This is a genomic window from Pumilibacter intestinalis, from assembly GCF_943193005.1.
Taxonomy (GTDB): Bacteria; Bacillota; Clostridia; order Christensenellales; family Pumilibacteraceae; genus Pumilibacter; species Pumilibacter intestinalis.
Map to the genome: position 1 here is coordinate 1 of NZ_CALPCH010000004.1, position 56,709 is coordinate 56,709.

A 56,709-nucleotide genomic window follows, 5' to 3' on the forward strand; every position below is an offset into this window, starting at 1 on the left:
GAAGACAAGATACTTTTAATGCGGGCAATGGGCGCAAACAAATTTCAGATACTGTTTAAGCTCTTGCTCCCCAATTATAAGCGACTCTATGTTTCCCGAAAAAAACTCGCGGTCGGGGGTTACTATGTTAAGCATAAAACTCTTTTCCATGCTCAGTGCCCCTTTGCCTTTTCTTTCACCTCGTCGAGGTCGCCCGCCATATAAAACGCGCTTTCGGGATATTCGTCGGCGTTTCCTTTGAGTATTTCGTCGAAACATTCAACGGTGGTTTTAACGGGTACGTAACGCCCTTCCATGCCCGTGTATACGCTTGCAACAAACATAGGTTGCGAAAAGAAACGCTGTATTTTGCGGGCGCGGTACACCGTGCGCTTATCCTCTTCACCCAGTTCGTCCATGCCGAGTATGGCTATTATGTCCTGCAATTCGGCGTACCGTTGCAAAGTTTCCTGCACCTTACGCGCAACGCGGTAATGCTTTTCTCCCACTATTCTCGGCTCGAGTATTCTGCTTCCCGACGAAAGCGGGTCTACGGCGGGATAAATGCCCTGTTCCACAATTTTGCGCGACAGCACCGTGGTAGCGTCGAGATGGGCGAAAATCGCCGCGGGCGCGGGGTCGGTCAGGTCGTCGGCGGGAACGTATACCGCCTGTATGGAGGTAATCGAGCCGCTTTTGGTGGTTGTTATCCGTTCCTGTAACGCGCCCATTTCGGTAGCGAGCGTAGGCTGATAACCCACCGCGCTCGGCATTCGCCCGAGCATTGCCGAAACCTCGCTTCCCGCCTGCACGAAACGGTAGATGTTGTCTATAAACAGCAAAACGTCTTTGCTCATTTCGTCGCGGAAATATTCAGCAACGGTAAGACCCGTGAGAGCAACTCGCATACGCGAACCGGGCGGCTCGTTCATCTGCCCGAACACGAGCGCGGTTTTATCCAATACGCCGCTTTCGGTCATTTCGCTTATCATTTCGTAACCTTCGCGACTGCGTTCGCCAACGCCCGTAAACACCGAGTATCCGTTGTGTTCGTGCGCCACGTTGCGAATAAGTTCCATTATGAGTACCGTTTTGCCTACGCCCGCGCCGCCGAACAGTCCTATTTTTCCGCCGCGGGCATACGGAGCTATGAGGTCTATAACTTTTATGCCCGTTTCGAGCACTCGCGCGGAAGGCGACTGTTCGAAAAATTCGGGAGCTTTGCGGTGAATGGAAAGATGTTTTTCCGCAACTATTTCGCCCTTGTTGTCTATCGGTTCGCCGAGTACGTTCATTACTCGCCCGAGCACGCTCTCGCCTACGGGCACTTTTATCGGTTCGCCCGAGGCGTAAACCTCCATGCCTCTGCTCATTCCGTCGGTTGCGCGCAACGCTATGCAACGCGCCACTCCGCTACGCACGTGACTGAACGCTTCGAGCGCGACAAAATTGTTTTGAGCCATTTTCACCAACAGTTTCTCGTGAATTTTAGGCATATAAGTGCCGTCGAATTCCACGTCGACCACGGGTCCCAAAACAACTATTACTTTGCCTTTATGAAGATTTTCAGTTTCGGTTTTCATTCTGCACTCCGTTTGCCGCCGTTACTATTTCGCTCAGCTCGTCCGTAACGGTTTCCTGCCTTGCCCTGTTGTAGTCCACTTGCAACTTTTCGAGAAGCTCGTTTGCGTTGCGAGTCGCGCTGTTCATCGCACTGCGCCGCTGACTGTGCTCGCAAGCCGAACTTTGTATCAAAGCGCCGTATATCATAGCGGTTAAATACTGCGGTATGAGCGTCGCGAGCACCTCTTCGGGCGAAGGCTCGTAATATATCCGTTCGCACTCTCGTGCGTCCGCAATGTTCTCGTCGCGCTCGCCCAACACCTCGTTGCGGTCGAACGGCAACAACTTGAGCACGGAGGGAGTCATTTTGCCGCGCCCTTCCATTGCCGTGTAAATTATATACGCTTCGTCAATCTCTCCGCGGTCGAACATTGAGTATACGCGTTCGCTCATCTCCGCCGCCTGCTTTACCGACGGCTCGTAAGACGCGTCAGCAAACGCGCCGTCTATGGCTATGCCGCGATTGGTAAAATACTCTTCGCATACTTGCCCTACGGCAAACACGTGCGGCTCGATACTGCGCGTTATTTCCCTTTCGGCAAACGCCAAAATATTGTGGTTAAACCCGCCGGCAAGCCCTTTATCCGAAGCTATCGCAATAAACGCCGCTTTGCGCTTTGCCGACTGCATAAAAACTTTGTGTTCCGCTTTCTCGGTGCGCAATATTATATCGCTTATAACGCCGCGTATCGTTTCGAAATACGCCTTGTTGTTTTCATAGCGGCGCAAAGCCTTGCGCATTTTGGCAACCGAAATGGTTTCCATTGCGCCCGTTATTTTCCTCGTATCGGAAATGCTCTTTATGCGATGCTTTATATCGGAAAAATTCTTCATGTTACTTTTTGAATATCCTTCCGAATTCTTCCACCGCGTCTTCTATGGCAATCCCCGTGTCCATGCTTATATCGCCGCTCTTGCGTACGTCTTCCACAACCTGCGGATACGCGGCAACGAGATAGCCGAAAAATTCCTCGTTGAAACGCGCCGCGTCTTTTACGGCTACGTTTTTGTTGAGTTCCTTCATGGTTATATACAGCAAAATTATCTGCCGCTCAACGGGAATTGTAACATGTACGTCCTGTTTGAGCGTTTCGGTGGTGCGCCGCCCCTGCTCGAGCTTTGCCGCAGTTTGAGAGTCGAGGTCCGACCCGAAACGGGCGAACACCGCAAGTTCACGGTACTGCGACAAATCCAAACGCAGTTTGCCGCTAACCTTTTTCATGCCCGGTACCTGCGCGGCAGACCCCACGCGCGAAACCGACAGTCCCACGTTTACCGCGGGGCGAACGCCCGAATTGAATAACTCGCTTTCGAGATATATCTGCCCGTCCGTAATGGATATGATATTTGTAGGCACGTAAGAAGAAATATCGCCCGCCAAAGTTTCCACAATGGGAAGCGCGGTAATCGAACCTCCGCCCTTTTGCGCCGAAAGTTTTGCGGCTCGTTCCAAAAGTCGGGAATGCAGGTAAAATATATCTCCCGGATACGCTTCGCGCCCCGGCGGACGCTTTAACAGCAAACTCATCGACCTGTAAGCAACCGCGTGCTTGCTGAGGTCGTCGTAAACTATTAAAACGTCTTTGCCCTCATACATGAACTCTTCGGCAATAGCGCACCCGCTGTACGGCGCGATATACTGAAGCGGCGCGGAGTCTTTGGCGGTGGAGCACACTATAACGGTGTAGTCCATAGCGTCGTGCTCGATAAGCGTGTGCAGTATTGACGAAACGCTGCTCGCCTTTTGACCTATGGCAACGTATATGCACACAACGCCTTTGCCTTTTTGATTTATTATCGAGTCTATCGCAATAGAGGTTTTACCCGTCTGCCTGTCGCCTATTATAAGCTCGCGTTGCCCTCTGCCTATGGGAACCATGGAGTCTATTGCTAATATGCCCGTTTGAAGAGGGGTATTCACTTTGCCGCGGTCGGATATTTCGGGCGCGGGTGCTTCTATGGGGCGGCGTTTCGCGCCCTTGATTTCACCCATTCCGTCTATGGGCGTGCCGAGCGGATTTACCACCCTGCCCAAAAGTTTTTTGCCTACGGGCACTTCCACAATTCTGCCCGTGGCTTTTACTATCATGCCCGCCGAAGCCTTGTCTTCTTCTCCGAGCACAATCGCATCCACCTCGTTTTCGTAAAGTCCGAGAACTATAGCCTGAGTTTCGCCACCCACGTCCAAAAGTTCGCCGTATTTCGCCGAACCCAAGCCGTCTATTTTTATCACGCCGTCGCCCGAAAAACTCACTCTGCCCGCGGGTTTAACGGCATAGTCCAAAGTTACGGAATTGATTTTTTTCCGTATCCCCGTTTCTATCAGCGTTATTTCTTCCTGTTCCATAGCTCTCCGTTCAGCTCAAGTTGCGCTTCATTTTTGCCAGTCTGCTCGAAACGGTGGAGTCGTAATAATCGTTTCCGTCTATTATGAGCAAACCGCCGAGTAACGCCGTGTCTATGCGATATTCGTATTCCACAGCGTTACTGTGCTTTTTTCCGAAGATTTTTTCTATGCGAAGCCTGTCTTTTTCGGTCAAAGGTTTTGCCGAGAACACGCATACTTTTTCGGTCATTTCTCCCACTCCGAAAGACTTTCGTCTATAATACGGCGGTTATCCTCTTCGCTCACCTCGCGCTCGAGTATCTTGCCCGCTATTTCCACGGCAATGTGCCCCACGCTGTCATGCAATTCGTTTTTGATACGGTGTCGTTCGGCAACAGCCTCTTTTTGGGCGTTCTCCACAATAGCGTCGGCTTTGCGCTGTGCTTCCTCTATTATTTCGCCGCCGCGACGCGCCGCCTTTTCGTTTATGCGCGCGCTCTCCGCGAGCGCGTTTTGCTTCATTTCGTCGTAGCTGTTTTTGAGTTCTTCGGTTTCCTCGTGCATACGGCGATTTTCTTTGTAAATTTCGTCGAGCTTTTGTCTATGCCCCGCAATTATCTTTTTTACGGGTTTGAACAAAAGAAAATACAGCGCAACGATAAGTATTACCAAATTTACGGCGTGAAACAATATATCCCAACCGCCGAGTCCGAGTTTTTCAAATATCTCTTTCATTGCCTGTCTTATAGCACCATAATGAGAATAGCCACGAGAACGCCGTATATTGCGGTGGTTTCGGCAAACGCAAGACCGAGCATCATCGAACTGCGTATTTTATTCGCGGCCTCGGGTTGTCTTGCTATGCCGTCAACCGATTTGCCGCCTATAATGCCCATTGCGATTGCCGCGCCGAAACCGGTAAGTCCGGCAATGCCCGCTCCTATCGCTTGCAGTCCGTCGGCAGACGTAAGAAACGCCATTATTGCAGTAAGTACGGGAACCATTTTGTTACCTCCGAAATTTTATTCTATAGCCTCGCCTATAAAACTCATAGACAGGAACATAAATATATAACTTTGTATAAGCGCGTGAAAGAGCGTAAATATCACCGAACCTACGGCAGGCAGAGCAATGTTCAAATAAACGGGCAAGCTGTAAATAAGGTGCATGATTATATAGCCCGAGAACACGCTCCCGAACAGTCGCAAAGCCAAGGAAAAAGGCACTACCACGTCGCTAATCACGTTTATCGGATTGCAGTAATGCAACAGCCTTCTCGCCTTTTTCTTATGAAAGCCGAAAAACGCTATGAGCACGAAAGACATAAGTCCGAGCGCGAGTCCCGCGTTTAAGTCGCTCGTGGGCGGGCGCATGCCCGTAAGTTCCATAAGCGTGCCGAGCGCGATAAATCCGGCAAGCGCGAAATAGAAAGGTCCTACAAATCCGCCGTAATTGCCGTTTTGTTCGCGAGCCGACGAGTCGAAGATATTAACCATCGCTTCGATAAACAGCCTGAACCCCGAAACGTGTTCGTCGTCTTTTCGCCAACGCGGTATGAAGAAAATGCGAACGACGAGCGCAAACAACACAAGCGCAAGCATCGTGACAAACGCGCTTACCATGGTATCGGTGACCTGCAAAGGTCCTATATTGAATACCGTTTCGGGCGGGATTGAAACGCTCACCGCCAAAACGGTTTGAGGCATAACCGACATTGCAATTTCCTTATATCTTATAACTTATACATATTTTACACCCAATCGCACACGATTGCAAGTGTTTTTTACTTTATTTTGTATCCCTGCCCGTCCTTTTATTCCGAGCACAGGCGTGCCGCTCAATATCTCAAAAAACTGTCGAACGCGTTCACTATGTGATTTACGGTGCCGTCCTCTATGTAAACCTCTATTACGTCAAAACGAACGGGCACGTCAAAGTATCTGTATTTCTTTATGTACTGTGCGGCAACCTCGCTTATTTTCCTTCTCTTGCGGTAATCCACCGCTTCGGCGGGAGTGCCGAACTCGTCGTTTAAGCGGGTTTTTACCTCTATGAAAACAAGCGCGGAACTGTCGGCGGCAACAATATCAAGCTCGCCCAAACGGGTCGAGAAATTTTTATGAAAGATATCGTAGCCCGCTTTTTTGAGATAGGCGCACGCTATTTCCTCCCCGCATTTGCCTTTTGCTTTATTGTCGCGCTTACTCATTACCTTGCTCTCCGATAAAGTTCTTTATAAAAGTGTTTCGGTGTATGGGACACTTTCCGAACTGCTTTAACGCGTTAATATGGTTTGCCGTTCCGTACCCTTTGTTTCTGGAAAAATCGTACTCGGGATACATTTCCGCATAACCGCGCATGAGCCTGTCTCTCGTAACTTTGGCTATTACGGAAGCCGCGGCTATATTGTAACTCGTAGCGTCGCCCTTTATTATGGGAACGCACTCGCAAGAAATATCCAAGCCTTTTACCGCATCTACAAGTACTATGTCAGGCATAACGCCCATATTTTCGCATGCGGACTTCATTGCGAGCTTGGTTGCGTTAAGAATATTTATCTCGTCTATCTTCTCGCGCTCCGCTATTCCCACGCCGTAAGCCACTGCTTTCTCGGTAATCAACGCATACAAACGTTCCCGCTTGTTCTCGCCTAGTTTTTTGCTGTCGTTTATGCCGTCTATAATTTCGTTGAGCGGCATTATAACGCACGCCGCAACCACGGGTCCTGCGAGCGGACCTCGCCCCGCCTCGTCTATTCCCGCAACCGTTTTAGGCAAAAACTTTCTGTCGTATTCGAATAATTCCACGGTTTTCATGTTACTCAAATTCCGAAACTCTGTCAAAGGTTATCGCGCCGAGCCTGCCTCTGCGCAAATCGTCTATAAGCGCAAGAGCCGCTCGCTCGGTATCCGCACTACCGCCTTTCAACAAATAGCCGCGCGACCTCGCAACGGCTTGCAAGCACTCCTCTCCCGTCGATTTTTCTATATTGTAGCGCGAAGTTATAGCTTCGGGATACAACTCGTTCAACTCGTCGGCAAGCGAACACGCAAGCTCGTAAGTATCGAGTATTTCGTCTTTTATACTGCCTATATAAGCAAGGCGGCGAGCCACGCGCTGGTCGCTCAATTTTGGATAGAGCGTACCCGGAGTGTCGAGCACCTCGAGTCGCTCGTTTACGCGCACCCACTGTTTGCCGCGCGTAACCCCCGCCTTGTTGCCAGTAACGGTTTTCGCACTGCCGCAAAGATTGTTTATTATGGTGGACTTGCCCGTGTTGGGTACTCCGAGCACCATGCACTTTATGCTTTTGCGCACGCCTTTAAGAAGAGCTTTGTTTATCTTTTCGTCGCACAGCTCGCGTATTGCATTCAGTACGGGCGCAGTGGATTTGGATGCGGTTGCGCTAAGCGCTATTGCCCTTCGTCCGTTTGCGCTCAAACGCGCAATACACTCGGAAACTCGCGTTTTATCGCCGAGTTCGGCCTTGTTTACCGCATATATGACAGGCATACTACCCAACATGCTCTCGAAATTGGGGTTAATACAGCTAAGCGGTGCGCGCGCGTCAAGCACGTACACCACCGTGTCGGCAATGCGCAGGTTCTCTTCTATCATGCGCATTGCTTTGGTCATATGTCCGGGGTACCAATTTATCACTCGGTTTTTCTCCGTTATCAAGTTTCGTTTTTTATTAAGTCGGGGCGGCGCAAAGCGGTGATTTTGCGCGACTGCTCCCTGCGCCATTTTTCCACGTTTTCGTGATGCCCGCTCACAAGCACTTCGGGCACCTTCAATCCCTCGAACACTCTCGGGCGCGTGTATTGCGGATATTCGAGCGACGAACTTGAAAAGCTCTCGTCCACCGCCGACTGCTCGCTGCCGAGCACACCCGGCACAAATCTCATCAGCGCGTCTATAGTCACCATTGCGGCAAGCTCTCCGCCGGTGAGAACGTAATCGCCAACCGACAGTTCTTCGTCTACGCACAAATCAATCGCGCGTTGGTCCACGCCTTCGTAATGTCCGCACAAAAAAAGCAAATCGCCGCATGCCGACAGCTCTTTGGCTTTTGCCGCCGTAAGCGTTCCGCCTTTGGGCGACAAATATATTCTGCGGCACGAATGCTCGGAGTCTACGGCTTGCACCGCGTCGAATATGGGTTGCGGAGTCATAACCATACCCGCACCTCCGCCGTAAGGATAATCGTCGCACTTAAAGTGCTTATTTTTACTGTAATCTCTTATGTTCACGGCGCGGAAATTGACTATTTCGCCATCAAACGCCCTTCCCGTAACGCTGTGCTTGAGTGCGTCGAACATTTCGGGAAACAGCGTAAGCACGTTAATCGTCATAAACGCAAACCTCGTTGAGCAGTTTTTCGATTACGGCGAATTTCTTTTCCGCAATATTCACGCTCGAAACAATGCGATTCAAAAACGGAAACCTGAACTCTTTTCCGAGAGAACTCACGGCGCATATCACGTCTACCGCTCCGCCGTTTTGCAATACGTCGGTTATCTTCCCGAGCTCCTTTCCGTTCTCGTCAACCACGGCGCAACCTATGAGGTCGGTTATGAAATACTCTCCGTCGTCAAGCTCTACCGCGTTCACTCTGTCTATGCTCAAAAACTTGCCGCGCAGCATTTCGGCGGCGTTTCTGTCGTCTACGCCCTGCAATTTCAAAAACACGTAACCGCGGTCTATACGCAGTCCGAGCATTTTGTAAGGCTTGCCGTCTATATACAAAACGCGCAATTTTCCGAAACGCTCGGCACAAGCCGTAAGAGGTTTTACTTTCACCTCTCCGGCTATGCCTTGCGCTTTGATTATTTCTCCTACGGTGATATAGTCCATATTTCCTCGTATAACAAGAAGAGAGAATTTGTGGAAATTCTCTCCTCGTAATGCCTTATTCCGCTTCCAAAATATCTACGGTGTACTGCTTTTCGCCGCCCGCGCACGCCGCTTTCACTATCGTGCGGATAGACTTGGCTATTTTGCCCTGTCGGCCTATAACCTTGCCCATATCGGCTTTGTCTACGCTTACCGTAATTATGCCGTCTTCCGTTTCGTTTATGCAAACGGCTTCTTTATTGCTCACGAGAGCGTTTACGAGAAATCGCACGAGTTCAGTCATACTCATTAACTCCTCGCCTTATTCGGCTTTCTTTTTCTTAACGGCTTTGGTTTTTGCGGGCGCTTTCTTTGCGTTCTCTATAATTCCCGCGTTTACGAACATAGCCTTAACCGTATCGCTCGGCTTTGCGCCCACGGTGAGCCAGTGCTTGGCTTTCTCGGCGTCTATCTTTATCTCGGCAGGCTCGGAAAGCGGGTTGTAAGTTCCCACTATATCGATAAACTTGCCGTCGCGAGGTGCGCGCGAATCCGCAACTATAATGCGGTAGAACGGACTTTTCTTGTCGCCCATACGTGTAAGTCTGATTTTTACCATTTGTTAATACTCCTTTAACGTGTTAATTACTTATTTATTAAAACGGGAAGCGTCGTCCGCCTTTCCCCATTTTTCCGTTTTTCATCATCTTCATCATTTCTTTGGTCTGCTCGAATTGTTTGAGCAAACGGTTTACGTCCTGTATAGACGTGCCGCTTCCCGCGGCGATACGTTTGCGGCGCGACGATTTTATAACGTCGGGATGCTCGCGCTCGTACATAGTCATTGATTTGATGATGGCTTTGAACCTTTCTATTTGCGTTTCGTCTACGTCTTTTTCGCTTATGCGCATGTTGTTCGGTAGCCCCGGTATCATAGACATTACCTCGGAGAGGTTGCCCATTTTGCCGAGCTGCTCGAACTGAACGAGGAAATCGTCGAGAGTGAACGCCGACTCGCGAAGTTTTTTCTCGAGTTTTAGCATTTCCTCTTCGGTTACCGCGGATTGCGCTTTTTCTATAAGCGTGAGAACGTCGCCCATTCCGAGAATTCGCGAAGCCATTCTGTCGGGATAAAAGGGTTCGATATCACCGGTTTTCTCGCCCGTGCCGCAAAATTTAATGGGCTTGCCGGTAACAGCTTTTATAGAGAGAGCCGCGCCGCCGCGGGTATCTCCGTCGAGCTTGGTGAGTATAACTCCCGATATATCCAGCCTTTGATTGAAGGTTGCCGCTACGTTTGCCGCTTCCTGACCGGTCATGGCGTCTACCGTAAGCAGTATTTCGGTGGGATTAACAGCTTTCTTTATCTCTTCGAGCTCGCGCATGAGCTCTTCGTTTATTTGCAGTCTGCCCGCCGTATCTATAATAAGAGTGTCGCAACCTCGGCTCAACGCTTCGTCTACCGCAAGTCGCGCGGTTTTTACGGGGTCTTTGTCGCCGCGTTCGAACACGTCGGTGTTAACGCTTTTGCCCACCACTTTGAGCTGATTTATTGCCGCGGGACGGTAAACGTCGCAAGCCGCCAAAAGCGGTTTTTTGCCCTGTTTGCGCAGTAGTTGCGATAACTTTCCGCACATTGTGGTTTTGCCCGCGCCCTGAAGCCCCACCATCATTATCACGGTAGGCAGTTTGCTCGATACGTTCAACTTTGCGTTCGTAGAGCCCATAAGCTCCACGAGTTCGTCGTTGACTATCTTAACCACCTGCTGACCGGGAGTAAGACTGTTGAGTATCTTTTCCCCGACAGCTTTCTCGCTCACTCGCGCGACAAAATCTTTCACCACGCCGAAATTTACGTCGGCTTCGAGTAAAGCCACGCGTATCTCGCGCATAGCCTGTTTTATTTCAAGCTCACTGAGTTTTCCGCGCGATTTTATCTTGCTGAAGATGTGATTTAATTTTTCGCTCAGGCTACCGAACAGTCCCATATCGGCTCCTTATATACTCGTCTATTTCGTCAAGTTTGGCGGCAACCGCGCCCGTTGTTTCGGTTCTCACCGCCGCTATGCGCGCGTTGAGTCCGGAAACGAATTCTTTCACTCCGAAACGGCTTTCATACTTAAGCAGGCTCTTTTCGGCGTTTTTAATCGCAAAATGCACAGCCTGACGGCTCACTTCGTAATTGTCGGCAATTTCCGAAAGCGAAAAGTCGCGAACGTAGTAATCGGTCATCATGTCGCGCTGTTTAGAGGTAAGGGCGTCACCGTATATGTCCGTCAAGGCAATAAACGATAAATCTTTCATGTGAGCAGTTCCTTTTGCCAAACAAAAATACGAGCTTAAAGTATATTTACTTTACACTCGTATTATATCATTTTACCGATTTGTTTGTCAAGCAAATTAACGGTACAACCGTAAAATTTATTCTATTATCGCCTCTATAAAATCGCGCGAGTCGAATTCTTCGAGGTCGTCTATGCCCTCGCCCACGCCAACGTAAACCACGGGTACGCTTAGTTCGCCCGCAATTGCGAGCACAACGCCGCCTTTTGCCGTTCCGTCGAGCTTGGTTAGAATTATGCCGTCTATATCTATGGCTTCGTTGAATACGTCCACTTGAGATATGGCGTTTTGTCCCGTCGTGGCATCGAGCACAATATAGTTGAGATACATGCAGTCGGGATATTCGCGCACTATTATGCGGTTAATCTTTTTGAGCTCGTCCATGAGGTTCTTTTTGTTGTGAAGCCTGCCCGCGGTATCTATGAGCAAAACGTCCGTTTTCTTGCTCTTCGCGCTCGCTATGGCGTCATACACCACCGCGCCGGGGTCCGCACCCTCGGCATGCTTAACTATGCGCACGCCCGCCCTTTCCGCCCAAACCGTGAGTTGGTCGGCGGCAGCCGCGCGGAAAGTATCCGCGGCAACTATGGTAACGCTCTTGCCCTCTTTTTTGAACTTTTTGGCGAGTTTGCCTATTGCGGTGGTCTTTCCCACTCCGTTCACACCCGCCACAAGCAACACAAGCGGATATTCGTATTCGGGCACGGGATTTTCGTCGAGAATATCCACCATAAGACTTTTGAGCTCGTCTTTAACCTCCGCCGTGTTCCTTATGCGCTTTTCGTCTATAACGTCGCGCAAGTCGTCCATGAGTTTTTCAACCGTTTCCGCTCCGATATCCGACGAAATGAGAGCCATTTCGAGTTCGTCGTAAAAATCGTCGGTAAGAACGCCGCCCGTAAACAACTTATTGAGTTTATAGGCTATCGTTTCTTTGGTCTTTTTCAGTTTCTCTTTGATTTTGGCGAAAAATCCCATATGCTTTCTCCTTACTGTTGCCCTTCTTCGAATTTCATGGCCTCGCTGAGCTTAACCGATACAATCTTACTTACTCCCTTTTCTTCCATGGTAACGCCGTACAAACTGTCGGCAAGTTCCATTGTGGGTTTGCGGTGAGTAATTACTATAAACTGCGTGTCCTCGGAGAACCTGCGCAGATATTTCGCAAATCTGCCCGCGTTGGCGTCGTCGAGAGCCGCCTCTATTTCGTCGAGAACGCAGAACGGCATGGGTTTAAGGCGCAGTATAGCAAACAGTATGGCTATAGCCGTGAGCGCACGTTCTCCGCCCGAAAGCAGGGATATGCTTTGCAGTCTTTTTTCGGGAGGCTGCGCCACTATCTCTATGCCCGCGTCGAGCGGGTTCTCGCTGTCGAGCAACAACAGGTCGGCGTTGCCGCCGTCGAAAAGCTCTTTGAATATCTTTACGAAATTTACTCTTATCTGCTCGAAACGCTCCGTGAATTTTCCGAGCATTTCCGCGCTCAATTCGTTGATTATCTTCAAGAGGTCGGCTTCCGCTTTTACGAGGTCTTCGCGCTGTACGTCCATTTCATGATAGCCGGCGTACATTTCCTGACACTGCTCAATCGACGCGAGGTTGACGTTTCCGAGCGCGTGCATTTGGCGATTGAGTTTGCCCGCCTCTGCAACGCCCTTTTCAAAGTCGTAATCCTCCACCTTAAACGGCAGACAGTCCGCATACTCGAGCTCGTAATCGGTCTTTATCTTTTCTTGCATCTGCTCTATGTCGGTATCCACTTTGAGCAATTGCATTTCCTCGCGACTCTTGCGGTCGTGCAATTGCTGCAATTCGTTGATAAGCTCCATACGGCGCGTATCGAGCGAAGCGAGCGTAACTTGCACATCTTGCTTGTAGTCGTCGAGATTGGAAAGTTTATGCCGTATTTCCCGCACGCGGTTGCTGTCGGCGTCGCCCTCGGCGTTTACCGAAGAACTTATTTCCGCGTCGAGCTGAGCAATCAACATATCGTTTTCGGCAATCTGCTTGGTGTCGTATTCTATCTTGAGCGATATGTTTTCGAGATTGGTTTTAAGACGCGCGAGTTCGCCGTCCGCCGAAGAGAGTTTCCCTTCGAGCATGGAAACTTTTACTCGCGCCGAAGTCATCTTTTCGTGCAATTCATCGCGCTGTTTTCTTAGTGCGTCGAACTGCTGCCGCTGTTCTTCGCCGCTTTCATTGGCGTCGTCTTTTTTGCCGCGCACTATCTGCTCGAGCGACTCCACGCTGTCGAAATCGCGCGTTATGGTTTCTATGCGCTCGCGTGCGCCCGTAAGCTCGGCTTCGAGCAAAGCAAGACTGTCTCCGAGCTCCTCGGTTTCCGCAAGGAATTTGTTGAGCACCTCGGTGCGCGTGGCTATCTCAACGTCCGCCTTGTGTTGCGCCTCGCCGAGAAGCCTTATTTGCTCGCTCGCAATCTTCTGCTCTTTTACTTTTTCGTCGCGCAAAGCGTTCAACTCGGCAAGCGACTTGTCCATTTCGTCGAGCTGCGTTTTGAGCGTTTCTATCTCTTTTTCGTAACCGAATACGTTTGTGGACTCCGCTTTTTTACTGCCGCCCGTAATAGAGCCGTGCGGAGTGAGCACCTCGCCGTCGCGGGTAACAATCTTAAAGCCGTACCTCGCCTTTCTCGCTATCGCAATTGCGGTATCCATGTTTTCGACCACGACGGTGTTGCCCAACAATCCCGAGAATATGTTAAAATATTTCGAGTCGAATTTCACGAGGTCGGAGGCTATGCCGCACACGCCCTTTTCACCGAGCAAATACTTGTATTCCGCTTCGAGAGAGCGCGGTTTCATTGACGACATGGGCAAGAAGGTGGCTCTGCCGCTCCGCGAACTTTTCAAAAATTCAATGAGATATTTGGCGTCTTCTTCGTTGCGCGTAACTATATTTTGCACCGCGTTGCCGAGCGCGGTTTCTATCGCGGTTTCGTATCCCTCGCCCACGCTCAAAAGCGAAGCCACAACGCCCTCTATTTTGTCCGACAGGTCTTTGCGCTGTTTCGCCTCGGAAAGCAATTTTTTTACGCTGTACGCAAACCCCTCGTAAGACTGTTGCATTTCGGTAAGCATCTTGTGGCGCGTTTTCGCCATGTAGTACTTCGCGCTTATGCCGTCTATCTTTTGCGCCGCCTTGTTTATCTCCGCAACGCAATCGTTGTTTATTTCGTAATACTTGTCGAGTTTTGCCGTTACCGAATTCTTTTCGGATACAAAGCCGTCTATTTCGGTTTTGAGAGTCGCGCTCTGCTCGGTGGAAAAAGCGAGCTTTTCGCTTATTCCCGCAATTCGTTTGGCAAGGTCTTCGCTTTGAGTATGCAACGCCTCGCGCTCCGCCACGAGTCGCGACATGTTGGAACGTATTTCGGTCAGCTTGTCCATGGCTTCCACCACCGCGCGGTGGTTAGACTCCACTTCGCCTTCGCCTTGCGCGAGAGTGTCAACAACGGACAAATACTCGCCGTCGAATTTCTCCGCTTCGCTCTTTGCCGCCGCAAGTTCCGCCGATAGTTTTTCTATCTGCTCCTCGCCCGCGCTTATAAAAGTTTCGGTTTGCTTGTAATCGTCGCCGAGCTGTGCGTTTTCTTCTTTGAGACGCTCGTTCTGCGTGTTGAGATAGCCGAGCCGCTCTTTCAAAACCTTTATTTCGCCCGCGGCTTTTTCCAATCCCACAGTAAGCTCGAGCAATTCGTCGCGCAACGAATTTATGGATTTGTCGGTGTCGCCCAAACTCTCCATTGTTTCGTTGTATTTCACGGTGGCTTCGTCACAGTCTTTTTGGCGCAGTTCTATTTGCTCGCAAACTCCGTTTAATCTGTCCTGTATCGCGCCTTTCGCCTGACTCGCCGAATCGAATTGATGTATGTATATGTTTATTTCGTGAGTCTTTAGCCTGTCGCGCAGTTCGAGCCACTTTCTCGCCGCCTCCGACTGCTTTGTGAGAGGTTCGAGCAAGCTCGCTTTTTCGCGCAAAATATCTTCCACGCGCACAATGTTTTCGCGCGTGCGGGTGAGTTTGCGCTCGGCGTCTATTTTGCGTGCCTTAAACTTTGATATACCCGCCGCTTCTTCGAATATGGCGCGACGGTCCTCGGGTTTGGCGCGCAATAATTCTTCTATTCTGCCCTGACCTATAATGGAATAGCCCTCTCTGCCCATTCCGCCGTCGCGCAATAAGTCGGTGATATCTTTCAGCCTGCATTGCGTTTTGTTCAGGCAGTATTCGCTCTCGCCGCTGCGATAAAGTTTACGCGAAATCACAACCTCATCGTAATCGAGCGACGGGAAAAGCTTTTCGGTATTGTCAAAATACAAGTTTACTTCGCAGTAAGAAAGCGACTTGCGGTTTTCCGTTCCGTTGAATATTACGTCTTGCATGGAGTTTCCGCGCAAAAGTTTGGCGGACTGCTCTCCGAGCACCCAACGTATAGAATCGGCTACGTTACTCTTGCCGCACCCGTTAGGACCGACTATTGCGGTAACGCCCGCACCGAATTTTACTTCCAGCCTGTCGGCAAACGACTTAAAGCCGGCAACTTCCAATTTCTTAAATTTCAAACCTGTCTTCCTTGTTCAGAAATCTTTTCAAATAATATTGTAGCAAAAAACAACGCGAAAATCAACGATATGAAATTACTTTTCCGATTCGGAAAGCAAATGCCGCGCAACGAACTCGCGGGCGGGTTTAAGCCCTCCGTCGAGATATATCGCGCCGAGCGCGGCTTCGAACAAATCGGATATCGGCTTTTCTCCGAAATCCGCAAGACCCATTTTCGCGCCTTTGCCCATTCGGCAACATTCCAAAAGTCCCATCTTTTTTACGGCGGCGGCAAGCGGCTTGCGCGACACTATCCCTTTGCGCAGTTCGGTCAGCACGCCCTCGTCGGCGGGCGTTGCGCGATACAGCAGTTCGGCGGCAATCAGATTGAGCACGCTGTCGCCCAAATACTCGAGCCGCTCGTTGCTTTCTCCGCCGTATTCGTTTACGTAAGATTTATAGGTAAGAGCGCACAAAAGCAACGACTTATCCGAAAAAACGTAGCCTATTATGCTTTCGGCTCGCGAAACGCAGTCGTTATTCATTTACGGAAAACTTTTCGAGCTCTTCTTTTATGCCGCCCGCGAGGTCGGCGTCAATCATCTTTTTTACCTGACGGAGCGCGGCGGAAACCGCCTCGGGATTAGCCGCGCCGTGAGCTTTTACCACCACTTTGTTTATGCCGAGAAAAGGTGCGCCGCCGTAGGCGTTGTAGTCCATGGATTTCTTGAGCTTGCGGAAAGCCTTTTTCATAAACAACGCACCGAATTTTGCGGAAGCGGACGCCATAATCGCGCTTTTGAGTTCGCCCATTACCATTTGAGCCGTGCCCTCCACCGATTTTAACAGTACGTTGCCCACGAAACCGTCGGCTACGAGAATATCGTATTCGCCGGTGAGAGCGTCGCGCGCTTCCATGTTGCCCTTAAAATTTATGGGCAGTTTTTTGAGCTGTTCGAACACCTCTTTGGTAAGCGCGTTTCCCTTGTGGTCTTCCACGCCCACCGAAACGAGCCCCACTCTCGGATTTTGTATGCCGTAAACCGAGCGCATGTAGCACACCGCCATGAGCGTGAACTGCACCAAAAAGTCGGGACGGCTGTCTACGTTTGCGCCGCAGTCTATCAGGCATACCCTGCCGCCGCCGCGAGTGGGCAAAAGCGGCGCGAGCGCGGGGCGCAAAACTCCGTTAATTCTCCCCACCTTGAGCACGCTGCCGGTGAGCACCGCTCCGGTACTGCCCGAACTTATCATTCCGGCAACCTCGGCGTCTTCTTTTAGCAAATCGAACGCCTTAACCATCGAGGAGTCTTTTTTTGCGCGTATTGCCGTTGTGGGAGCTTCCTCGTTGCTGATAACCTCGGGAGCGTGCTCTATAAACACGCGGCTCGAGTCGTATTTGTATTTGGAAAGCTCGCGCTTCAAAATTTCTTTGTCGCCCGTAAAAACCAATCCCACGTCTTTGGTTTCGTTCAGAAAGTCAATGCCGCCCTTTATTTGAGAATACGGCGAAGTATCTCCTCCGAACGCGTCTACGGCTATCTTCATCATATACAAAATCCTCCGTTAAATAAAACAGCTCCGCAAATCCTAATGCGGAGCCATCGGTAAAGCACAGTGGAAATTATTCCTTGTCTTTCTTAATGTCAATCTTCTTTACACCGTCATAGTATCCGCAATTTTTGCAAACTCTATGATTTTGTTTCATCTCATGACACTGCGGACATTCGCTAATAGAAGGATTAGATATCTTCCAATTAGCAAAACGAGAATTACCCTGTTTCTTAGACGCTTTATGCTTGGGTACTGCCATTTTTAGCACCTCCTATTAACTAATTTTAATCATGCTATAATAGTATACATGCTTCGCATTAACTTGTCAAACAAATTAATGCGATTTTCAGAAATCAAACAAAGAAATCTGTTGCACCTCATACGGGCGTTTGTTTTCGGCAACTATATCTTGCATAGTATATTTGAGTCCGAGCTTGCGGCACTTGTCGGTTATCGCCGCAACGAGAGCTTCGTTGTTGGGCGATACGCACATGTAATCGTTGCCGTAAGCGTCGCAATATTTTTGCTTCGTACCCGGAAAAAGTTTTTCCGCTTTATCCAAAAAGTGCACGCGCTGGCTGTCGCGCAACGTAACGCCGAAAGCATAGCCGAAATATACGAATTTGCAACCTGCCTCCGCCGCCTTGTCCGCAATGGAGAGAACGCTCGCGCTGTCGTCTTCCAAAAACGGCAAAACGGGAGTCATGAGAACGCCCGTAAATATTCCCGCGCGACTCAATTCCTCGAGCGCGGCAAATCTGCGCTTAACCGAACACGCTTTCGGCTCCAACTTTTTAGCCAAATCGTCGTAAGGAGTGGTAACGCTGAATTTGATATTTACGGGAGAATGGCTTGCTATAGAGAGCAGAATATCGGTATCGCGCAGTATTAAGTCCGATTTGGTTTCGAGCGAAACACCGAAACCGTATTTATCGAAAAGTTTGAGCGCACCGCGCGTAAGTTCCGCCTCTTTTTCGCAAGGATTGTAACTGTCGCTCATTGCGCCGAGTCCCACAATCCCCTTTTTTCGCTTTTTGCAAAGTTCCTCTTCGAGTATTGCGAGCACGTTCCGTTTGGCTCGCACCGTATCGAACCGCTTTATCGCATAACAATCGCTCCTGCTGTCGCAATATATGCAACCGTGACTGCATCCGCGATACAAATTGGCGTTATAGTCGCACCCGAACCACTCGCTTTCTCCAACCGCAAGCACCCTTTTAGCTTCTATGTATTCCATAATCAATCCAAAAATCCGTGTATTATAGTGTCTTCCGCCTGTTTTTCGTCCAAGCCCAAAGTCATGAGCTTAAGCAGTTGCTCTCCCGCTATCTTTCCTATAGCCGCTTCGTGTACAAGGCTCGCGTCGCTGTGCGCCGCGTCTATTGCGGGCGTGGAGCAAATTCGCGCCGAGTCGGTAAGAATTCCGTCACACTCCACGTGCCCGAAACAACGGTTTTTCCCTATAAGTCGCGATTTGAAATGCTGATAAGACTTTCCGCGAGCAACGCTCCTGCTTATTATATCCGCGCTGCTGTCCGCCCCGAGCAACTTAACGTCGAAATCGGATACCGCGCGTTCGTTACCGTCGGTGAGCAGTTTTTCCTTAACAAGCAATTTGGCATTGCCGCGCAGAGTCGCGGTAGTCTTTCTCACGGTATCGGTAACGCCGCCGAGTTGCGTGGTTTCCATTATCATAACCGAATTGTCTTTCTGAAAAACTTTCGTTACGGGAAAGAAATTCTTTCCGCCGCTTCCGTCGCCTGAGCCAACGTGTCGCTCCACGTATCGCACCTTCGCGCCCTCTTCCAAATGAAATGTGTGTATTCCGTCGTGCACGCTGTCGCCGCTCCCGCAATTGTGTATCCCGCAACCCGCCACAATGGTAACGTCGGAATTCTTTCCTACATAGAAATCGTTGTAAACAACGTCGTGAAAATCGCCCGCCGTGATGAGCACGGGAATGTGCACGCTCTTGTTTTTCACGTTGGGCTTAACTATTATGTCTATGCCGCTCTTGTCGGCTTTGGATACTATTTCTATATCCGCGTTCGAATTGCGGGCAATGCTCTCTCCGTTTTTTCGAATATTGTAACTGCCTTCGGGCACTCCGTGCAGTTCCGCTATTTGCTCCAAAAGTCGTTCGTCCGTTTTATCCATGTTCTACCTCTTAAGTCTTCCGCAAGTTTCGTTTTCGGCAAGTTTGGGCAACATCTTCTCCCGTTCGCCCAATTCGGGCGGCGCGTTGTGATTTACGAGTATTATATTGTCCGCCACGTCGAGTATCTTTTTTTGATGAGTAACTATTATAACGGATTTATCTTTTAGTCCCAAAAACGTGTTTATAAGCTCTTCGAAACTCCATAGGTCTATGCCCGCCTCGGGCTCGTCGAGCAAAAACACGTCGCCGCCCTTGGCTATCGCCGAAGCGAGTTCTATGCGCTTAAGCTCCCCGCCCGAAAGAGTCGAGTCTATTTCACGGTTTACGTAATCTTTGGCGCACAAGCCCACCGCCGACAAATAATTGCACAGCGTGCCTACGTCGCTCTCTTTGCCGCTCGCAAGACTTAGAAGTTTTTTAACGGTTATGCCCTTAAAACGCACGGGCTGTTGGAACGCTATGGAAAATCCCATGCGCGCCCGTTCGGTTACGTTCATATCGGTTATATCTTTGCCGTTGTAAAATATTTTTCCGCCCGTAGGCTTTTCTATACCCATGAGTAGTTTCATGAGCGTAGACTTGCCCCCGCCGTTTTGCCCCGTTATTGCTGTAATGCAATTATCGGGAACGGTCAAATTCACGTTTGAGAGTATTATCTTTTGCTCTTCGGCGTTACCGTCTTTCACGCCGAACGATACGTTTTTAAGTTCAATCATTAAAAAGTAGCTCCGTTAATCCGCTTCGTTTGCATAATTTCGCGCTTTTTACCGCTTTTACAGTATATCACAACCGAAAAAAAAAGACAAGAAAAAAATATTTGTATAATGAATATTCAAACAGTTGACATATTTTGCGTATTATGTTATTCTTGATAAGCGTTAATTCGCGGGTGTAGCTCAATGGTAGAGTTCCAGCCTTCCAAGCTGGCTGCGTGGGTCCGATTCCCATCACCCGCTCCACTCTGCGCCTGTAGCTCAGTTGGATAGAGCAACGCCCTTCTAAGGCGTGGGTCAGGGGTTCGAATCCCTTTAGGCGCGCCATTGCCGAAATACTGTGGTGGGTATAGCTCAGCTGGTTAGAGCGCCAGATTGTGGCTCTGGAGGCCAAGAGTTCGAATCTCTTTACTCACCCCATTATTTATTTAGGGGTGTCGCCAAGCGGTAAGGCACGAGACTTTGACTTTCGCACTCGCAGGTTCAAATCCTGCCACCCCTGCCACTTTCCCCTCATACCATGCCGAAAGGCAAAACAACCCGTAGGGGTGTCGCCAAGCGGTAAGGCAACGGACTCTGACTCCGTCACTTCGTAGGTTCAAATCCTACTACCCCTGCCATTGTGATTCATTAGCTCAGCCGGTAGAGCACTTGACTTTTAATCAAGGTGTCCCGGGTTCGAATCCCGGATGGATCACCACTTAAAACCGTACGTTATTGTGCGGTTTTTTCTTTTGCCACGTTTCGGCTTGATTTTTAACCGAGCAAATGGTATAATTATCTAAACGCAAAAGGAGCGAGCAAATAAAATGTCCGAGCAAAGCACTTTTTTCGAGAATACCTCCACCCAACCGTTGGCGGCAAGACTCAGGCCGCAAAATCTCGACGAATTCTTCGGACAAAAGCACTTGCTCGGCGAAGGCAAGATTTTAAGACGTTTGATTGAGGGCGACAAAATCAGCTCCATGATATTTTGGGGTCCGCCCGGAGTGGGCAAAACCACGCTCGCCCGCATAATAGCAAAAAAAACGCAGGCGAACTTTATAGACTTTTCCGCTGTAACGAGCGGCATAAAAGAAATCAAACAGGTTATGGAACAAGCCGAGAACAACCGTCGTTTCGGCGAAAAAACAATATTGTTTATAGACGAAATACACCGTTTCAACAAAGCGCAACAAGACGCTTTTCTTCCCTACGTGGAAAAAGGCAGTATAATACTCATAGGCGCAACCACCGAAAACCCGTCTTTTGAGGTTAACGGCGCACTTCTCTCCCGTTGCAAAGTGTTCGTATTGCAAGCATTGAAAACCGAAGAACTCACCGAGCTGCTCGCCAGAGCGGTATCGGACAATCGCGGTTTCGGCGGACAAAATGTAGATATATCGCAGGACCTGCTCGAAACAATCGCAAACTTTGCCAACGGCGACGCTCGCAACGCCCTTTCCACTCTTGAAATGGCGATACTCAACGGCGATATTTCCGCCGACAAAATAACCGTTACCAAGGAAACTATAGAGCAATGCACCTCAAAAAAATCGCTTTTATACGATAAAAACGGCGAGGAGCACTACAATCTCATTTCCGCGCTTCACAAATCCATGCGCAACTCCGACCCCGATGCCGCCGTTTACTGGCTTGCCCGCATGCTCGAAGCCGGCGAAGACCCCATTTATATCGCACGGCGCATTACCCGCTTTGCAAGCGAAGATATCGGTCTTGCCGACCCGCGTGCGCTCGAGATATCGGTAGCCGCATATCAAGCTTGCCATTTTATAGGCATGCCCGAATGCAGCGTGCATTTAACGCAAGCGGTCGTATACATGTCTTTAGTGCCCAAGTCCAACTCGTTATACGTAGCTTACGGCAAGGCAAAAAAAGACGCGCTCAAAATGCTCGCCGAACCCGTGCCGTTGGTGATAAGAAACGCGCCCACCAAACTAATGAAAGAACTCGATTACGGCAAGGGCTATCAATACGCGCACGATGCCAAAGACAAACTCACCGATATGCAATGCCTCCCCGACTCCCTGCTCGGAACGGAATACTATTTCCCGTCGGAAGACGGCATGGAATACAAGTTCAAAGAGCGTCTTAACGAAATAAAAAAGTGGAAACTCGAAAACGCGAAAAAACGATAAACCGTTGACTTTTCCCGCCATTTGCCTTATAATTTACTTATTCCGTGCGGATGTGGCGGAACTGGCAGACGCGCCGGCCTTAGGAGCCGGTACCGTAGGTGTGTGGGTTCAAATCCCTTCATCCGCACCATAACAGGGGTATACGAACACCCCGACAAGAGAAACCGAGTTTTCGGTTTCTTTTTCTTTTACGCCGTTTTTGTCCGCGCCGCCGTTTCCGTCGGGGTAATCGGGGAATATCAAGTTCAAAAGCAACTCGTTTTTCTGCCCGTCTTTCAGATTGAATATCAATTTCATTTTGTCGTCGTAAAGCAATACCCTATAAATAAACGTGTCAATTAGTGCCTTGCGGTTTTTCGTCTTAGTATAGTCCAATGTGCGGAAATGTTCTAACCACTTGCGTATATCGTCATAAGTGTAATTGATTTGCAACGCCTTTTCGCTCTCGATTGTCGCGTTCAGCTCGCGCGCTTGTCGCATTTGCCTTTAACGTGTCCGTTACAAGCATACTAAAAATACATTTCTTTGTTTTTGCTTGTGCCGCTGATACCCGTCATTTTGTTGCTACATTTTCCGCATATCAATTTTTCAGATAATAAGTATTCTTCAAGGGCTTTTCCTCTTGACGGTGCTTGCGCGTATTTCTCTAATACCCTTTGCACCTCGTCGAAAAGTTCGTCGTCAATAATGCGCGGCATACCGCCGTCAATTTCGTTGCCTTGAAAAATGTACTTGCCTAAATATATGTATTGAAAGCCCTTGCGTTTGCTATCCTCAATCATTTGCAAGAATTGGGTGCGCTTGTCGTTCGTCCCCGTCAAGTGTTCGTCGATATATTCGTGGACTATGCGTAAATCGCTCCGTTCCGCGAAAGCGTAACACTCTTTGAGTTGCCCCTCGATTGATTGGTAATTCTGCTTTGAACCGGGAGAATACCTTGCGTAGATGACTGCATTTTTCATAGCTTGCTCCTTTGCGCGGTCGTTGCGGACTGCGGCTTAAAAATTTTGTGTTCGCTTTGGTGGTCGTCTTAACCGGCAAAAAATGCCGTCGCAGACAAATTGTCAAGGCGGCGTATTCCGTCCACAGACGTTATCACAATAAAATTGATATTGTCGAAAAATTGATTACGCAAAAATATAAAATCCACTTTAATAAATAATCAAATCATTTACTTATGACAGCAAAAATGATATAATAGTTTTATCATAAATACAAGGAGGCAAGCGTATGCACATTGGGCTGGTTTCTACCTTCTAAAATTACAAAAATTTTAGGAGGTTAAAATGGAATATAAAATAATCAATTTAGACACTTGGGAAAGAGGTAAACTTTTTCGCTTTTTTATTGATAATTTACGCAATGTAATGAGTATGACGGTTGATATTGATGTTACGCCGTTAAAGGAATTTATTAAAGCGCAAGGGTTAAAATTCTATCCTACTATGATGTGGGTTATATCAAAGATAATAAACTCACATAACGAGTTCAAGTACGGCTGGGATAACGACGGTAATTTGATACGTTGGGAAAATGTATCACCTTATTATGCTGATTTTCATAAAGAAGATGAAAGTTGTGTAAAATTGGTAACTGAATTTTCTGACGACTTGGAAGAATTTCACTCTCATTATTTAGCCGATAAAGAACGTTATCAAAATTTAAGAGCGTTTGACTTAAAAGACATACCGAAAAATACTTTTGACGTAAGTTGTTTGCCGTGGGTAAAGTATAAGTGTTTTGATATTCACGTTTTTGACAGCGGAACATATCTCGCTCCCGTAGTTACTTGGGGAAAATATGAAATGGAAAATAATAGACTTATTATGCCGCTTTCAATGAATATACACCACGCAGTCGCGGACGGCTTTCATTTATGTAGGTTTTTTAATGAAGTTCAAGCGTTAATCAATACTATATTTACTTAATTTTGTTAAAGGAGTTTGCACAATGAAACTTTGCATTGTCTTTGCCGGAATAGTCTTAAAAAAATAAATTTATAAGGAGATGACTAAAATGGCTATTCCGGATAGCACAAAAATATATCCTCGCAGTGAGGATAAACAAATTGTATATTTGAAAAATGTAATAACAAACCCGAATATCGAAGTCGGAGATTTTACGTTTTATAATTATTTCGTAAATAACCCGAAAGACTTTGAAAAAAACAATGTTTTGTATCATTACCCTATCAACCACGATAAACTTATCATAGGCAAATTTTGCTCTATTGCTTGTGGCGCAAAGTTTTTGTTTAATAGTGCAAATCATACGATGCGTTCACTTTCAACGTACCCGTTTCCTATTTTTTATGAAGAATGGGAACACGGAATATGGGCAGATAAAGCATGGGACAATAAAGGTAACATTGTAATCGGTAATGATGTATGGATAGGTTATGAGGCGGTAATATTAGCGGGTGTAACGATTGGCGACGGTGCCATAATCGGTGCGCGTGCCGTTGTTACAAAAGATGTACCGCCATATACCATTGTGGGCGGTGTACCCGCAAAACCTATACGCAAGCGTTTTTCTGACGATACAATAAATGCGCTTTTATCTATGCGTTGGTGGGATTTGCCACCCGAAAAAATATTGGAACGAATAAACTACATTCAAACAGGAAATATTGCCGCCTTAAAAGATATGAGGTGAGCGTATGAAAATGTATGTATGCTGTCCTATCTGCTCAAAAACGCTTATACAAGCGGAAACAATTAAAAACGGAATTATAAAATGCGAAAGTTGCCATAAGCGAATAATTGTTGAAATTGATAAAGGCAAAATAACCGCTGTTCCGTTAGAATTGGAAAATTAAAAAAAAGTATCCCCACGCAAAGCGTGGGGATACTTTTTTCTTTTAGGTCTATTTTTCTCTCATTAAAATGCAGTAAAAAGAGAGTTGAAAAATTTTATAATATGCTATAATATTTGTGAGGTATAAAAATGGACACTTTGAAACGCTTTAACGCCGCATTGGCATATATCGAGATGAATTTAGACAGTGAAATTGTTAACAAAGAAATATCTAATATTGCGCTATGCTCGATTTATCAGTTTCAAACGCTTTTTGCCGCTATGTCGGGTATAACTTTGGCTGAATATATACGCAATCGGAGATTAGACCGTGCTGCTTTTGATTTGCAAAACACTAATGAAAGAATATCCGAAATTGCATTAAAATACGGTTACGATTCGCCGACCGCGTTTAATAGGGCTTTTCAAAAAATGCACGGTATGCCCCCGAGCAAGGTGCGTTTAGTTAAAGAGTTAAAACTTAAAGCCTTTCCGCCTATAAAATTTCAGCTATGTATAAAAGAAGCAACTATTTTGAATTATCGCATTGTAAAACAAAAAGCATTTCGTATGATTGGGTACAAATTATCTACTTCAACAGATAATTTCAAACAGTTTGAAACCATTCCGCAATTTTGGAATAAAACTTTTGCTAACGGCAATTATCAAAAGCTAATGAAAATCAATTTAGACGAAAGTCATTCCGCAGATGTGATTGAAGGCGTATTGGGTATATGTTCGTTATCAGAACAAGACGAAACTGTTTTAAATTATTATATAGCAACGGCAAGCACCGAAAAATTGCTTGACGGAATGGAAGAATTTTATATTAGAGAGTGTACTTATGCCGTATTCGATTGCAGGGGCAAAATTCCGTTTTCTATACAAGAAACGTCAAAGCGGATATATAATGAGTGGTTGCCCAATTCGGGTTACGAATGGTTAAATGCGCCGGATATAGAAAGATATTTAGACGGCGACCGGACGAGCGACGATTATATTTGCGAATTATGGCTACCCGTAAAACTTAAAAATTAGGTTGAACGAGTGCAAAAGCAACGACATTTTACAAAGTATTTGACAACGTAGCCGATTTTGCGTATAATGAATTTCGAATAGGGGTTCGGAGTGAAAAAATATGAATAGGAAAATCGGTTTTGTTTCTTCCATTGTAATGAGTAGCACCGTTGCGTATTTTTGATTTGTTTATTCGTATCGCTGTTTGCGCAAAACGCGTTTACCGAAAATTTGAGTTATGCTGTTTAATATAGATTTGCTCGGTTACGGGTTGCTCGCTTTTTCCGCATTTTTTATCGGCTTGACTTTGCAACTTGCGTATTATCGACTCTTCATTTCAAAAGCGTAAAAGAGGAAATTCTATAATGCAAGATAAAAGCGATATACTTAATATAGTTCCGCGTTCGGCAGTGGCATATAAACCCGTTTACACGGGCAAGGCGGGCTTTTTTTGTTATATAGCGGGTGCGGTAATGGCTATTCCCCTCGCCGTCTTTATGCTCACGTTTACGATTAACGAACCAAATATATGCGTTAAAATAACAACGGCGTTTTGTTTTGCAATCGCGATTACCGCAGGCACGTTATCCGTAATGCGTTCGGTACGCATAAGCAAAACCTTTTTGTCACGGGCACAAAAAGCAGTGCTTGCGGGCAATAAAGCAACCTCGGCAGTTATAAAGAAAGCTCAAACAAAATACCGAAGATTTAGCTCAAACGGAAGCAAATCGGCATTTAAGCAAATATTTTACGATATCGAATACGACTATTACGACGAACAAAACAAAAAGCAGTCGGGCAAATTCAAGTTAGACTCCTCGGAATTAAACGGAATTGTTTTCGGCGAAGGCGCTCAAATAACGATTGCATTTTCGGGCAATATAAGCGTTCCGATTACGCACTACGAAATAGCCCCTACCGAAAATCCGCCATTGCCGCTCACCGAAAGCGTACCGCCCATACGCCTTGCAAAAAGAAAAATGTGCCCCGTAAGCGAAGCGGCAAAGCAATCAAAACTCGGCACTGTATTTTTACTCGTCGCTCTTGCAATAAATTTTCAGCTCATTATTTGGGGCGGCGATTTCCCCACCTCAACGCCTCTCAATACGTTGCGTAGCGTAACGATATGGCTCGTAATCGCAAGCATAAGCATAGTTCCTTTAGGATACGCCGTATTCCATTTCGGCAAGGCGCACGCAGAAAAAAGCAAGTTTAAGCGTTTACTCGAACACGGAAAACTTACATATGCCGCAGTGAGCAACGCTTATATCAAAAACAACGGTTTACTGCTAAAAGAAAATTCGATATACTCATTTTATACCGAGCACGGTTTGCAAAGCGGCGCGATAAATACCAAACTGCTCGACGAGCAAATGAACAACGTACTTTGCGATTATCTTTCTCCTCCGTATATAAAAACTCTCGTTTTGTATTCCGAAAACGAGAGCATGATTGTGTATTATAAGTAAGCCGTTATAACAAATCGGATTTCAGCTTTTCCGCCGCATTCGTTCGTTCCCAAGAAAACCCGCAGTTTTCCCTACCGAAATGACCGTATGCGGCGGTTTTTGCGTATACGGGACTGCTGGCAAGCCCCGCCGCAACTACGTTCTTGGCGGCGTAACGAGCCGCGTATACCGCGCTACGGTCCACCTTTGTGGGGTCTTTGCCCGAAAACGCTCCTCCGCCGTGACGAGCCGCGCCGCCGTAGGTGTCAACTATTATCTTTCTGCCCGTAAGCCCGCTGTCGCCCGCAGGTCCGCCTATAATGAACCTGCCCGTGGGATTAACGAGAATTTCGGTATCGGTAGAAAGCATATTTTGCGGGACAACGCGCTCGATTACCTCTCGCACTATATCGCGCCGTATTTGCTCTTGCGAAACTCCTTCGTCGTGCTGAGCGGAAACAAGCACCGTGTCTATGCCTACGGGCACGCCGTCGCTATACTTTACCGATACCTGCGTTTTTCCGTCGGGGCGCAAATATCCTATAATACCCTTTTTTCGCACCTCGGAAAGTTTTTGCGCCAACGCATGCGCGAGAGAAATAGGCAGCGGCATAAGCTCGGGAGTTTCGTTGCTCGCGTAACCGAATACCATTCCCTGGTCGCCCGCGCCGATATCGTTTTCGTTGTCGCTGTCTACTCCGCGGGCAATATCCGGCGACTGCCTGTCCAAATGCAAGATTAGTTAAGCGGGCGGCAAGTTTTTCTTTACGTGTGATTGCTTTTTGCGTTTCCCCGAATATTTTTACCGATAAATTTTTGGGCAACGACGTAAAAGGCAATCCGGAAACCACATAGTCCGCTTGCTCATATCCGTGCAAAGCAAGTATTTCGCAAGCGTCTTCCGCGCCGCCATGCACTATTCGGAAATTTTTTTCGCCATCTTCGGGAAATTCTTTTTTAAGTATTTTCACGAATTTGTCGTTTTTCTCTATGGAGATAAGCAACGTATCTTCCCGCTTTCTTTTCAACAGCTCGCGGGTAAAAGAACCCGTTCCCGCTCCGTACTCCACTATAATTTTCGCCGTTTGAAAGTTTATCGGCTCAACCATCTTTTCCGACAAATTTTTTCCGCTCGGCGCGATTGCGCCCACGCTCCTCGGATGCCTTAAAAACTGCATCAAAAATTTACACATCTTAGGTAATGTATCTCCGAAAAATATTATCTAAAACATGATAACATACTCCCCCCCCGTCAAGTTCATGAACGCACTTTTTGAAAATTTCCAGAAATTATTTTTTTGCCGCCGTTATTCGGTACGCTCGGTTGCGGAAACTCCCTTACGGTAGTTTTTGAACCATTGAACCAAACCCCGCACGTTTATTACTGACACCGCGGTTTGCATTACGGCAAACGCAAGCCCCTCGCCCGTGCGCGAAAATTGCACGCTCCATATAATCACGTATAAAAGAGAGCCCGCAAGATTGAAAATCCACATTTCCATATAATTGAAAAACATCAGCGCTACCGTGACCAAACTCACGGCAAGCACCGCGCCGTCCAAAAGCGGTTGCGCGTCGCCTATAAACTTTAATAAAAAGTGCAGTCCCACGGCGGCGGCGGCTCCCGTGCAGACCGAAATCACCCAGCCTTTTATGCCGAGTTTTGAAATATTTGCGGAAATTTCTTTTTTCTTTGCCATAGTCAGTCTGTATATCATAGTCGGCAACAGCGCGAAAGCATGATACGCGGCGGTGGCGTAAAGCGTAGCGAAAAAAGCTATGACCGCGTAACCTAAGGCATACGCTCCGCCCAATAAGTAACCCAATCGTTTTCCGTCGGCAAGCAACAACAAATAAACCACCGCAACAACCGAACAAACCACGTTATACCATTTGTCTTTGCCGAGCACGCCGCACAGCACGACTATTGCGGCGAATAATGCGTACAAACACACCGTCGTTGCCTTACGTTTACTTTCTTTCATTCGCTGTCAATATAAAGTCGTAGGCGGTTACATCGGTACCGTTGTGTCCGAGCAATAACGTAAAGCTATCTCCTTCAAATACTTGCTCCCGTCCCTTTCCGTGATACGACACAAGCCCGTGATAATGACTGCCGAACTTTTGCCCGTCTTTCTCTACGCTTATCGGCTCGCTCCAGTTCAGCAAATCTTCCGACGTCCTAAGTTCCAAATAATCGGCTACGGGCATGGTTTTGCTTCCGGCATTTATCGGCGAAGACGCCATTATGTATTTTTTATACTTCTCCGAATATATTATTCGCGCGTGCCAACCGTTTTTTGCAATCGCGCTCTCTTTACCCAAGTTGCCAGCCTCGCAAAACGCTCCATCGTAATACTTTACAAAATCTCCCATTACTCCGTCGGTGCGCTTGCGCGCCCGAGCCGCAAACACGTCGCACTCGTTAAACGTTCCCTCCTTCATATCCAATTTAAGCTTGTTGTAAAACAGGTAAACGTAGTCGCCGTGCATATCGTTGTAAAACGTGAAATCTCCGCTACCCAAACTTATGAGCCCCGCCTTTTGCCCCTTTACGTTGCCCGCGCCGGGGTTGTAGTTCTCGGTAAAACACACCTCCTCGCCCGTGAGAACCCAACGGTCGAAAGTCCAAGTGCGCCCCTCGTCGTCGGAGTGCATTAGTCCTACGTGCCTGAAGTCGGAATCGTAGCGCGGAGTTTCGCACAGTCCGAACGCGTCGTATGCGCTGCCTCTGCCGTTCCAACCGCTCTCGTTATGAAAATAGCAAAAAAAGCGGTTGGTAACAGGGCATATATATAGCCCGAACGGCCATATACTGCCGCGCGCCTTTACTCCCTCGGGATAGCGTATGCGGTCGAACGCGTAGTCCGCGCTACCCACGCAGAAGTTTAGTTCGGCTCGGTGCGCCTCTTTCATATCATCCAAATCTTTGCCGCTGAACATGCCTATATGCCCCATGTGCGAGTGCCCGCTCATTGCCCACAAAGTTCCTTTGCCGTCGCGGCAAAACGGCACCGTGCCGTCTTGATATATGTCCGCTTTGTTGACAAACGGCGTTTCGTAGCCGTAGCCTACCGTTACGGTGTATTTTTCGAACAAACCTTTCATACTGCCTCCGCATGTTTTTTGTCGAACTCGGCATTGTACTTTTTGATGAATTCGAGCACGCCTTTGCCCTTTACCCAAGTGTGCGAAAAGCTCCATTCGGTAGCTCCCGCGCTCACATTCGGATTGTCGGGATTAAATATCGCGCGGTCGTCGTAATTCCAAAAAAGTGTGAGCGGAAAATCTTTTTTTACCGCAGATTTGCAAATTTCCTCGAAACTCAACAAACAACTCTCCGGCGAGCGGTTACCCGCAATACCTGCACCGGCTTCTCCGAGATAGGGTGCTTTTTTCATTCTCTTGCCCTGCCCAATCAGGTAATCCATAAGTCCGTCCCAATCGGAAAATATTCCTCTATCAGACGTTAAACTTTCGGGATGCTCGTCTATATTTGCATGACCATCGCCGTAAGCATGGGTGCTCACCGCCGTAAAATCTTCGTTAATTATATCCAGTATCTCGTCCGCTTCTTCTTGCGTATCGTTACTTGTTCCCCATCCGCCCGTTTTGTAAAGCTGATACTGTCTGCCGCGCATAATAGCGTCGCCCGTACCTATTATCCTGTTATACGGGTCGTTTTCTCTTACCGTTTGGGTAAACATTTTAGCCGCATTCAAGTAGCTCTCGGTAGTTACTTTGTTATCGCCGTCGGCAACATTAGGCAAATCGCATGATAAATTCAGTTCGTTTGCAAACTCCCATGCGTAAAACGCAGGATGCTCTGCGTAACGACTCACCACTTTCGTCACAAATTCGTTCATATATTTCGCGCTTTTGCTCTCGGGTGTGCGCATTGCCGCCTGCCACGGCTCGCCGAAATAATTCGTAACGGCTGTTATAGCCCAAAAAAACGAAGGCATAAGTCCGATGCCGAGTTCGGCGGCTTTATCCGCCAAAACGTCGAGAACTTCGAAATATTTATCTTCTTTCTTTATAACATATTCCCAGTCGTTCGCGGTATAGCCCGATATGTTAAAGCGTATAACGCGAACGTCGTACTCGGCGAGTATCTCCATAGCGTCAAGCGAATTTTTCGGATTCCACTTGTCATATAAATATACGCGGTTGAGCATGGCATACCAGTTTAAGCCGAGTCCGTAAAATTCTTTTCCGTCTTTCATCATTGTTCCGTCTTCGGCAAGATAGAGCCCGATATGCTCCAGCTTTTCAGGCACGGTAACGTCGTTACTTTCTCCGTTGCTTGTATCGCACGCGCACAACGAAAACATAGTTACAAGTGCGAGCAATAATCCTATAGTCTTTTTCATTTTCCTTTTTCTCCTATAATTATTTTGTAGGCGTCTTTGAGCGACTCGGCGCGGAACGAACACAAATCGCTCATTCCCGACGCGTCGATATTGCCCGAGGTAAGACCTATTACCGAGTAGCCGGCAAGCCGCGCCGACAAAACGCCGCTCGCCGAATCTTCCACCACTATAAGTTTTTCCCTGTTTTTGCACTTAAGACCTGCAACCGCGACTTCTTTATATAGCCACGGATGCGGTTTGGCGCAAAGTTCTCCGAGAGTGGAATATTGTTTGCCGCCTTTTTCCACTCCGCCCATTATTATTTCGTCGTAGAATTCGCGCGGATCGCCCATACCCATTGCCTTAAACGCAGACTCTATCTCGGGTATAGCCTTATAAAACAACCCGCTCGATACGAGCGCAAGTTTAACGCCGCGGCTTTTGAGCCCCGTCAAAAACTCTTTGAGTCCGTCGGCGGGGCGTATCTTCGAATAGTCGCCGCCGCTCGAAAGCGAGGCAAGTTCCCTGCGGCTTATCTCGTAATACGTTTCGGTAACGCCCGCGTATTCGCCCGCGCCGTACTTTTTGAGCGCGTAATCGAGATGATCGGCGGTGGTGTGCCCCGAAACGAACGGAACGTCTTCGGCTGTAAACGATACGTTTTTGCCCGTGAGCTTGCGAACCGTTTGCTCTATCACATATATCCAAAAATCTTCGCTAAGAATACTCGTGCCGTCGAGATCGGTAACCGCATATTCCGCTTGCGGTATAAACGTTGCCTTTTCGAGCGGATACACCGCTATTTGTCCGCCGTAGCCGGTAAGCCCGCACAGCGTTTTATCGCCGCGCTCTATAAACGATATCTTGCCGTCGGCGGTACTGCTTATTTCTCCCGTGCCGTCTTTTCCCGCCTCGAACAGTCCGCCCAAACAGCAAGAAACGCGCGGCAGTAAATTCCCCGCCGTCATGCGGCGCCCTCCGATATTTTTTCGGAGGCGTAATCGCTTACCGTAACGTCCTCTTTTTCAAACGGTGTTTTAGAACATATAGTCACCGTTTTCGTTTCGCCGGGCAGCATATCGAAATAATTGTCGGTAAGAATAGCTCCGTCGGGTGCGTATATGCGCACCGTGCGAGCAAACTCCGCGGCACGGAATGTAAGTTGAAGTTCGTATCGCCCGTTTACATTATCGCAATTGCCGTAAGTTACCGAATAATTCGAAACGAAATTTACGTCTTTATACAGTTTTGTGGCCGTAACGGCAGTGCCCGAATATTCGCCCGCCTTATACTCTATATAAAGCATATCGGCGTCGGGACGCATTTCGCCGAGCTCTACCGCAGAACACGCGGCTACCGTTACGCTTGCGCTACGTTCCTTCTTTCTGCCGCCCGTAGCTCCCACGCAGCCGGTTACTATTTGCGCGGTTACGGGAACTGCGGTATCGTTAACGAGATATCCGAAAAACTTGCCGTTTCCGTCGGGAATTACAGCCGCACGAAAGGGCGCGTACTCTCTTTTTAACGTATAATACGCCATTTTGGGCTGCAGATAGTAGTCTATTACCGACCACGTGCCCGTGGGCCAAATGTCGTCGTACATCCAGTTCATTATGCCGCCGCACTCCGCACGCTTGCGCCGCGCGTTCTGCACCTCTATTTTAAGGCTTTCAGCCTGCGCCGCCATGGCGCGGAGCGCAAATTCCTCGAGGTCGCTTTCTTCGCAAAACAGCAATTTTATCATTTTTTTCTGCACGTCTACAAAGCGCATATCCGCGCCGTACGGATTATCGCAAAAGCGATCGTAATAAACTTCGCCCATGGGCCAAAGTTCGTCTTGGGGAATAAACCGCGGATAAGACTCGGGCACGCATGAACCCATTACGGCGCACTCGCTCGAAAACGATATCTTTTTATTGAACGAGGCGCGCAAAAATTCGTCGTACGAGCCGAGCGCGGGCACTTCGAGCGAAGAACCGTGCGTTTCTCCGCTCTCGGGCTCGTTGTCTATGTCGGAATAACCGTACGGACTTTGTCGCACGTAAGGACGAGTTCCGTCGTAGTGCTCTACAATGCCGCGCAAAGTTATATCCACCAAATCGTCGCCGTATTGCTTGAGCAGTCCGAACGAACCCGTCTTTTCGTTGCCGCCGCACCAGTAAACCAAGCTCGGGTGATTTCTGAGCCGCTTGACCTGAAAAATACCTTCTTCGGTAACGCTTTTAACGAATTCGGCGTTGTTTTCGGGAATATCGGAGCACGCAAACATAAAGTCTTGCCACACCATTATGCCGTAGCGGTCGCAAAGATCGTAAAACACGTCTTTCTCGTAAATACCGCCGCCCCAAACTCTCAGCATATTCATATTGGCGTTGCGCGCCATGGATATAAGCGTTTCGTATTTGGATTCTTGAACCGTGCCCGTAAAACACTCGCAAGGCACCCAGTTGCTACCTTTTGCGAATACGTCTACTCCGTTAACTTCGAGCTTAAAGCCCATTCTATCGCCGCTTATGGGGCGTTGCACGAGCTTAACGCTCCTAAAGCCGAATGTTCCCTCGTATGTATCGATAACTATTTTTCCGCACAAAAGCTCTACCTTGTAAGCATATAAATTGGGTGTGCCGTATCCGTTTGGCATCCAAAGCCGAGGATTTTCGAACTTAAACGAACGAAAATTCTTTTTCCCTTTTACGGGAACGGATACCGAAATAGCATCTTCAAATCCCATACCCGGCTCGCGCTCAATGGTGTAACGCAGGCAATCTGTAGCCGCGAACTCCACAAACTTCTCCTTGCGCACGTTGTAGTTGAGTTCGGTAAAAAGCGTAAAATCACCCTGCGAGTCGGCAGATACGCGTATGTTATCTATCCTGCGCTCCGAAACGTATTCGAGGAGCACGTCGTTCCAAATGCCGTAGCCCGGCAGGTTGGGCGCCCAGTCCCACCCGAAATGGCACTGCGCTTTGCGTAAAAATATCCGCTCGAGATTGAAACAGGCAAAATATCCGCTCGCGTCTATTTTTTTCGTCTTTTCGGCCGTAGAACGCATTATTACCTTAAGCTCGTTTTGCTCTTTCAAGTGCTCGGTAACGTCGTACTCGTAGTGCATAAACATGTTTTCGGTCTTGCCCAAAAGCGCGCCGTTAAGATATATTTCGGAAAAGAGATCTATACCGTAAAACTTAAGTAACGCCCTTTCGCCCTTTTTTATTGCGGGCGCGGTGAAAGCGCGCGAATATTCGTAATCGCGTTCGAATATATTTTTTGCGGCTTTGTAGTTCATGCCCATGTACGGATCGTCGGTTTTTCCCGCTTTGTAGTAGTCTACGGTAATGTCGCCTGGAACGAGAGCGGGTATCTCCTCTCCCGTTTTTATGCAACGCAGATTCCAAATTCCGTTCAAGTTAAATTTCATAGCAAGTAAATATCCTTATAAATTATTTTGTTTGTTTCTTTTTGAACGTTACCGCCGCCGCGCACGCCGCAAGCGCCAAAATGCCCAAAAGAACCGAAGTTCCCGCCGTTACGCTGCCGCAACCGCCGCTACTCTTATCGCCCGAACCGTTCGTGCCGGGTTGCGGAGCGGGCGCAACGCCTGTGCTCTCGTCGAACGTAGCGGTCATTTTGTTTACGTGTATGGTAAAGTTCTTGGTGGTGGCGTCGGCAAGAGGATCGTATGCAAACCAAGAAATATATCCCGCGTCTTCGCGCTTGTCGATATACGCCACGTCGCCGAGCTCCTCGCCCTCGAACGGCATTTCGTCGATAACCGTAAGGCATTTTTCGCCGTCGAAAGTCACGTCGATTTTAATAGCGTCCTTTTCGTCGCCGTTGGCTTTGTAAAGATACTTAACCTCAATTTCAACGTTGTGTTCGCTTTCGTCGTAGCAATCGGCTATGGTTATCGGCTTGAAAAATTCGGGCACGCAGGTTTCAAACGTTCTGCCGTTGGTGGCAACGTCGGTGTCGGCTACGGGATTTACCGTATTCCACTTTGTAAAACTTTGATCGCCGTCGTGACCGTATCTGCGCAACTGCATGCCGAACTCGCTCATTCTCGCGTCTTTGTTACCCTGCACTTCGGTGTTGAACGCAAGCATATAAGGATATCCGCCGTTCGCTTCCCACGGGCAGGCAAGTGCGGGGCCGGTTGCCGTTACGCCCGTGGGACTGTTGCCGAACATTACGCCGAAGAACGAATTCCATCTCGTTTCTTCGGTCATGGGATCGAGCCCCTCGTCGTACTCGAGTTTATAGGTAAACGATATTTTACCCTCTCCCATTTTCGCGCCTGTATACACCGTGCCGACCGTGCTGACGGGCGTTATCGAAAGTCCGCCGTTTTCGTTCCACTCGATCAAGCCCGACGTGGAACTGCCTTTTTGCCAGTCCGATTTCATAGCGAAAATGTTTACGGGTAAAGCCGCCTCATCCGCGGCTGCAGTCTGCGACGAAATTGCGAACAGCATGCATATCGCGAAAGCCGCGGCAAGCACAAAAGCAACCGCCGTAACAAATCTTTTGGTAAAACGATAATTCATTTTTTTAACTCCTTTTTAATTTTTCAACGACTCTACAAACTTGGCATAGTCGGCGTTTATGAAATTTATATAGTTTTTGTACTTTGTCTTAACGTTTTCTTTGAGCGTGGCATGCATGCTCGCCAAAGTCTTGCCGTCGGGAATATCGGCGTCGGACCATGCGTATGCGCGTATGCCCACCGCCTCTATACCGAAGTTTGCAAGCTCGAGCCGCACTTGCCTGTCGTACTTTGCTGACGGAGCAACCATATTCATGCCCTCGTCTACGTAGCCGTTCTCGGGGAACGTTTTGAATCCGCGCACTTCTTGCACCCATTTAGCCTCTTGCTCGGTATAGCCGGCATAAATGCGTTCCGATACGTTCACGTTTGTAAGAAGGGAGTAAAGTCCCGAATACGGAGCTTGCTTTTCGAATTCCTCCCTCTTGTCTTCGGGATACGAGTATGCGGGAGCTCCGTTAACCTCGGCGCGCACCCAATGCTTTCCTTCAATGCCGTATTTTGCAATGTCGTAATTGTCTTTGCTCGAATACAGCCAGTTTATAAACTTGAGCAGCAATTCGGTGTTTTGCCCCTTGTTGGGAACGGTAAGCCCCGAAAAAGCCGTTTCCGTTCTTGAATTACCCCGCGTTTCGGTTTGCCCTTCGGCAATCAGCGGCGCAAGCATAACGCAGTCGGCGCCTATCGAGCTTTTGAGCTTGCGGGCAACGTTTATTTGCGAGGTCACTTCGGGCCAGCACATATAAATAGACGATTTGCCTGCGTAAAAGTTGGTATCGGCTTGACTGTTGCCCGTAGGATTTTCTATCCAAAGTTTTTCGAGTTGGAGCATGCGCTCGTACTCCATAACTTTAAGATACGAGTCGGTAACGTACGCGGGATAAAAAGTGCCGTCTACTATATCGTTGCGCGTGTATCCCATGCAACCGTATACGGGGCCGATAAAGTACTCCAGGTCGTAAGGCGCGGCAACTATAGGTCTGCCGCCTCCGCTCGCCGTTTTGAGTTCGCGTAAAAGCGTAGTGAATTCGTCTATGGTAAGCGACTTATAACCGTCTTTGGCAACGTCGTACTCATCGGGATTAAACTGCGTTTTAGCCATGTGATCGCGGTTTACGAGCATGCCGAACACCGAATTGCGCTCCATTGTGGAAAGCGCGTATATCTTGCCGTTAAACATGCCTTTATGATACGCTCTGCCCTCGGGATCGGTGGTTTCGGTAAACTGCGCAATATAGTTGGGCGCGTATTCCGCTACGAGCGAAGTCAGGTCTTTGAGCTCCTTTTCTTCGGTAATCATAGTGGTAAGCAAAGAGTCGGACGAATAGTGGCTTATTATGCCGTCTATGCGTTCGCTCGACGCGCTTATGGCACCTATCGCCTTTTGAGCCACCGTAGTCGACGGAAACGGCTCGAGTACAAGATTTATGCTCTCGCCCGTATCCTGCAAGAATTTGGCTTCGAGCGCGGCTTTTACTTCGTCGTCGGCGCTACCCACCGCACCGTTGTATTCGAGGAATATTACAACCGTATCGGCTCCGTAATCGTTGCCGCATGCGGTGAAACAACCCGTTACGGCCAACGCCGCGAATACAAGACACATTATTTTACTTATGATTTTTTTCATTGTTTTTATAAGTTCTCCTGTTTATTCTTTAACCGCGCCGTACATCATTCCGTTTATCATATACTTTTGTATTATGGGAAAAACGATGAGTATGGGCACTACCGATATTACGACGGTAGCCATTTTCATCGGCTCGGTGTAACCGCCTATCGCCGAACCAGAAGACGATATGTTTTCTTGCAACAACTGCTGAAGCACGGCGGTAAGCGGCAGCATATATCGGTGAGCGTTATCGAAATACAGTATAGGCCCCGACCACGCGTTCCAAAAAGCCACCGCGTTTGTAAGCACCGCCGTTGATAAAAACGACATAGAAAGCGGCAGATATATGCGAGTGAACACCACCCAGTTATTGCCTCCGTCGATTTTCACGGCTTCTTCCAGCGATTGCGGAATGGAATAGTAAAAATTTCTTATAAGAAAACACGTCCACGGCGCAAGCATTCCCGGCAGTAAAAGCGCGAGCCAGTTGTTTTTAAGCCCCATGTTTACTACGAGTATATAGGTGGGAATAAGTCCGCCCGAAAACAGCATTGCAAAAAGTATCAAGCGCATGAATATGCCGCCGCCCACAAAGTTCTTTTTGCTTAACGGATACGCGGAAAGCGCCGTAACGAAAGTGTGTAAAAGCGTGCCTGCCACGGTATAGAACAAAGAATTGCCTATTGCGCGCACAATCGTAATATCGTCGGCAAACAGCCTAACGTATGCGTCGAAAGTAAATCCTCGCGGAAAGAGCGCGTAACCGTGCGCCAAAAACTCCCCTTCGCCCGTAAGCGACGCCGAAAATATCATTAAAAACGGTATAAGGCAAAACAATCCGAACAACGTAAGTATGGCAATGTTTACTCCGTTGAATATCTTTTGTCCTCTGCTTCTTACTATCATACGGTCACCTCACCACACGCTTTCCACATTGAGTTTTTTTGCGGCAGTGTTCGATACAACCACCAAAATAAACCCGATAAGGCTTTGCGCAAGTCCCATGGCGGTAGACAGCGGAAAATAAATGTAGTTGCCGTTGTTCGCGTATTCGAACACCTTTGTGGATATTACCGAAGTCGTTTCCGAGAGTATGGCGTTTTGCCCCACGAGCGCGTATATTTGCTCGAAATCGTCGGAGAAAATCTTTCCTATAGTAAGAATGAGAGTCATCGATATAAGCGGTCTTATACCAGGCAAAGTTACGGTAAACACCTGCCGCAGCCTGCTCGCTCCGTCTATTTCGGCGGCTTCGTAAAGCTGCGAGTCTATAGAGAGCATTGCCGCCACATACATTATCGTACTCCACCCCAAACATTTCCACAAGTTGGTTATAACGAGTATCGCCCACCATTTATACGGTTCGGCATACCATGAAACGGGATTGCCGCCGAACGCAACTATTATCTTGTTAAGCACTCCGCTGTCGCCGTCTAAAAATACGAGCAACATACCCGAAACTATTACCCAAGAAATAAAGTTCGGCAAATACGACACCATTTGAAAAGTACGCTTGAACACCTTGCCCACAAGTTCGTTTATCAGCAAACTGAGTATTATTCCGAGCGGGAAGTTCACCGCTATTTTGAGACATGACAGCACAACGGTATTGCGAACCATCTTCCAAAACAGCGGATCTTCGAACATCACCTGAAACCATAGAAAGCCCACGTTTTCCGATTCGAATATGGGTATAGACGGCGTATAGTCTATAAACGCCATGTACAACCCGAACATCGGTCCGAACGAAAATATGAGTAGCGACAGCATGCCGGGCAACATCATTACGTACATGCCCCAGTTATGCCGCATATATCTGATTTTGGCTTTGAACTTTTTTCGTCTGCTTACACGCAAGTCTTCCATTAAAAGTTTCTCCGTTTTATTATGCCTGCTGTGTTAATGTACATTCGGTTCCGTCTATGCGCCATTCGAGCATTTCCAGTTTGGCGGAATCGAACACTTGAATTAACGGGTTGTATTCGGAATATACTCTGTCATAGCCGTCGGCGCCTTCAAAGCTCGGCGCCGATATCTTTTGAATGTTGGCGTCGCTTATTATGCCTGCCTTAAGGTCGCTTGCCGAAAGCTCGTATCCTGCATACTTGAAATAATCGTCCCATTCCACCTTTTTGCCGTTTATCCACACATGTATTTGAATACCCGTAAGCTCATTCGAGTCATTATACAGTTCTTCAACCATGTAAGTTACAATCTGCTCGTCGGTGTCGGTATTAAGCAGTTCCTTTATATGCAAGCAACCCAAAATGCTCGTGTAATTATCGTGATAGCTTACATTCATAGCGCCGTTCACGAAAAACGTTAGTTTTATTGCGGAAAGCGCATTAGTGGAATTAGTCGGACGAAGGTAAATGTTGAGCAGTTTTCCTACGTTATTCCAATCCATACCGGTTGTTGCGCCATCCGTAACATTGTTTGCGTTAAGTTTAATCTTTAACGACATCTTTTCATCGTACACTTTTTGAGCGGTGTATTGTATATGCTGTCCGTCAACAGTTGCACTGTCGAGTATGTTCCCTTGAGCGGTTTCTCCGCTTACGGCTATGTCAAGCGTTGCCACAACGTTTTCGCCGTAGAAATAGTAGAGCACTATGTCTTTATTTAGCGAAGGAGTAAACGTACCCCCCCCCGAAAGTTCTTTGAGCGCTATAGAGGTATCTTTGTAACCGAGCTTTGTTACTATGCCGTCGGTAATGGTGGTAGCGCCCATTTTGAACGAGGTTATTACGGGATAAGCAAATTCTTCTCCGAGAGTTGCGCCGAGATTTTCGTGTTCGCCCTGCCATACTATGTCTTTCGCCTCGGCGCTCACGTTTACGCTAACCGTTTTTATAGTAACGTTATTGTAACGGTACATCACTTTGAACCCGGCAATGTATTCGTTGCTTACGGTAAGAGTGTTTTGCATAAACGGAGTTGTGTAGTCTTCGGTTTCTCCGTTTTTGCAAATGAATTTTTGTACTTGCGAAGAAAGGTCTTGTAAATCGTCTTGCGTGCCGTATTTAAGAGTGAGCACGGGCAACGTATATTCGTCGTCAAGATACACGGTAACGTTTTCGTCCGCCGGAACAGTTTCCATAGTGTGGAATACGGGAGCAGATCCGTCAATGGTAATGCCTTTTATAACCGCTTCTTTAATACTGCCTCCGTTGCGGGCAAACGTGAGCCAGCCCGCTTTTGTAAGCTCGGGACGAGAACCGAGCAAACGTGTCGAAAGCACCAAGTTACCATCTCTGTCCGCAACTGTCGAATCCATGCGAGCAACCTTTCCGTCTAACCAAACCTCTATTTTAACGCCTATAAACTCGCCATCGGAATAAAGGTCGGTTACCTGCCAAGCAACTTCTACGAGCCCTTTCGCAAAGTATTCTTTGGCATTAAAAGCGTGAATACCCAATTGCTCGGAATCGTGACCGCTGCTCTTTATGCATATACCCTCGCTGCACACTTCCATAATAAGTCCATTGGGCCAACCGAACGAATTGAAACCGTTTGTGCCGGGCGCATAGTCGAGGCTTTTGCCGCCGCGCATATTTATTTCTACCCAGTTTATTCCGTCGCCCGAATTCCATGCGGTGGCAACGTTCAAGTCAAGCAACACGCGCACTTTTTCGGAGTATATCTTGTTGTGAGCATAGCCCAGTCCGCCGAGCCCCACACCGAAAAGTTCACTGTATTCGGTGTTGTTCGTCATGTAAAAGTCGGCAAGCGAAATATCGGTTTTATCGTTTATAACCGTTACGGGAACTTCCAAAACGGTGGTAAGATTGTTATAATCGGTAACGCTGTAACGTATATAGTGCTTGCCTGCGCTGTAAAGCGTTACGCTTTCTACGGCCGCCAAAGATTTTGCCTCTGCGCCGATAAGCGAAATTTCCACAAACTCGAGCACGTCGTCGCCGAAAGAGTCTATTGCGCTCTCCACTGCTGGAACGGTAACCGTTTCGCCCACGTTTACGGTTATATTTTCAGTTTCGCCTCTGAGCGTTATGGTAGGCGCAACAGTGCTCGCCCCTTTGCTTACCGAAAACTCGTAGTCGGCATACGCTATGTTTCCGCTCCTGTCGGTAACGTAATATCTTATAGAGTGTCTGCCGAACATGTCGGGAGTAAACGTATTGCCGTCGAGTTCCTCTTTATCTCCGTTCGGTTTGGTAACGGTTATCTTAATGCGACTCGTTATGTTTTCGTAGTCGTTGCCGTCTTCGGCGGTAGCGGCTTCAAACGCTATGTCCGAATCCTTAACGTAAGACGCTTCGGGCGCGGACGTTACGAGTTTTGGCGTTTCTATATAAGCTTCTTCGTTAAAAGTAAGCGCCTTTAAGGCAAACACGTCGTCAGAGCTTCCGTTTCGCCACGCGCCCAAATTGAACCAGCCTCCGAATTTGTCTTCGTCGAACATATCTGCGAGTTCGGCGTCGAACGTTTGCTGTCCGTAATACTCGAGCGCGGCCGTTTCAGTGATTTCGGAGGTATACTTCGGCGACGACGAAACGGGCGCGTCAATCCAAATCTCGGTTTTTATCTTCTTTTCGCCTCCGTCGGTTATAAGCGTGTTGCGCACCGATAAAGTATGGTCTTTACCGTCCAAAAGTTTTTCGTTAAGTTCCCCGCAACTCATAAGAAGATTTTTGTTGCTTATGCTCGCAAAATACGGCTCTATCTTAGAAGACAATATTCTGAATGCCAAACGCTTGGCATTGCCCAAAACGCCTTCTTCACCGTCGGGAGCGGCGACGGCGTAGTTGCCGCTCATGTGCGCTCCCACCACGTAAAACATAGTGCCGTCGGCAGTCGCGTTGAAACGTATCGAGTACGAGTCGCCGCTCTTTATTTTCTTGCCGCCGTAAGCAACCGAAGGCGCACTATGCCCCGCCGCAAGCGAAATGTATCCGTATTCGTCAATTTCTCCGCCTGCGCCGTCTTCGGAAAATACCCACTGTTCTTTATTTGCAACATACTGTTGCGTGCGCGCCTCGCTCGATGCTCCCACCGTAAGCGTTACGGTTTTGCGCGCCGACTTATTGGCGCTGTTCTTAACGTTGTATATTACCTGATATTCGCCCACTTTTGTCGGAGTAAACGAATTTGTTATGTTGCCCGCCGCACCTTCCTGCGGATTTTCTTCGGGATAAACGTATATGTAATCCCTGTCAAAATACACCTGTACTTTTACTTGCGCCGAAATATCGCCGTCTTCTTCGTCAAGCGCGGTTGCCGCCGGCAAAGTTACGGCAACCCCTACCGTGCCAGTAAGAGTAGCATCGTTAACCGTAAGCGTTGGCGCGGTACGCACGGGATTTGTTATGGGCGGCGCTTCGTCGTTCCCCTCTTTATCCCCGCATGCCATGCATGCCAAAGCGCACGCACAGCACACAAGCACTGCACATATCGCCAGAGAAAAAGTTTTTAACTTTTTCATTCTCATATTTACCTCCTTGTTTTTTATAATACAAACGCTTTTCTTGCGAAAAGTCGAATATATACTCGTACTGCGTAATTTTATTACACATCCATTATAAGGCAAAATTCGCGCGATTTCTTGTCTTAATATGCCATTAAGTTGTGATTTTCTGCCAAAACTTAAATACAGTTTGAAATTTATATTGCTTTTTTGCCTAAAGCCTTGAAATTTCGATAAAACCGTGATATAATGAAAGCATGGTTACAGCAAATCACGCAAACGATTTCACATTCAAAGATAGTCCGTTTCATTTTCACCTTTACAAACGTTCCGTCATAGAACCGCATAATCACGACTATTGGGAATTTTTCATAATTCTTCAAGGTCAAACTACTCATTGTACCGTTTCTCCGCAAAACGGAAACGAACAAAGCATAATAGTCAAAAAGGGTATGGGCGCCCTCGTTCACCCTTCAGACATACACTACTTTTCGAAAAGTTCGTCCGACTTTTTGCAACTCAATCTCGCAATAACAGACGAACAACTGAAAAAAGTATTCGATTTTTTTACGCCTGAACTTTATGACCAACTTGCAGCCATAAAAGAGCCCGTGTTTTACAATATAGAACAAAAAGTAATGGACGAAATAAATAACAATATCGTTTTGGCGCAAGTGCTCTCCGAAAACGATATCGAAAAATACAATTCCTATATGAAATTTATTTGGATGGACGTTATAAAAACGGTATACCGAGTTAACTCGAACGAAGTTAAACAATATCCTCTATGGCTAAACGAATTCATACAAAAAATCGTTATTCCGCCCAACATAGTAAGCCCCGTCACCGAACTGCATAAATTAACATATTTCAGTTACCGCCATCTTGCAAGGTTGTTTCACAGCTACGTAGGCATTACGCTCAGCGACTATATGCAAAACGCAAAAATGCAATATGCAGCAATGTTGTTGCGCACAACCGATAACGGTATTCTCGCGATATCGTCGGAATTAGGTTACGATAGTTTGAGTCATTTTATACACGTATTCAAGCAAGTATACAACATGACACCCAAAGAATATCGCCATTCTTCGACAAAGTAAACAGGTAAAACTCACCTACTACGTCAAAAAAAGTTGCGACTGCGTAAAAAAGCCGTATTCGTTAAACACGGCTACAGATTCGACGGCGAATTCGATGTAATTAAAAATTTTATCTACACATAACTGCCGTTTACGGCACGAGCGTTCACCGAGCCAGTTTTTTCACAAGTTCGGCAAGTGCGCGGTAGCGGTGACTCACCGAGTTTTTCTCTTCGGGGGAAGCAATTCCGAAAGATTTGCATAGTTCGGTCGAATAAAACAACGGGTCGTATCCGAAGCCACCGTTCCCCTCCGCTTTGTGCAAAATTCGCCCCTCTACCTTGCCCGTGGCAACGAATTCGCCGCGCTTACATACGAGCGCAATCGCGCTCACGAAACGAGCGGAGCGGTCCGTTACGCCGCGCATATTCTCAAGCAGTAAGTTGTTGTTGTCTTCGTCCGCGCCGTGATTGCCCGCGTAACGCGCCGAATAAACCCCGGGTGCGCCGCCGAGCGCGTCTACGCACAGTCCGCTGTCGTCGCTCAGTGCGGCGAGTCCGGTGTGCTCGAATACGTAACGCGCCTTGATTAGCGCGTTCTCCTCGAACGTGTCGCCTGTTTCGTCTATATCTACGCTTATGCCTATATCCGCCATGGGAACTATTTCGTAAACGCCCTTGAGTATCTCCGCAACCTCGGCTATTTTGCCCTTATTCTTGCTCGCAACTATCAGTTTTTCCATTTGTTTCTCCTACCGTTTATCGTTACGCGATATATAAACATTATAACACGGGCAAACAAAAAAAGCAAACCGCCGAAGCGATTTGCTCTTTATTGCGACTATTAATTACAGCAATATGCAGATTATGCCGCCCTTGCCTTCGTTCACAATGCGCGACAGGGTTTTGCGCATCTTTTTCTGCGTTTCGTCGGGCATTGACGTGAGCTTGTTGTTAAGCCCTTCTTTTACGAGCATGTGAAGCGACTTTCCGAACATGTTGGTTTCCCAAATGCCTTTGGGGTCGTTCTCGAACTCGCTTAACAAATATTTCACAAGCTCTTCGCTTTGCTGTTCGGTGCCCACAACGGGATTAACTTCGGTTTGGATATCCACGCGCATTATGTGCAGACTGGGCGCGGAAGCGCGCAAACGGACTCCGAAACGCGAACCCTGCTTAACCATTTGCGGTTCTTCGAGAGTCATATCGTCCATGGTGGGCGTAACAACTCCGTAGCCCGTTTCTTTCACCTGCTCGAGAGCTTCCGCAAGTTTGTCGTATTCGCGCTTTGCAACCGCAAGCGATTTCATTTGAGCCATGAGCGCGAAATCGTCGGCTATATCCATGCCGCACTGTTCGCCGAGAGCCTTATAAAACAGTTCGGGGCGAGCGTTAACCATGTAAGTTACTTTGCCTTTATCGAGCTCTACGTTCTCCACCTGCGGCTGCAAGAATGAGTCGGAGTCCTCGAAAAGAGCTTCGGGCTGTTTGTAGTCCGCCATGCGCTTCATGGTTTCGCTCGAGGCAAGCAAATTATCCACAAGCGAGCGAATTATGCCGTCTTCGAGCGGCAGAGCCTGTAACCACTTGCTTATTTTCACCTCTATATCCATAAGAGGGAATTCCATGAGCACGCGTTCGAACATCTGCGTTATATCGTCGGCGGTGAGATTGAGAACGTCGAGCGGCATTACGGGTGTTGCGTATTTCTCTTCGAGTTGCAATGCGAGTTTCACCGTTTCTTTAGACTTGGGTACGGTGGAGTTGAGAACTATTATAAACGGCTTGCCGAGCTCTTTAAGCTCGTTTATTGCGCGTTCCTCGGCGGCAACGTAAGCCGCACGCGGCAGTTCCGTTGCTATCGAGCCGTCGGTGGTCATCACCACCCCTATGGTGGAATGGTCGCTTATAACTTTGCGCGTGCCTATATCCGCGGCGTCCACAAAAGATATTTCTTCTTCCGACCACGGAGTTTTAACCATGCGCGGCTTTTCGCCGTCCATGTGTCCGTTTGCGCCGTCTACCATGTAACCTACGCAATCCACAAGACGAACCTTAACGTCAACGTCGTCGGCGATAGACACCGACACCGCTTCGTTGGGCACGAATTTGGGCTGAGTGGTCATAATCGTTTTGCCGTTCGCACTCTGCGGCAGCTCGTCTTTCATTCTCTCGAGCACGTGCTTGTTTTCCACTTTGGGTACTACGAGTTTTTCCATAAAATTCGTAATAAACGTCGATTTGCCCGCACGCACGGGGCCTACGACTCCTACATAGATATCTCCGCCGGTGCGGCTGCGGATATCGCTGTAGATATCGAATTTTTCCATATATGCAGTCTCCTTTCCTGACTTGATAATAGAGTATATGACCGCACACCCCGAGTTTATGACACTAATTAGTTTTACGCTTTTTATGCTTTCCGAAAAGTATTACCCGCCCCTCGTTGCCGCCGTACAGTTTGAGCACGTTTTTCCTGTGCGCAAAAAGAGTAAGGCAGAACAGCGCAAATAGGAGCACGAGGCAAGCGGTGTTTCCGCCCGTAGCCGATAGCGAAAACACGTTAAGGGCTATGGGGAAAGATATTATGATAAACGACGTAATAGAACCGATATGAAAGAATATGAGAAAGAGCGCGCCTACCGTAAAGGATATGAGAGTTGCCCACCAGTTAATCACAAGGCACACGCCCACAGAACTCGCTATGCCCTTGCCGCCGTGAAACTTATAAAACACGGGAAATATATGCCCCACTATAACGCACAGCGCACCCACGTAAAGTCCTATTTTGTCCGCGCCGAAGCTCCAAGGCTCGCCGCAAACAAACCAACCTATAAGACAGGGCACTGCTCCTTTGAGAGCGTCGAGAATTAGCGTGAGCACCCCTATGAGCTTGCCGAAATTGCGAAACATGTTCATAGTGCCGGGATTGCCGCTGCCCAACTTTCTTATATCGTTGCGTTTTAGTTTGGAAATGAATATAGCCGAATTGAAATTGCCGAGCAGATAAGCTATAACCGACACCGCGGCAAATTTAATTACAGTGTACCACATTTACACGTCCTCTTTCTTTTTATTGAACACGAGCTTTATTGGCGTGCCCGTGAAATCGAACGCTTTTCGCAATCGGTTCTCGAGATAACGCCTGTACGAAAAATGCACGAGAGTATCGTCGTTTACGAAAAACACGAATTTGGGCGGATTGGTTTCCGCTTGCGTTGCGTAATATATTTTGAGCCTTCTGCCCGAAAAAGCGGGCGGCTCGTTCATGGCAACCGCTTCGCTCACCACGTCGTTGAGCGTGCCCGTGGGTATGCGCTTTGACGCGCTCGCATACGCTTCTTCGGCAAAGTCTATTACCTTTTCAACGCGCTGACCCGTTTGCACGGAGATAAACAGCGTTTTAACGTAGTTCATAAACGCCAGGTCGGCGGAAATCTTTTCGTTGAACTTGTTTACCGTGTAGGCGTCTTTTTCTATCTTGTCCCACTTGTTCACAACCACCACGCACGGTTTGCCCTGCTCGTGCACGAAACCCGCTATCTTAACGTCTTGCTCGGAAAGCTCTTCGCTCGCGTCGAACATAACGAGCACTACGTCGGCTCGTTTCACTGCCGCGAGCGAACGCAAAACGCTGTAACTTTCCACGCTGTCGTCGTCTATACTGCGCTTGCGGCGCATGCCGGCGGTGTCTATAAGAACGTAGTCCTTGCCGTTATATCTAAACGGCGTGTCTATCGCGTCGCGCGTAGTGCCCGCAACGTCGCTCACTATAACGCGCTTAAAGCCGAGCAACTTATTCACTATAGAGGATTTACCCACGTTGGGTTTGCCCACAACGGCAATACTGAGAGCGGCAGAGTCTTGACTCGAGTCCGCTTTGGGAAGCAGTTTCACAATCTCGTCGAGCAAGTCTCCCAACCCTTTCGACTGCTCGCAAGATATGGGTATGGGCTCGCCCAGCCCGAGCTCGTAAAAATCATACAGCTTTTCAAGCTCGAAATTATCAAGCTTGTTCACCGCCAAAAGCACGTTCTTTCCGCAAGAGCGAAGCATGTTCGCCACGTCGTAGTCGGTGGATACAACGCCGCTTTTCGCGTCGGCGAAAAACAGTATTACGTCCGCCATATCTATGGCAACGCGAGCCTGTGAAAGTATGTGTTTGCCCATGGGGTCGTCGGTGCGAAGGTCTATGCCGCCCGTGTCTATGAGCGTAAACTCCGTCCCGCACCATTCCGCGTCGGCTATTATATAGTCGCGCGTAACGCCCGGCGTATCCTTTATTATGGAAATACGTTTTCCGCAAATTTTATTGAAAAACGTGGATTTGCCCACGTTGGGTCGCCCCACTACGGCAACAAGCGGTTTAGCCATTTTGTTTCACTCCGATAATTTCTTTGACGAAACTCTCTCCGTCGGGTTGATTTACTTTTATTTTCACTCCGAGCTCTCTTTCGAGTTCGGATAAAGTCATGCCGTCCAAAAACACGTCGCAAGTTTCGCGCAACATCACTCGCGGCAATATAAGCGCGTGTCCGAGCGGCTTGCCCTTTAGCTGAGCCGCGATATCTCTGCCCACTATCAAGCCCGCAACGGTAACGCTCTCGCCGAAAAAGTCGTTTCGTATCTTATACACGCGTATCTTTCCGCCCAATTTCTCTTGCGTTTTCTTCGCGCACTCGCATATGAGCGGATATGCCGACTCTCCCGTGGCTATGCTTATTTCGCCCGCACTTTCGCCATCGCACTTATCGAGCGCAAACTCGAAATCGTGCTTAAACGCCGCTATAAGCCCTATGCCGTTTTCTATTTGGCTGAAATCTTCGTAAGCCTCGTACGGCGGTATTTCTTTTTCGGCTTTAAGATACAGTTCGTCGGCGGCAAATACGTAACGCGTGCCGCGCTCGGCGAGCAACTTTTTCTGCCATTTCTCCACAACGGCGATTACCTTTTGCGCACTCGCTTTATCCACCTTTTTTATAAGAGGGTTGCAATTGCGCGTAAGTCCAACCGGCACTACCGCAAGGCTTTGGGTATACGGATAAATATCCGTTATGGTTTCGTCCAAATCGTCGTTAAACGTGGGGCAATAAACGATTTGCGCGTGTATCTTTATACCGCCCCCGTGCAATTTTTTAAGTTGCGCCTTAATATCGGGTATGGGCGTTTTCTGCCCGCACGTGCCGAGCAACTTGCTTCGCAACTCGCCGTTCGAGGTGTGAACGCTCACATACAGCGGCGAAAGTCCTATGCGAATTATGCGCTCGAGCTCCCTGTCGGTAACATTAGTGAGAGTAACGTAATTGCCGAATATAAAGCTGTGGCGGTAGTCGTCGTCTTTAACCCGCAACGTATTGCGCAGTTCTTCGCGCGGAAGCTGGTCCACAAAGCAAAACACGCAGTTGTTACGGCACGAGCGCACGGGAATATCGCGGCTCAATTCCAATCCGAGGTCTTCGTAGTCGTACTTTTCTATTTCGTAGTCCACTACCTCGTCGCCGCTACGCACTCGCATGGTGAAATTCTCGCAACTGTTGTAATAGTCGTAGTCGAGCACGTCGGTAACCGAAAAACCGTCGAACGCCAAAAGTTCGTCGCCCGCCGCAATGCCGAGCTCCGCCGCTATACCGTTTTCGTTCACCTCGAGAATTTCCATACCGAAATATTGTAACATAAAAAAGACGGATTGTCCACAAAATCCGTCTCGGTGCAAAATATTTGGTTTGAGTTTCAGTCTTTTATATCGTCGTGAAAGTATTCGTCGTATATATCGTCTTCTTCCGCGGGCGGTATGAGGTCGTCGGCGTCGCCTATGGGCAAGAACTTGTGTTCGTCGTCGAAGTCGTTGTCTTCAGCCGCCTCGGTGTTGTAAAGCACGGGCGCGTGCGCCGAACGCGTAGCCGCAGAGTTGCGCTCCACCGCGCGTATTATCACGTTCGCAACCTCGAGAGTTACCGAGCCCACGATTGCGGAAAGCACGAGCGAATCGAATATTCCGTTAAGCCCGAGCTCGAACATAACGGTGTTGCCTATCGCAAAGCGGAATAGCATAGCCGAAATAAAGTCGCCGAGCACTATGCCGCCGAGCGTGGACGCGAGCGCGGCGAGCCTGTGCTGACCTATTATATACGAAACAATTCCGCCCGCAAAACCCACTATGAGTATGGACGCGATTGCGGCGGTGTAGCTAACGGGCGGGAACGCCACGCGAGCGGCGAGAGTGACTCCCGCAACAGAAAGCGCACCCACTATCGCCCGTAAAAGCCCCGCGTTTGCGCCTATGGCGAACATTGCAACCGCCCCGAGCATTACGGGCAGGAAAAATCCCGCGTAAGAGAGCGACACCGTTCCGAGCGTGAGCGGCGGAAACACCGCGGCTACGGCAAACGCGAGCACTATCAAAAAAGCCACCCAATTCGCAACGCCCATTTTTGCAAAGTACCTATCGGTAAGACCGAAAAATATAAGTACCGCGAGCACCGCGAGAAGTATCATACCAATCATAAAAAAATTGCCTCCCGTATAATGGTAGACAATTTTTCGTTTCGTTATACTCTCGTTTTTATTTGGCTATCCACGCTCTGAACGCCGAGCTTCCGTTATTCGCCTTGAGCATGTAGGAGATAAATTCGAAATCGTCCCACTTGTCGTCGTCCATGTTCTCGAGCTTTATTTCCTTTATTCTTACTTTATCCGAAAAGCCGATTACGTTATCGCCTATTCCCGTATTTCCTCTTTTGGAGTAAGCCGACGACATAAGGTCGTCGAGCACCTTTCTCGACTCCTCGTCTTCGAACGAACCGAAAGCCGAAAGATTGCTCGAAATACTCGCATTGGACGAACCGTAAAAAGCGTCGTTGTTCTCTCCCATGTTTATCACGAAATCCCCCGAATCGTTACTGTTGAAAGACACAACGTATTTTTCCTTGTAACGCGCTCTGCCCGTACCCGTATCGGTATGAAGCCTGTATCCGAATTTATTGGCAACTTGCTTGTTGTTTCCGTTGTTGTCGTTCTTATATCCCGAGTCCATATCCACCACGTTGAATATCTTACGCGAAATCCCGTCTACAAATCCGGCATCATTATATTTCGACGTCGACGAGTTGTAATCGGTATAAGCTCCGAAACGCATATAGTCGGTGCCCATATATCCCGACCCCAAGTTATTGAGTTCGCTCCGTCCGGGATGAACGTCGTACACGAGGTTGTTGTTGAAAAAGCCTATTTTAACCAAAAACATAAAGTTCGTGGCGGCTATCGGGCATTCGTCCTCCCAAATGGTGAGAGTAAGCGTGCGCGTTACTCTTTTGCCGCCGTCGGCGGGCACGTCGAGAGTAATCACGGCGCGGGGATATATGCTGTTTCTGCCAGGCTTAATAACGAGCAACAATACGGCTGTAAATATTATCACGAGCGCAAGCACCGCGCAAGTAACGGGTATCCAAATTTGTCGCTTTTGGATAGCGGCGGTTTCTCCGCCCTCGGTCGCGTTTTGCGCGTTCGCGTCAGCGAGCGCGGTTTCACGCTCTTTCGATTTTTTATTTCTCTTTTCTTCTTCGGCGCGGCGCAACTCTTTTCTCGCCCGCGCCGTCATGGAATAAGTTTGTTTCTTTCTGCTCATTCGCGTTCTCCGATTTCTATATTATTGCGTTCTTCCTGCGTTACTCTACGGTCGGAAGCTCTGCGCCGAGGTATCGCGCCGCCCGACTGCCTTGCCGCGGCGTTGCGTTCCGCTCGCTCCCTGCTTATGCGTTCGCGTAACGACTCGCCCGCTTTGCCCTCGCCGTCTTCGCTTATTTCCACAACCGCAACCTGTTCTTCTTCGGTTTGCGCGGGTTCGGGCGGTCTGCGCCTGTCTACAGCCCGTCTGCCCGCCGAGTCGAGATATACTCTGCCGCCGGGCAACGGAATTGTACTCATGCGCTTGAGACCGTCGGCCGCCTGCTCGAATGCGGGAACTTCGGCATGCGGCGGTTCGATTTGCGGTTCGATATAAGGTTCGGGCGATATTTCGGGCAAAAACGGCTCGGTATATTCCGCGGTGTAGGCTATGTCTTCGGGCTTGAATTCTTCTTCCGCGCCTATTGCCGCGTTTTCGTCCGCCTTGGAAAATTCGCCCGTTTCGGGATTGCGGTACACCGTTTTGTCGCCCTGTATCTCGCGCTTGTAAAACACTGTTTTGGCGGTGTTAAGATACGGGAGCACCCATATAAAGCCCAGTCCGCAGGTAAGGAGTCCCATCAAAAACCAACCCGCGAAAGAAATCACCAAACCGAAATATTTGAAACAGTGCGTTTTCATTATTCGGTTGCTCGCCTTGAGCGCGTCGGCGGGTTTAAGTTTGGGATTGGCTCGCAACAGGTAATTAGCCATAGAGGTACGAACCGCAAACACTATGCCGGGCACTATGAGCAAAAGAGTGAACGCGAGCCAAAGCGCGAATTTCAAAAGCCTAAGCACTATTACCCGCTCTAAGTTGTATTTATTGAACCCGTCGAATATATGGAATGCGTCGGTCTTTTGGAATTTGTAGAGTTTAACGTAAAATGCGGTCATGCCGAAACCGAAGGGAGCAAGCATGAGAAGATACAAAAATATGAGTATCACTCCGTACCACACCGCCCACTTGTTCACAATATACAAAAGAGTGGTAAGCACGGCGATGTTGAGCGCAAGCGTATAAACCACGCCGTACACAAGCATTGCGTGATATCTGTTGAGCGCAAACCGCTCTTTCGCTTCGGTTTTGATTTCTCTTACGTGCATTTATATATATTATACTCCGAACGGGGTTTTAAGTCAAATCAAAACGAAGTTTTTTTCGTCCGCAAAAATTATATCGTTACCCGCGTCTGTCGAATATCTTTTGCCGCTTAGATATGTAAGCGGCGTATCGAGTTCGCCGAACTCGAGCGATACGGCTCGCAGTTTTTGCCGTTTTGCTCCCGCTTTGCGGTTAGCCGCGCAGTCGCCGTACTTATCGTCGCCCACTATGGGGCAACCTATATGCGCCATGTGCGCGCGCAATTGGTGCGTTCTGCCGGTCACGGGCGAAAGGAGTAAAACCGACTGCTCGCCGCGCAAAAGCACTTTATATTCGGTAACTATCTCCTTCCCGTCTTTTACCTGTTTATCGCACACTTTGCAATACGAGTTTTGGGCGTTTTTAACGAGATACGCGGTAAGAGTCCCGCCGTCGCGCTCGGTGCAACCGAACACCCTCGCAACGTATTTCTTCTTTACCCGCTTATCCCTAAACGCCGATATAACGCAGTTAAGCGCGGTTTGGGATTTGCAAAGTATTACAAGTCCCGTAGTGTTGGTGTCCAACCTGTGCGCCGCGTAAACCTTTTCGCCCGTCTGCTCGAGTATGGCTTTGGGCAACGCGAACTCGCTTTCGATAAACGGCGGCTTGTCCGCAATCATTATGTTTTCGTCTTGATAAATCACGGGTATTGCGGGCAAATCGAATTTTGCGGGCAGAAATATTTCCACCCCGTCGCCGCTGTTAATCGGCAAGTCGCGTGTGATTTTTTCGCCGTTAACGCGCACCTCGCCGCGCTTGAGCTGAATTTTTATTCGCTCGCGGCTCACGCCCGCAAGCTCGCTTTCCAAAAAGCGAACGAGCGAGCACTCTTTATCCGCAGTAAACTTGCGTTTCACCTATCTTTCCCGTCCTTTTTGCGGTCGCAGGTTTTGCATCCTCCCGTGCAGTAAGGGCAAGAGCCTTTCCCTTTGATTTTACTTATAAGCACCGCAATGCAAACGGCAACCACAAACGCCACTATGAGCACTCCGACAGTAACGCCGGGATTAAGCAAAACGAGCAGTCCTATTCCGTAGAACGCGAGCGAAACCAAATACGCCACGCCTATCTGCAAAATCAGGCTGAAAAACATCCACTTAAGCCCCGCTTCCTTTTTTATTGCAACGAGCGTGGCAACGCAGGGCACGTATAAAAGCGTAAACACCATAAAGGTGAGCGCGGAAAGCGACGGGTGCGCTCCCATAAATATAGCTTCCACCCCGCCCAAACTTTCTATGCTCGAAATTACCACTTCTTTAGCCACAAGACCGCTCAAAAGCGAGGTTACGGCTTTCCAATTGCCGAACCCGAACGGACGGAATACGGGCGCGATAAATCCGCTTATCACCTCTAAAATACTGCGGGCGTCTTTCCCAACCGTGTAACCCGCCGTAAACGAAAAGTTCGATAAAAGCCACACTATTACGTTGAGCGCGAAAATGGTTGTGCCCACTCTTATCAAAAATACTTTCGCGTTGTTCCAAATTATTTGCAACACGCGCTCCGCCGTAGGGAAACGGTACGGCGGCATTTCCATTATAAACGAAAGTTTACCGCTCTTGAGCGGCTTTACGCACTTTTCGAATAATGCGGCAAGCAGTAGAGCCACAGCCGCGCCGAGCAGATACATGCCGAATATTATAAACGGCGAACCGCCCGCAAAGAACGCTCCCGCAATAGTCGAATAAACGGGAAGCCTTGCGCTGCACGAAAGGAAGGGCGTTAACAGCACCGTTTTCTTTCTCATCTTCTCGTCCTCGAGTCCGCGAGCGGTAAGCACCGCAGTTGCACTGCACCCGAAGCCCATAAGCATGGTGAACGCGCTTCTTCCGCTAAGACCTATCTTGCGAAATATGCCGTCTGTCATAAAGGCAACGCGGCTGATGTATCCGCTGTCTTCGAGCAAAGCGAGAAAAAAGAACAGCAAAACTATCTGCGGCAAAAACACGAGTATGCCGCCCACGCCCTGTATTATTCCGTCGCCGAGCAGTCCCACTATCCAGTCGGGGCAGTTTATGGAATTGAGCCAACCGGTAAGCGGATTATATATCAATTTGTCTATTCCGAGCTCGAGCAGCCAGGTAAAGAAATTCCCCACCAGCCCGAAAGTAATAACGAATATGAGAGCCATTACGGCAAGGAATATGGGAAGCGCGAGGTATTTGTTAAGCACAATCCCGTCGAGTTTTGATACGCCGAGCATTTGCAGTCTTTCGCCCGCCTTGTGCCTGTCGTGATGCCTAACGTGCTTGTCGTGCGGGATTTCGGCTATCTCGCCCGCGTTCTCGCCGTGCGACTCGAGCGGCACGTTGTGCGCGGTGTGTTCGTGCATTTCGTGGTGCTCGCTCGATACGCTGCGCGTTATCGCGCCCTCGGTTATTTTGTCTATGAATTCGTAACGCACTTGAGCAACGCGCGCCTGTAAGTCGCCCATTGCCGCCAAAGCGCTCGATTGCGCTTTATCGAGGTTCAGTTTGCCGAGCACGAACGCGTCGTTTTCAAGCACCTTTATAGCCGCCCAACGCGGCGATAGCCCCGCCTGCGCGGCGTTCGCTCCTATAATGGAAATAACGTCGTCGAGCGGCAACTTGTCCAGATATTCGAGCCGCACGGTGTTCGCCCCGTGAGTCTTTATATAGTCTACGCTAACGTCCATCAGTAGGTGCACGTCGCTGTGATACTTTGCGCTCATGGGTACAATGGGAATTTTGAGCACCCGTTCTATGTTGCGGTAGTTGAGCACTTTACCCTGCTTTCTCAGCTCGTCCATCATGTTTATTACAAGCACCACGGGAACGTCGAGTTCGAGCAGTTGGAGTGTGAGATACAGGTTACGCGCAAGGTTGTTTACCTCGCAGATATTCACAATCAAGTCGCTTGATTTAGCGAGTATTCTATCGCGCGAAATTCCCTCTTCGGGACTGTACACGCTTAGCGAATACAAGCCGGGCAAATCCACAATATCTATTGTATTGTGGTCGAACATTATCTTTTTGCTCACCTCGGCAACGGTTACGCCGTGCCAATTGCCCACGTGTTCGAGCGAATGGGTTATTCTGTTATATAGGCTTGTTTTGCCCACGTTGGGATTGCCCACGAGAGAAACGGTGTAGTCCATTTACGCCACCTCTATCTCTATAAGCGAAGCCGCGTCTTCTCTGAGCGCAACCATAAACCCCCTAAGCCCCACGAGCACCGTTCCGCCCATGGGAGCCACCGCCGCTATATACAGCGTGCAATCGGGAGTAAAGCCCATATCGAGCAAACGGCGGCGGGCGTTTCCCTCGCCCGACACGCCGCTCACTTTATAGCGTGTATTAACCTTTGCATCCAAAAGCGTCATAACGCAAAATCAGTCCTTTTGGTTCATTTTTTCGTCTTTTATAAAGTCGGCAA

55 protein-coding genes, 7 tRNA genes and 2 pseudogenes (1 of these 64 only partly in view) are annotated in these 56,709 nt (G+C 48.4%); 13 read left to right on the forward strand and 51 right to left on the reverse strand.

Annotated features, from left to right (window positions below; all coding sequences use genetic code 11):
* Positions 1–15 precede the first annotated feature (15 nt).
* From NFR55_RS10495 to NFR55_RS02790, 25 genes are all read right to left on the reverse strand, one after another.
* Positions 16–150, reverse strand: a complete 135-nt coding sequence (locus NFR55_RS10495; protein WP_275556903.1) for a hypothetical protein — start codon at positions 148–150, stop codon at positions 16–18.
* 2 nt (positions 151–152) lie between these two features.
* Entirely contained in the window at positions 153–1,562 is a 1,410-nt protein-coding gene (atpD, locus tag NFR55_RS02675; protein WP_251545978.1) for a F0F1 ATP synthase subunit beta, read from the reverse strand.
* Entirely contained in the window at positions 1,546–2,436 is an 891-nt protein-coding gene (gene atpG, locus NFR55_RS02680) for an ATP synthase F1 subunit gamma (RefSeq protein WP_251545979.1), read from the reverse strand. The genes atpD and atpG overlap by 17 nt, the downstream gene beginning before the upstream one ends.
* A gap of 1 nt (position 2,437) precedes the next feature.
* On the reverse strand, positions 2,438–3,949 hold the full coding sequence (gene atpA / locus NFR55_RS02685; protein ID WP_251545980.1) for a F0F1 ATP synthase subunit alpha: 1,512 nt from the start codon (positions 3,947–3,949) through the stop codon (positions 2,438–2,440).
* Between the two features lie 10 nt (positions 3,950–3,959).
* A complete protein-coding gene (locus NFR55_RS02690; RefSeq protein WP_251545981.1) occupies positions 3,960–4,178 on the reverse strand; it encodes a F0F1 ATP synthase subunit delta in 219 nt (72 codons plus the stop codon).
* Positions 4,175–4,663: a F0F1 ATP synthase subunit B family protein gene (locus NFR55_RS02695; RefSeq protein ID WP_251545982.1), complete on the reverse strand. Its 489-nt coding sequence runs from the start codon at positions 4,661–4,663 to the stop codon at positions 4,175–4,177. Before NFR55_RS02695 ends, NFR55_RS02690 begins: the two co-directional genes overlap by 4 nt.
* A gap of 8 nt (positions 4,664–4,671) precedes the next feature.
* Positions 4,672–4,932 carry an ATP synthase F0 subunit C gene (gene atpE, locus NFR55_RS02700; RefSeq protein WP_251545983.1) on the reverse strand — a complete coding sequence of 87 codons (261 nt, stop codon included), beginning with the start codon at positions 4,930–4,932 and terminating at the stop codon, positions 4,672–4,674.
* A gap of 18 nt (positions 4,933–4,950) precedes the next feature.
* Positions 4,951–5,643 carry a F0F1 ATP synthase subunit A gene (locus NFR55_RS02705; protein WP_251545985.1) on the reverse strand — a complete coding sequence of 231 codons (693 nt, stop codon included), beginning with the start codon at positions 5,641–5,643 and terminating at the stop codon, positions 4,951–4,953.
* 122 nt (positions 5,644–5,765) lie between these two features.
* Positions 5,766–6,137 carry a YraN family protein gene (locus tag NFR55_RS02710; protein ID WP_251545987.1) on the reverse strand — a complete coding sequence of 124 codons (372 nt, stop codon included), beginning with the start codon at positions 6,135–6,137 and terminating at the stop codon, positions 5,766–5,768.
* On the reverse strand, positions 6,130–6,744 hold the full coding sequence (locus NFR55_RS02715; protein ID WP_251545989.1) for a ribonuclease HII: 615 nt from the start codon (positions 6,742–6,744) through the stop codon (positions 6,130–6,132). Before NFR55_RS02715 ends, NFR55_RS02710 begins: the two co-directional genes overlap by 8 nt.
* Position 6,745: 1 nt before the next feature.
* The gene (ylqF, locus tag NFR55_RS02720) at positions 6,746–7,588 is read right to left on the reverse strand and encodes a ribosome biogenesis GTPase YlqF (protein ID WP_251545991.1); all 843 of its coding nucleotides are present in this window, start codon (positions 7,586–7,588) and stop codon (positions 6,746–6,748) included.
* 17 nt (positions 7,589–7,605) lie between these two features.
* Positions 7,606–8,283, reverse strand: a complete 678-nt coding sequence (gene trmD / locus NFR55_RS02725; protein ID WP_251545993.1) for a tRNA (guanosine(37)-N1)-methyltransferase TrmD — start codon at positions 8,281–8,283, stop codon at positions 7,606–7,608.
* Entirely contained in the window at positions 8,273–8,785 is a 513-nt protein-coding gene (rimM, locus tag NFR55_RS02730) for a ribosome maturation factor RimM (protein ID WP_251545995.1), read from the reverse strand. The genes trmD and rimM overlap by 11 nt, the downstream gene beginning before the upstream one ends.
* A gap of 55 nt (positions 8,786–8,840) precedes the next feature.
* A complete protein-coding gene (locus tag NFR55_RS02735; RefSeq protein WP_251545997.1) occupies positions 8,841–9,068 on the reverse strand; it encodes a KH domain-containing protein in 228 nt (75 codons plus the stop codon).
* Positions 9,069–9,086: 18 nt separating this feature from the next.
* Positions 9,087–9,383 carry a 30S ribosomal protein S16 gene (gene rpsP / locus NFR55_RS02740; protein ID WP_251545999.1) on the reverse strand — a complete coding sequence of 99 codons (297 nt, stop codon included), beginning with the start codon at positions 9,381–9,383 and terminating at the stop codon, positions 9,087–9,089.
* A 37-nt stretch (positions 9,384–9,420) separates the two neighbouring features.
* Positions 9,421–10,752, reverse strand: coding sequence for a signal recognition particle protein (gene ffh / locus NFR55_RS02745; protein WP_251546001.1), 1,332 nt, complete (start codon positions 10,750–10,752; stop codon positions 9,421–9,423).
* A complete protein-coding gene (gene ylxM, locus NFR55_RS02750) occupies positions 10,736–11,068 on the reverse strand; it encodes a YlxM family DNA-binding protein (RefSeq protein ID WP_251546003.1) in 333 nt (110 codons plus the stop codon). Before ylxM ends, ffh begins: the two co-directional genes overlap by 17 nt.
* Before the next feature lie 117 nt (positions 11,069–11,185).
* On the reverse strand, positions 11,186–12,085 hold the full coding sequence (ftsY, locus tag NFR55_RS02755) for a signal recognition particle-docking protein FtsY (protein ID WP_251546005.1): 900 nt from the start codon (positions 12,083–12,085) through the stop codon (positions 11,186–11,188).
* Positions 12,086–12,096: 11 nt separating this feature from the next.
* Positions 12,097–15,690 (reverse strand): chromosome segregation protein SMC, encoded by a 3,594-nt coding sequence (gene smc / locus NFR55_RS02760; protein ID WP_251546008.1) that lies wholly within the window; start codon positions 15,688–15,690, stop codon positions 12,097–12,099.
* Between the two features lie 75 nt (positions 15,691–15,765).
* The gene (locus NFR55_RS02765; protein ID WP_251546010.1) at positions 15,766–16,215 is read right to left on the reverse strand and encodes a ribonuclease III family protein; all 450 of its coding nucleotides are present in this window, start codon (positions 16,213–16,215) and stop codon (positions 15,766–15,768) included.
* Complete coding sequence (plsX, locus tag NFR55_RS02770) at positions 16,208–17,221, reverse strand: phosphate acyltransferase PlsX (RefSeq protein ID WP_251546012.1); 1,014 nt, start codon at positions 17,219–17,221, stop codon at positions 16,208–16,210. The genes NFR55_RS02765 and plsX overlap by 8 nt, the downstream gene beginning before the upstream one ends.
* A 73-nt stretch (positions 17,222–17,294) precedes the next feature.
* Entirely contained in the window at positions 17,295–17,483 is a 189-nt protein-coding gene (gene rpmF, locus NFR55_RS02775; protein WP_251546013.1) for a 50S ribosomal protein L32, read from the reverse strand.
* Between the two features lie 87 nt (positions 17,484–17,570).
* Positions 17,571–18,461 carry an SPL family radical SAM protein gene (locus NFR55_RS02780; RefSeq protein ID WP_251546016.1) on the reverse strand — a complete coding sequence of 297 codons (891 nt, stop codon included), beginning with the start codon at positions 18,459–18,461 and terminating at the stop codon, positions 17,571–17,573.
* A 2-nt stretch (positions 18,462–18,463) separates the two neighbouring features.
* Complete coding sequence (locus tag NFR55_RS02785) at positions 18,464–19,381, reverse strand: SufB/SufD family protein (protein WP_251546018.1); 918 nt, start codon at positions 19,379–19,381, stop codon at positions 18,464–18,466.
* Between the two features lie 3 nt (positions 19,382–19,384).
* A complete protein-coding gene (locus tag NFR55_RS02790; RefSeq protein WP_251546020.1) occupies positions 19,385–20,098 on the reverse strand; it encodes an ATP-binding cassette domain-containing protein in 714 nt (237 codons plus the stop codon).
* A gap of 169 nt (positions 20,099–20,267) precedes the next feature.
* On the opposite strand from NFR55_RS02790, the gene NFR55_RS02795 reads away from it, so the two are divergent.
* The 8 genes from NFR55_RS02795 (at position 20,268) to NFR55_RS02830 (ending at position 22,363) form a co-directional block, all read left to right on the forward strand.
* Positions 20,268–20,341: transfer RNA gene (locus tag NFR55_RS02795), tRNA-Gly, on the forward strand.
* Between the two features lie 4 nt (positions 20,342–20,345).
* Positions 20,346–20,422, forward strand: a tRNA-Arg gene (locus tag NFR55_RS02800).
* Positions 20,423–20,438: 16 nt separating this feature from the next.
* Positions 20,439–20,515: transfer RNA gene (locus NFR55_RS02805), tRNA-His, on the forward strand.
* A gap of 10 nt (positions 20,516–20,525) precedes the next feature.
* Positions 20,526–20,600 (forward strand) — tRNA-Gln (locus NFR55_RS02810).
* Between the two features lie 39 nt (positions 20,601–20,639).
* A tRNA-Gln gene (locus NFR55_RS02815) sits at positions 20,640–20,715 on the forward strand.
* A 4-nt stretch (positions 20,716–20,719) separates the two neighbouring features.
* A tRNA-Lys gene (locus NFR55_RS02820) sits at positions 20,720–20,795 on the forward strand.
* A gap of 109 nt (positions 20,796–20,904) precedes the next feature.
* On the forward strand, positions 20,905–22,233 hold the full coding sequence (locus NFR55_RS02825) for a replication-associated recombination protein A (RefSeq protein ID WP_251546023.1): 1,329 nt from the start codon (positions 20,905–20,907) through the stop codon (positions 22,231–22,233).
* Positions 22,234–22,279: 46 nt separating this feature from the next.
* Positions 22,280–22,363, forward strand: a tRNA-Leu gene (locus NFR55_RS02830).
* Here NFR55_RS02830 and NFR55_RS02835 read toward each other — a convergent pair.
* A complete protein-coding gene (locus tag NFR55_RS02835) occupies positions 22,342–22,713 on the reverse strand; it encodes a hypothetical protein (protein WP_251546025.1) in 372 nt (123 codons plus the stop codon). The two genes, NFR55_RS02830 and NFR55_RS02835, sit on opposite strands and share 22 nt — an antisense overlap.
* Before the next feature lie 29 nt (positions 22,714–22,742).
* Positions 22,743–23,195 (reverse strand): recombinase family protein, encoded by a 453-nt coding sequence (locus tag NFR55_RS02840; protein WP_251546027.1) that lies wholly within the window; start codon positions 23,193–23,195, stop codon positions 22,743–22,745.
* A gap of 324 nt (positions 23,196–23,519) precedes the next feature.
* Here NFR55_RS02840 and NFR55_RS02845 point away from each other — a divergent pair, with 324 nt between their 5' ends.
* The 4 genes from NFR55_RS02845 to NFR55_RS02860 all read left to right on the forward strand — a co-directional run bounded on the left by NFR55_RS02845 (position 23,520) and on the right by NFR55_RS02860 (position 27,515).
* Positions 23,520–24,161: a CatA-like O-acetyltransferase gene (locus NFR55_RS02845; RefSeq protein WP_251546029.1), complete on the forward strand. Its 642-nt coding sequence runs from the start codon at positions 23,520–23,522 to the stop codon at positions 24,159–24,161.
* A gap of 88 nt (positions 24,162–24,249) precedes the next feature.
* Positions 24,250–24,888, forward strand: coding sequence for a CatB-related O-acetyltransferase (locus tag NFR55_RS02850; RefSeq protein WP_251546031.1), 639 nt, complete (start codon positions 24,250–24,252; stop codon positions 24,886–24,888).
* Positions 24,889–25,179: 291 nt separating this feature from the next.
* The gene (locus NFR55_RS02855; RefSeq protein WP_251546033.1) at positions 25,180–26,067 is read left to right on the forward strand and encodes an AraC family transcriptional regulator; all 888 of its coding nucleotides are present in this window, start codon (positions 25,180–25,182) and stop codon (positions 26,065–26,067) included.
* Between the two features lie 344 nt (positions 26,068–26,411).
* On the forward strand, positions 26,412–27,515 hold the full coding sequence (locus tag NFR55_RS02860) for a hypothetical protein (protein ID WP_251546034.1): 1,104 nt from the start codon (positions 26,412–26,414) through the stop codon (positions 27,513–27,515).
* A 4-nt stretch (positions 27,516–27,519) separates the two neighbouring features.
* Here NFR55_RS02860 and metK read toward each other — a convergent pair.
* From metK to NFR55_RS02915, 12 genes and pseudogenes are all read right to left on the reverse strand, one after another.
* Positions 27,520–28,236, reverse strand: a pseudogene (metK, locus tag NFR55_RS02865) (methionine adenosyltransferase); the annotation flags it as partial.
* A gap of 178 nt (positions 28,237–28,414) precedes the next feature.
* Positions 28,415–28,687: pseudogene (locus NFR55_RS10580) on the reverse strand (class I SAM-dependent methyltransferase); the annotation flags it as partial.
* 114 nt (positions 28,688–28,801) lie between these two features.
* A complete protein-coding gene (gene pnuC, locus NFR55_RS02870) occupies positions 28,802–29,479 on the reverse strand; it encodes a nicotinamide riboside transporter PnuC (protein WP_251546036.1) in 678 nt (225 codons plus the stop codon).
* Complete coding sequence (locus NFR55_RS02875; protein ID WP_251546038.1) at positions 29,466–30,602, reverse strand: hypothetical protein; 1,137 nt, start codon at positions 30,600–30,602, stop codon at positions 29,466–29,468. Before NFR55_RS02875 ends, pnuC begins: the two co-directional genes overlap by 14 nt.
* Positions 30,599–31,867, reverse strand: a complete 1,269-nt coding sequence (locus tag NFR55_RS02880) for a glycoside hydrolase 5 family protein (RefSeq protein WP_251546040.1) — start codon at positions 31,865–31,867, stop codon at positions 30,599–30,601. The genes NFR55_RS02875 and NFR55_RS02880 overlap by 4 nt, the downstream gene beginning before the upstream one ends.
* On the reverse strand, positions 31,864–32,814 hold the full coding sequence (locus NFR55_RS02885; protein ID WP_251546042.1) for an HAD family hydrolase: 951 nt from the start codon (positions 32,812–32,814) through the stop codon (positions 31,864–31,866). The genes NFR55_RS02880 and NFR55_RS02885 overlap by 4 nt, the downstream gene beginning before the upstream one ends.
* Positions 32,811–35,264 carry a glycoside hydrolase family 2 protein gene (locus tag NFR55_RS02890; RefSeq protein ID WP_251546044.1) on the reverse strand — a complete coding sequence of 818 codons (2,454 nt, stop codon included), beginning with the start codon at positions 35,262–35,264 and terminating at the stop codon, positions 32,811–32,813. Before NFR55_RS02890 ends, NFR55_RS02885 begins: the two co-directional genes overlap by 4 nt.
* Before the next feature lie 22 nt (positions 35,265–35,286).
* Positions 35,287–36,390, reverse strand: coding sequence for a hypothetical protein (locus tag NFR55_RS02895; RefSeq protein ID WP_251546046.1), 1,104 nt, complete (start codon positions 36,388–36,390; stop codon positions 35,287–35,289).
* Between the two features lie 15 nt (positions 36,391–36,405).
* Positions 36,406–38,016, reverse strand: a complete 1,611-nt coding sequence (locus NFR55_RS02900) for an ABC transporter substrate-binding protein (protein WP_251546048.1) — start codon at positions 38,014–38,016, stop codon at positions 36,406–36,408.
* A gap of 21 nt (positions 38,017–38,037) precedes the next feature.
* Positions 38,038–38,904 (reverse strand): carbohydrate ABC transporter permease, encoded by an 867-nt coding sequence (locus tag NFR55_RS02905; RefSeq protein ID WP_251546050.1) that lies wholly within the window; start codon positions 38,902–38,904, stop codon positions 38,038–38,040.
* A 9-nt stretch (positions 38,905–38,913) separates the two neighbouring features.
* Complete coding sequence (locus tag NFR55_RS02910) at positions 38,914–39,864, reverse strand: ABC transporter permease (protein WP_251546052.1); 951 nt, start codon at positions 39,862–39,864, stop codon at positions 38,914–38,916.
* Positions 39,865–39,883: 19 nt separating this feature from the next.
* A complete protein-coding gene (locus NFR55_RS02915; RefSeq protein WP_251546054.1) occupies positions 39,884–43,441 on the reverse strand; it encodes a DUF5011 domain-containing protein in 3,558 nt (1,185 codons plus the stop codon).
* 239 nt (positions 43,442–43,680) lie between these two features.
* Here NFR55_RS02915 and NFR55_RS02920 point away from each other — a divergent pair, with 239 nt between their 5' ends.
* On the forward strand, positions 43,681–44,526 hold the full coding sequence (locus NFR55_RS02920) for an AraC family transcriptional regulator (RefSeq protein WP_251546056.1): 846 nt from the start codon (positions 43,681–43,683) through the stop codon (positions 44,524–44,526).
* A 145-nt stretch (positions 44,527–44,671) separates the two neighbouring features.
* Here the strand turns inward: NFR55_RS02920 and rdgB are convergent, their stop codons facing one another.
* From rdgB to nrdR, 12 genes are all read right to left on the reverse strand, one after another.
* The gene (gene rdgB, locus NFR55_RS02925) at positions 44,672–45,247 is read right to left on the reverse strand and encodes an RdgB/HAM1 family non-canonical purine NTP pyrophosphatase (RefSeq protein WP_251546058.1); all 576 of its coding nucleotides are present in this window, start codon (positions 45,245–45,247) and stop codon (positions 44,672–44,674) included.
* 105 nt (positions 45,248–45,352) lie between these two features.
* A complete protein-coding gene (gene spoIVA / locus NFR55_RS02930; protein ID WP_251546060.1) occupies positions 45,353–46,834 on the reverse strand; it encodes a stage IV sporulation protein A in 1,482 nt (493 codons plus the stop codon).
* Positions 46,835–46,898: 64 nt separating this feature from the next.
* Entirely contained in the window at positions 46,899–47,558 is a 660-nt protein-coding gene (locus tag NFR55_RS02935) for a glycerol-3-phosphate acyltransferase (protein ID WP_251546062.1), read from the reverse strand.
* Positions 47,559–48,878 (reverse strand): ribosome biogenesis GTPase Der, encoded by a 1,320-nt coding sequence (gene der / locus NFR55_RS02940; protein WP_251546064.1) that lies wholly within the window; start codon positions 48,876–48,878, stop codon positions 47,559–47,561.
* A complete protein-coding gene (locus NFR55_RS02945) occupies positions 48,871–50,160 on the reverse strand; it encodes a DUF512 domain-containing protein (protein ID WP_251546066.1) in 1,290 nt (429 codons plus the stop codon). Before NFR55_RS02945 ends, der begins: the two co-directional genes overlap by 8 nt.
* A 74-nt stretch (positions 50,161–50,234) precedes the next feature.
* Positions 50,235–51,008, reverse strand: a complete 774-nt coding sequence (locus NFR55_RS02950) for a hypothetical protein (protein ID WP_251546068.1) — start codon at positions 51,006–51,008, stop codon at positions 50,235–50,237.
* Positions 51,009–51,066: 58 nt separating this feature from the next.
* Positions 51,067–52,128, reverse strand: a complete 1,062-nt coding sequence (locus tag NFR55_RS02955; protein ID WP_251546070.1) for a peptidylprolyl isomerase — start codon at positions 52,126–52,128, stop codon at positions 51,067–51,069.
* Positions 52,125–53,273 carry a DUF975 family protein gene (locus tag NFR55_RS02960; protein ID WP_251546072.1) on the reverse strand — a complete coding sequence of 383 codons (1,149 nt, stop codon included), beginning with the start codon at positions 53,271–53,273 and terminating at the stop codon, positions 52,125–52,127. The genes NFR55_RS02955 and NFR55_RS02960 overlap by 4 nt, the downstream gene beginning before the upstream one ends.
* A 33-nt stretch (positions 53,274–53,306) precedes the next feature.
* Positions 53,307–54,170: an RluA family pseudouridine synthase gene (locus NFR55_RS02965; RefSeq protein ID WP_251546074.1), complete on the reverse strand. Its 864-nt coding sequence runs from the start codon at positions 54,168–54,170 to the stop codon at positions 53,307–53,309.
* Positions 54,167–56,431 (reverse strand): ferrous iron transport protein B, encoded by a 2,265-nt coding sequence (gene feoB / locus NFR55_RS02970; protein ID WP_251546076.1) that lies wholly within the window; start codon positions 56,429–56,431, stop codon positions 54,167–54,169. The genes NFR55_RS02965 and feoB overlap by 4 nt, the downstream gene beginning before the upstream one ends.
* Complete coding sequence (locus NFR55_RS02975) at positions 56,432–56,656, reverse strand: FeoA family protein (RefSeq protein ID WP_251546078.1); 225 nt, start codon at positions 56,654–56,656, stop codon at positions 56,432–56,434.
* A 9-nt stretch (positions 56,657–56,665) separates the two neighbouring features.
* On the reverse strand, positions 56,666–56,709 hold the end of the coding sequence (gene nrdR / locus NFR55_RS02980; protein ID WP_251546080.1) for a transcriptional regulator NrdR. It continues 418 nt past the right edge of the window; the window shows 44 of its 462 coding nt (coding positions 419–462); the start codon falls outside the window, past its right edge; its stop codon occupies positions 56,666–56,668.

What these genes read in the sequence shown, in the direction of transcription:
- NFR55_RS02920 (WP_251546056.1), top strand. Translation starts at nt 43,681, where the DNA reads ATGGTTACAGCAAATCACGCAAACGATTTCACATTCAAAGATAGTCCG.
- NFR55_RS02895 (WP_251546046.1), bottom strand. Translation starts at nt 36,390, where the DNA reads ATGAATTATCGTTTTACCAAAAGATTTGTTACGGCGGTTGCTTTTGTG.
- der (WP_251546064.1), bottom strand. Translation starts at nt 48,878, where the DNA reads ATGGCTAAACCGCTTGTTGCCGTAGTGGGGCGACCCAACGTGGGCAAA.
- NFR55_RS02900 (WP_251546048.1), bottom strand. Translation starts at nt 38,016, where the DNA reads ATGAAAAAAATCATAAGTAAAATAATGTGTCTTGTATTCGCGGCGTTG.
- NFR55_RS02935 (WP_251546062.1), bottom strand. Translation starts at nt 47,558, where the DNA reads ATGTGGTACACTGTAATTAAATTTGCCGCGGTGTCGGTTATAGCTTAT.
- atpA (WP_251545980.1), bottom strand. Translation starts at nt 3,949, where the DNA reads ATGGAACAGGAAGAAATAACGCTGATAGAAACGGGGATACGGAAAAAA.
- trmD (WP_251545993.1), bottom strand. Translation starts at nt 8,283, where the DNA reads ATGACGATTAACGTGCTTACGCTGTTTCCCGAAATGTTCGACGCACTC.
- atpG (WP_251545979.1), bottom strand. Translation starts at nt 2,436, where the DNA reads ATGAAGAATTTTTCCGATATAAAGCATCGCATAAAGAGCATTTCCGAT.
- ylxM (WP_251546003.1), bottom strand. Translation starts at nt 11,068, where the DNA reads ATGAAAGATTTATCGTTTATTGCCTTGACGGACATATACGGTGACGCC.
- NFR55_RS02850 (WP_251546031.1), top strand. Translation starts at nt 24,250, where the DNA reads ATGGCTATTCCGGATAGCACAAAAATATATCCTCGCAGTGAGGATAAA.
- NFR55_RS02695 (WP_251545982.1), bottom strand. Translation starts at nt 4,663, where the DNA reads ATGAAAGAGATATTTGAAAAACTCGGACTCGGCGGTTGGGATATATTG.
- rpsP (WP_251545999.1), bottom strand. Translation starts at nt 9,383, where the DNA reads ATGGTAAAAATCAGACTTACACGTATGGGCGACAAGAAAAGTCCGTTC.
- ftsY (WP_251546005.1), bottom strand. Translation starts at nt 12,085, where the DNA reads ATGGGATTTTTCGCCAAAATCAAAGAGAAACTGAAAAAGACCAAAGAA.
- NFR55_RS02785 (WP_251546018.1), bottom strand. Translation starts at nt 19,381, where the DNA reads ATGGATAAAACGGACGAACGACTTTTGGAGCAAATAGCGGAACTGCAC.
- ffh (WP_251546001.1), bottom strand. Translation starts at nt 10,752, where the DNA reads ATGGGACTGTTCGGTAGCCTGAGCGAAAAATTAAATCACATCTTCAGC.
- NFR55_RS02915 (WP_251546054.1), bottom strand. Translation starts at nt 43,441, where the DNA reads ATGAAAAAGTTAAAAACTTTTTCTCTGGCGATATGTGCAGTGCTTGTG.
- NFR55_RS02890 (WP_251546044.1), bottom strand. Translation starts at nt 35,264, where the DNA reads ATGAAATTTAACTTGAACGGAATTTGGAATCTGCGTTGCATAAAAACG.
- NFR55_RS02855 (WP_251546033.1), top strand. Translation starts at nt 25,180, where the DNA reads ATGGACACTTTGAAACGCTTTAACGCCGCATTGGCATATATCGAGATG.
- spoIVA (WP_251546060.1), bottom strand. Translation starts at nt 46,834, where the DNA reads ATGGAAAAATTCGATATCTACAGCGATATCCGCAGCCGCACCGGCGGA.
- NFR55_RS02715 (WP_251545989.1), bottom strand. Translation starts at nt 6,744, where the DNA reads ATGAAAACCGTGGAATTATTCGAATACGACAGAAAGTTTTTGCCTAAA.
- feoB (WP_251546076.1), bottom strand. Translation starts at nt 56,431, where the DNA reads ATGGACTACACCGTTTCTCTCGTGGGCAATCCCAACGTGGGCAAAACA.
- rpmF (WP_251546013.1), bottom strand. Translation starts at nt 17,483, where the DNA reads ATGGCAGTACCCAAGCATAAAGCGTCTAAGAAACAGGGTAATTCTCGT.
- NFR55_RS02780 (WP_251546016.1), bottom strand. Translation starts at nt 18,461, where the DNA reads ATGGAATACATAGAAGCTAAAAGGGTGCTTGCGGTTGGAGAAAGCGAG.
- pnuC (WP_251546036.1), bottom strand. Translation starts at nt 29,479, where the DNA reads ATGAAAGAAAGTAAACGTAAGGCAACGACGGTGTGTTTGTACGCATTA.
- NFR55_RS02825 (WP_251546023.1), top strand. Translation starts at nt 20,905, where the DNA reads ATGTCCGAGCAAAGCACTTTTTTCGAGAATACCTCCACCCAACCGTTG.
- NFR55_RS02690 (WP_251545981.1), bottom strand. Translation starts at nt 4,178, where the DNA reads ATGACCGAAAAAGTATGCGTGTTCTCGGCAAAACCTTTGACCGAAAAA.
- NFR55_RS02735 (WP_251545997.1), bottom strand. Translation starts at nt 9,068, where the DNA reads ATGACTGAACTCGTGCGATTTCTCGTAAACGCTCTCGTGAGCAATAAA.
- NFR55_RS02840 (WP_251546027.1), bottom strand. Translation starts at nt 23,195, where the DNA reads ATGAAAAATGCAGTCATCTACGCAAGGTATTCTCCCGGTTCAAAGCAG.
- atpE (WP_251545983.1), bottom strand. Translation starts at nt 4,932, where the DNA reads ATGGTTCCCGTACTTACTGCAATAATGGCGTTTCTTACGTCTGCCGAC.
- rimM (WP_251545995.1), bottom strand. Translation starts at nt 8,785, where the DNA reads ATGGACTATATCACCGTAGGAGAAATAATCAAAGCGCAAGGCATAGCC.
- NFR55_RS02835 (WP_251546025.1), bottom strand. Translation starts at nt 22,713, where the DNA reads ATGCGACAAGCGCGCGAGCTGAACGCGACAATCGAGAGCGAAAAGGCG.
- NFR55_RS02960 (WP_251546072.1), bottom strand. Translation starts at nt 53,273, where the DNA reads ATGCACGTAAGAGAAATCAAAACCGAAGCGAAAGAGCGGTTTGCGCTC.
- NFR55_RS02905 (WP_251546050.1), bottom strand. Translation starts at nt 38,904, where the DNA reads ATGATAGTAAGAAGCAGAGGACAAAAGATATTCAACGGAGTAAACATT.
- NFR55_RS02765 (WP_251546010.1), bottom strand. Translation starts at nt 16,215, where the DNA reads ATGAATAACGACTGCGTTTCGCGAGCCGAAAGCATAATAGGCTACGTT.
- atpD (WP_251545978.1), bottom strand. Translation starts at nt 1,562, where the DNA reads ATGAAAACCGAAACTGAAAATCTTCATAAAGGCAAAGTAATAGTTGTT.
- NFR55_RS10495 (WP_275556903.1), bottom strand. Translation starts at nt 150, where the DNA reads ATGGAAAAGAGTTTTATGCTTAACATAGTAACCCCCGACCGCGAGTTT.
- NFR55_RS02945 (WP_251546066.1), bottom strand. Translation starts at nt 50,160, where the DNA reads ATGGAAATTCTCGAGGTGAACGAAAACGGTATAGCGGCGGAGCTCGGC.
- NFR55_RS02710 (WP_251545987.1), bottom strand. Translation starts at nt 6,137, where the DNA reads ATGAGTAAGCGCGACAATAAAGCAAAAGGCAAATGCGGGGAGGAAATA.
- NFR55_RS02910 (WP_251546052.1), bottom strand. Translation starts at nt 39,864, where the DNA reads ATGGAAGACTTGCGTGTAAGCAGACGAAAAAAGTTCAAAGCCAAAATC.
- NFR55_RS02950 (WP_251546068.1), bottom strand. Translation starts at nt 51,008, where the DNA reads ATGATTGGTATGATACTTCTCGCGGTGCTCGCGGTACTTATATTTTTC.
- NFR55_RS02860 (WP_251546034.1), top strand. Translation starts at nt 26,412, where the DNA reads ATGCAAGATAAAAGCGATATACTTAATATAGTTCCGCGTTCGGCAGTG.
- NFR55_RS02875 (WP_251546038.1), bottom strand. Translation starts at nt 30,602, where the DNA reads ATGAAAGGTTTGTTCGAAAAATACACCGTAACGGTAGGCTACGGCTAC.
- NFR55_RS02790 (WP_251546020.1), bottom strand. Translation starts at nt 20,098, where the DNA reads ATGATTGAACTTAAAAACGTATCGTTCGGCGTGAAAGACGGTAACGCC.
- plsX (WP_251546012.1), bottom strand. Translation starts at nt 17,221, where the DNA reads ATGATGAAGATAGCCGTAGACGCGTTCGGAGGAGATACTTCGCCGTAT.
- rdgB (WP_251546058.1), bottom strand. Translation starts at nt 45,247, where the DNA reads ATGGAAAAACTGATAGTTGCGAGCAAGAATAAGGGCAAAATAGCCGAG.
- NFR55_RS02885 (WP_251546042.1), bottom strand. Translation starts at nt 32,814, where the DNA reads ATGACGGCGGGGAATTTACTGCCGCGCGTTTCTTGCTGTTTGGGCGGA.
- NFR55_RS02880 (WP_251546040.1), bottom strand. Translation starts at nt 31,867, where the DNA reads ATGAAAAAGACTATAGGATTATTGCTCGCACTTGTAACTATGTTTTCG.
- NFR55_RS02705 (WP_251545985.1), bottom strand. Translation starts at nt 5,643, where the DNA reads ATGTCGGTTATGCCTCAAACCGTTTTGGCGGTGAGCGTTTCAATCCCG.
- NFR55_RS02955 (WP_251546070.1), bottom strand. Translation starts at nt 52,128, where the DNA reads ATGAGCAGAAAGAAACAAACTTATTCCATGACGGCGCGGGCGAGAAAA.
- NFR55_RS02845 (WP_251546029.1), top strand. Translation starts at nt 23,520, where the DNA reads ATGGAATATAAAATAATCAATTTAGACACTTGGGAAAGAGGTAAACTT.
- NFR55_RS02975 (WP_251546078.1), bottom strand. Translation starts at nt 56,656, where the DNA reads ATGACGCTTTTGGATGCAAAGGTTAATACACGCTATAAAGTGAGCGGC.